The following is a 57,671-nucleotide window of genomic DNA, read 5'->3' on the forward strand; positions in this document are numbered from 1 at the left end:
CCGATACTACGAGGGTATCGAGCTCACCGAGGGAGGTGTCGCAGACCGATGATCGAGTTAGCGAGTCCACGAATATATCAGCACGATAGATTGAAAGCAGCACAGTCAACGGCTCCTCTCCCGGTCGAGCTAAACTGGGGTGTGAGGCCATGTAAACCGAAGAGACCGAGTATTCGAGGGTCCGTTACAGCAAATCCGAGAAATGGCGTAACACGACAGTGTCGCTCGCAGAATGCTGTACGGCATTTTCACGCCCGTAGAGTCGAACGATCCGGAGGTAGAGGAACGATGTTACGGCAAAAGCCAACTAGAATAGGATGGAGGGTACCCGTTGGGAATGGATGGAGGAGCACGAAACCGCTGGGGTGGAGTTGTTCGAATTCTGAGGGTGGTGTGAGTGTGGGAGATGGTCGGCGATGAGTGACGAGTTCGGGATCGATCTGGACGACCTGCCGGCGGAGCTCTGTGAGCGCGAGCAGTGGGTGGGGTGGCGGGTGGAGGAGCGTGGTGGGAAGGCGACGAAGGTACCGGTGAATGCGGAGACGGGTGGGTTCGGGTCGGCGACGGATGCGGTCACGTGGACGGACGTGTCGACCGCGGTCAACGCTGCCGAATCGGGCGAAGCGGACGGGGTCGGGTTCGTCTTCACGGATGACGATCCGCTTGTCGGCGTCGACCTAGACGACTGTCGTGACCCGGAGACGGGCGCGGTTGGGGAGGACGCTCGGGATATCGTTGAGCGACTGGACTCGTACACGGAGGTGTCGCCGTCGGGAACCGGCTTCCACGTCCTCGTGGAGGGCGAACTACCGGAGGGGCGGAATCGGCGTGGGAGCGTGGAGTGCTACGAGACGGCACGCTTCTTCACGGTGACCGGCGACCACGTCTCGGAGACACCGACGCGAATCGCGCGCCGACAGGACGCCCTGCGGGGGATTCATCGTGAGTACGTCCAGCCGGACGACGAAGAGGGATTGACGGACGGCGCCGCGACGGCCACAGAGGCACCGGGGGACGCGACGCCGACGAGTGACGTCGGTTTGGAGGACGAGGAGTTGCTGGAGAAGGCGATGGCGGCGTCGAACGGCGGGAAGTTCGAACGGTTGTGGAACGGTCGTCTCAGTGGGTACGACAGCCAGTCGGAGGCGGATATGGCGTTCTGCTGTCTGCTCGCGTTCTGGACGGGCGGTGACAAGGCACAGATGGATCGGCTCTTCCGCGAGTCGGGGTTGCTGCGTGAGAAGTGGGACGAGGTTCACTACGCGGACGGCTCAACGTATGGAGAGAAGACGATTGAGCGCGCTGTCCAGCGAACCTCGGAGTTCTACGACCCCGAGACGTCGCAGGCAGCGGATGACGTGGATGGGGACGGTCGGAGCGCGGGGTCGCGTGATGAACGTAGTGAGGCATACCTCAGAGAGAAGAATCGCGTGTTAGCCGATCGTGTCGAAACGCTCGAAGCGACGCTCGAGGAGAAAGACGACCGGATCGCGGAGTTGGAAGCGATGGTCAAGCGTCTCGAAAGGGGAGTCGATACGGCAGAGGTGGAGCCAGAGACGGATACAGGGGCGGAGCGTGGTGACGAGTCGGAGTCGTCAGTGTGGGAGCGAACGAAGGGGTGGTTCGAGTCGGACTGACGACGATCTACTCGGAGCTCTCATCAGGGACAGCCGCAGTGCTACTCTGATCCCCACGGTTCCGCCAGGATGTCTCGGAGTCGTAGGCTGTGGGGTCACCGCCGAGGTCGGCCGCAAGAACTTGGCAAATCTCTTCGTGCTGCTTCTGGATCCCCCTCGCGGACCGCCTCAAGTTCGTCGTCGGTCACTGGCGCCTAGTCCTGTGGCATTCTCAGTACTCAGAGCGGACGTCGGTTTCTTCGGCGGCATCCGTCTCACCATACCGGTCGGGTCCGGGCGCTGGACGTCACCACGTGGACGCCACCAGCAAGCGATCCCGCTCGTCTTCCGACGATGAACTATCCCCGCCTCGTGGAGTGGGTCCAAGTGCTGGCGGGTGGACTCCCGCGAGCACTCGTGGCCGTCTGCTGTGACTTATCCCAATCCAAAAAATCACAATCATCAATAAAGTCAGCGCTCTATCCCGATTAGTGTTCAGATAATACAGACTAAGTTCGGTGGTTGAGCACAACAGACACGCAGGGCGGAGAAGCCACTACGCTCTTGAGGGCTTGCGATACATATCTGATAATGCGTTCTCGTCCCCTGCTCGTCGTCGTCATCGCGTTCGCGGTTGTGTTCGCCGGTTGTAGCGGCGCCCCGACGATGAATTCGGGTGGAGACACCCTGACAACCACGACCACGACAGCTGATGCACCAAGTACGACAACCACGGGAACGACCACCGTGGACACCCCGAACGGCACACTCTCCGTTCATGTCATCAACGTTGGCCAGTCCGCGAGCATCCTCGTTGTTGGCCCCGACGGCGAGACGATGCTCATCGACACCGGTCACTACTACGACGACGGCGAGTACGTCCTCTCATATCTCCAAGAGCGCGGTATCACCCGCCTCGATCATCTCGTCACGACCCACAACGACGCCGACCATATCGGAGGGAATGCCGCCGTCATTGAGTATTTCGAGACGGAAGGTGACGGAGTGGGCGCGGTGTACGACCCGGGAATCGCGGCGAGTACACAAACCTACCAGGCGTACTTGGACGCCGTCGAACAGTACGACGTGACACTCTACGAGGTGCGAGCGGGCGATACACTTCCCTTCGAGGGGGCGAACGTGTCGGTGTTGGGACCGCCCGAACCCTACATCGACGGTGAGGCGCGCAACGAGAACAGCGTCATCCTCAAACTCGCGTTCGGAGAGTCGAGTTTCCTGCTTACGGGGGACGCCGAAGAAACACAGGAGGAGTGGCTCGTCGAAGAGTACGGAGAGCAGCTCAACGTGACTGTCCTGAAGGCGGGGCATCACGGGAGTTCCTCCAGTACGAGCCCGGCGCTCCTCGATGTGGCGACCCCGAAGGTCGTCCCCATCTCGAGTGCCTATGACAGCCAGTACGGCCACCCCCACGAGGAGGTGCTCCAACGCTTGGCCGAGCGGGACATTCCCGCGTACTGGACCGCGACACACGGCGATCTCGTCTTCACGACCAACGGTTCTGCGGTGACGGTCGCGACCCAGCAGTCGGCGCCGACGGCGCCACTCTCGCTTCGGGACGGAACGTCGATTGAGCCGAGCGCGAGTGGCGGGGTGGAACGCCGTGCCATCTTCAGCGCGACGGGCGGCGGGACGGCTCCGATCGATTCCTCGCCCCCAGAAACAACGACGACAGTCGCTGACGGTGGAACGGACCCGAGCGCACTCATAGCCGCTCAGATTCACGCCGACGCCGAAGGCGACGAGAGTTCCAACCTGAACGACGAGTACGTCGTCTTCGAGAACACAGGCGAGACGGCCCTCGATATGGGTGGGTGGACGGTTCAGGACGAATCCGGGAAGACCTACACCGTCCCCGATGAGTTCGTCTTAGATGCCGGCGCGCAGGTGACGTTACACACCGGGAGCGGAAGCGATACGGACCGTGACCTCTACTGGGGCTACGGGAGTGCGGTGTGGAATAACGGCGGCGATACGGTAATCGTCACAACGGATACGGGCGAGGTCGTCATAGAGGAGACATATTGATGGACGGAACCTCTATTGGAGTTCTGGACCGCTTTGAAGGAGACTATGCAGTCCTGGTCGTTCAAGAAGGCGGCCAAGACGTCGGCGATTATCTCGTTGAGGCTGCGGATATTCCTCCCGAGGAGCGTCACGAGGACGCGGTCTTTGAGGTCCGTATCGAGAACAACGAGATTAGCGACTTGGATTACCTAGCCGAGGAGACCGCCGAACGAGAGACAGATTCACAGGCGCGGTTTGACCGGCTCTCGAATCGACTTGGTGACGATTCAGCGGAGTAATCAAACACGAGGACCAAAGCGGAGCAGATAGAGTGTCACGAACCCATTATGCGATTTGGCGGCTGCATCCACAGATTCGACCCGCTGCTGTGAGAATGCGGGGACTCTCTTCCGCAGGCTGAGTTCCACAAGTCCGTCCGGGCGTTCGTCATCCGCTCTTAGGATGAACTCGACGCCCCCGTGGACCCTCTCCTGTTCGGCAGCGTAGCCCGCGGCGAGGCCACCGGGCGAGCAACATCAACCGCTTGGTCGTCGTGGGAAGAGAGAAGGCGCGAGCGCGGTGGGCCGTGCAGTTGATCATGAGTGATCTTGAGGAGACGAAGCTCGACTGGAACTGGTACACGTTCGAGACACTGGTCGAATCGACCGACAGTACGCGGCGTATCGGCGACCGACTCCGCCAGCAGTTCGACGACAGGATCACATTCGTGGGCTTCGACGAGCTGACGACTCCCGGCAGAAGTGTACGCTGATGGAGAATAGTGCTGTCGTGCCTGTGCTGGAGGCAGCTGAGGCAGATGGGGAAGCAGCGTCGGGGCGTCGTCGGTGTGGGGACGGACGAAGAACTGGTTCGAGTCAGACTGATTTACTACCCCCGACATAGAGATGATTATTTTCCTCGGAGAAAATATTATCTTTTCGGGTCGTGTAGTGGGTGGTATGACTGACTCGAGCGAAGAGGGGGACGAACCAGCGTACGTGTCGCGGTGGAAGGCAGCGACGACGGGGTTCGACCGGGTGCAGTCGGTCGCGTCGTCGCTCGAAGAACCGCGAACGGCGGGCTGGATCGCCGACGAGGCGTACGTCTCGGAGCCGACGACGCGTGACCATCTCGAGCGACTCGTCGATCTCGGTGTGCTCGTCGTCGACGACACGGGGCGCGGGAAGACGTACTATCCGGATCCGGTCTACACGCGACTGACGGCGATCCAAGAACTCGTCGCGGAGAACTCGGAGACGGAACTCACCGAGCAGGCGATAGATATCCAGGCGGATATCACGGCGTGGACGGAGGACTACGACGTCGAGACGCCACGTGAACTCCGCGCGTCGGTGACAGACGACGTCAGCCTCGAGGAGGCTGACGAACGTCTCCGGGTCGCGGCGGACTGGGAGTCCGCACGGTACCAGCTGTCGCTCCTCCGGGACGCGATCGACCACTACGACACCTATACTGGACGGCCCTCGGCATCTGTATGACCGCTGACGAGGAGGACGATCACGTCGCACACCCCGATCTGGACGGGTTGTTCGACCGTCACTCGCGACGGCCGGATGGAGGTCGTGACACATCGCGAGTGGACGTCGAGAAACGCCATCGGATCCTGCGATCACTCCGCGAGCAACTCGAACGACACCCTAGCGTTGTCGGCGCTCGCGGAAGTCCGGACGGCCGATACGCCGAGATTACGGCCGACGTGACTCCGGCAGACTTCGGCCGCGACGCAGCGTCGGCATCGTTACGTGTGTCCTGGCAGCCGAATCCACGCTTCCCACCAGGAACGAGCCTCGAGAACCGCCGCCGGACGTCACTAACGTCGAACTTCACCATCCACTATCAGGAGTCGTCGGAATTCGATTGTGGCGTCCATCTCGAGCCGAATCCACACGCCGAGGGCCACCTCCACTATCAAGAGCGTGCATCGCCCGACGACGAGTACGACTACGATGCGATGTCACTCGAGGCAACGTCGCCTGTCGGCGTGCTCTGGGAAGTTCTCGAACTGATCGCGGATCGTCTCCGCGACGAATAGTACACCTCACTGCTGGCTAGTCGCACCGTCAATCGGGTTTGTCGCCCCCAGGAGGGCTGGAGGGGTAGTAGAATGCCTCTTCACAGTCATCCATGTACACAGACGACGAGCGACGTGGCCGACGACGTCCCGACACAGAGCTGGAAACCGAACGACGCCCGCGAACACCACTGCAACTCCACGTTCCCAACGACGTCGGGGGATTCGCGATCCGACGGTTCGTCGAAGGGATCATCTCGACGCTGAAACGCTCGCCAGTCGGCGTCGAGTACACGTCGACGACGCTTCTCGGCGTGAAGCAAACACAGTACATCGCGCAGGGGGATGGAGCGGTGTTCCAGAAGCGGCTGTACGACCCACGACTCGGGTGGCGGGAGACGTCCGTCCGCCAACTCACAGTCCAAGACGACCTCGTCGCGCGACTCACGCTTGATCGGCCTACTGAGGACGGCCAGTGGGCGCGACGCCGCGACGTGTGTCGGGTTCGCCCCGTGGACGTCCTCCGGAATCGCTAGACGGATTTTAACCAACAAGCTACGGACTATCGCCGGCGTGTTGGTTAAAGGCGAAAGCTGCGCGGAAGATGTCGTTGTTGGTGGGAAGGTTCACAAGCGACGCAGTCGTCCAGTCGTCTACGCCCATCACGTCCCAATGACGCGATTCTCTGACCCATCCGATCCACGACCACCACTCCCGGAGTGGGTGCAGGAGGCCTACCAGATTCTCCGCGACGCTGCCGATGGCTCACAGAGCGACTTCACCTACGAGGAGGCTTACGCGCTCCTTGAGGAGGACGACACGTTTTCCGCCGAACACAGCGATAGTGAGTACGCCGTCGAGCGACTGCTGAATCGTGGCTATCTCTACGAAGCGAATGGTACGCTCCGCGTCACCGAAGTCACACTCGACTGAGGAGACACACCATCGTTGGTTAAGACGTGGTGGCGGTGTGCGATGACCGCCGTCGGGTTTGTCGGCACCAGAGAGCGCTGCGGCGCACACACCACGCGTCGCGAGTTTTCACCGATGACTCGACCCGATCGATACGACGACACGAGTGACGATGCGGAACGCTTCGAACGCGAGCAACTCGTCCGCGACCACGATTGTGAACTTCGAACAGACGACCTTACGGAGTCAGACGCTCGCGAACTGATCGCCGACCTCCTTGAGGACGACGTTGTAGTGGCGGTGCCGACTGAGCACGTGCTCGTCCACGCGCCGACGAACGCCGTTTTCGACAACATCGTCCAACTCGCGGTCTACCACCGTGGCTGGGAGGCGGGTCGCGACGACGAGGGTGGTGCGTGATGCAGCAGACACTTGAGGGCTGTGCGTTCTGCGATGCGGGCCCGGAGGTCCGTCTCGGCCCAAGCAGGTTCGTGGGGGAAAGACGAGCTCATCACCCATCCGATCTGTGTGGAGTGCGCGCTCCGCGAACAGCCTGACCCGGACGATGCACATCGATTCGCGTGTGACGGCTGTGGGTGTCTTGTCGACGCTGTCGCCGCCCTCACTCGGTATCGCGTCCAACTCGGCCATCTCGAAGGCACGCTCCATCTCTGCGCTCGCTGTAGTCCGGATGGGCCCGCGACCGACTGGACGCACGACCTCGAAGCACATCTCGTCCGCGACGCCTAAGTGGGCGACAGTCAGATCTGTCTGGTGAGGGGGCGCAAGGCGACGCCGGCCCTCGAGAGAAACAACTATTGATTACTGGATGAACTTTCTCGTGTGAGCGGCGACATCGTCTATCCGTCCGTGGGGTTGGTCATCGACCTCCACGAGCAGGTCGTCGCAGAAGGAGACGTTACGGAACCAGGCGTTCGATCGAAGAACGCTGTCGAATCGGCACTGCAGTACATCTCGGAAGGATTCTTCGGGGAGGTCCCTGAGACGATACACGAGAAGGCCGTCCACCTGATGCGGTTGCTTGTCGCCGAGCATCCGTTCGTCGACGGGAACAAACGGACTGCGCTCCGAACGGTTGTTGTCTTCTACATGCTGAACGACTATACGTTCGAGTACGGTGACGAGGTCCGTGCGCTCCTCCATCGATTCGCGACCACGCAAGCAGACATCGACATCGAAACCGCGGTCATCTACTTCCGCGCATGTACTCGGCGCAACCGATAAATCCCCACACCATATATGAGTGACTAGAGATGGCGTCCAGTAGTGATTCCTCGGCGTCGGTCGACGACGAAGTCCAGCAGCTCTACGAGCGCTACCAGGCGGCGGAGAGTGAGGAGGAACGCCACGAGATCGCGCTCGAGATGGGCAAGCTCGATGGACGCCGTCATGCCGAGATTTACGACGCCTTAGAAGACGAATGATACAATGCGACTCATCTGAGTGTACTATCCACACAGAGCCGTACCCAACCGACTGAAGGCGATCAGGCGGGAAAATGCGATTCGAGGCGGAGCTTCGCCTCACGTAGTTCACGCAGGCGCCGCGTGACAGCGCGCCACCCACTCAGCCGATCAGAGGCCTCGTTGAGGTCGTCGTAGTCGACGTCCGCGAGTACGACCGCACCTGGTGAAGACGCCTCGAAGGACGCAGCGAGCTTGCGTTCCCGTTCTCGGTACTCCTCAATCGTGTCCGCGATTGCCCCGGAGGTCTCGAACTCCCGTGTGAGTTCGGTGACGTGCCGGAACTCGAAGGACGCCTCGTTGCGCACGAAGAGCGCAGGGTTGTCCGCGACCTTCTCGAGGACGAGTCTCGGTGACTTCACCACCGAGTGAGCGAACCCCGAGTACCCAATGGTCCACAGTCCGAGCCCCATCGCTTCGATCTGCTCTTGGTAGCGATTGCGGATGGTGACCCAAAGATTTTACTGATTCGCTGTAAACTGTAATCAAGAACGAATCGTGTCACGCACCTCAAATCGCGCCGACGGCGACATCGTCGAGGACTTCCTCTCTGTCGCGGACCTCCTCGAGGAGCCACAGCTCGCCCAGTTGTACGCGTACCTCGCTAGAGAGGGCGAGGCGACAGTCCAGGACGCGATGGACGACCTCGAACTCGCACAGGGAACCGCCTACAGCTACGTCAACCGGCTCGTCGACGCCGGCGTCGTCGACGTTACCGACGACGAGCAGCCCCGGCGGTACGCCGCCCGTCAGATCGACCTGACCGTGACGACGGCTGCGGGCGACCGCGAGTACACGATCACGCCGGCGCTCATCGACGCCGTCGGCCGCCGCGAGACGAACGCCGACATCGACACCTACATCGATCGCCACGGCGTCGCCGGCCTCGCGACGGCGCTGACCTACGCCGTCGCCCGCGAACGCGGCGAGGTGACCCACCGCCTGATGGCGGAGGATCTCGACATCTCGCCGCTGGCCGCGGAGATGATCCTCCAGGCGCTCCACCCCGTCGTCCACGAGCACTACGACATCGAGCAAGCAGGGGCAGGACTCGACGAGCTGGACATCAACGACGACGCCGCTGACGACGCGTGAGCCAGCTCCACATCGCCGACACCGGCCTGTTCGTCGCGATGGGGCAGCCCTCGAACAGTCGGTACCAGGCCGTTCGGCGGTTCGCTCGCCGGAACGACATCACCTTCGTCCTCCCCGAACGAGTGGACGAGGAGCTGACCGTCGACGACCCGGACGTCGAGGACGTGCCAGTTGACACCGCAATCGACGAGGGCTGGGCGACGGTTGCGGCGCCGCTCGAGTTCTCCGAGCCTGTCGTCTCCCGGGTGATGGACGGCGTCCAGCGGTACATCGCGAACGCCGACGACCGGCCCGCCGACGAGGTTGAGCGTGCCGACGCCACCCTCGCCGCCCTGGCTGCCCAGCACCTCAGCGCAGGGACGGCGACCGAGGTCTACATCTACACGACCGATATCGCGGCCGGCGAGGGGGCCGAGACCGTGCTCGCGAGTGAGGGGTACGGTGACTCGGTGACGTTCGTGAACGGCTTCCGGTTCATCGAGGACCTGGTCGCCGGCAACAGCTGATTGATTGGCGGTCCCGTTCGGTAGGGAGACCCCTAAAAAAGCCCTCGGCTGTTGGACAGGTAGTGTTCAGATTAGCTGATTCCATACGAAGGCGAAGGCTTGCAACCAATTTTCGACGGTCTCCGCTTCGGCGTTGCTGAAACAGTTTGAGAACTGGTTTGTTCGACGCTTTACTTCTCTAAAGACACGTTCGACGGCGTTCTGATTCCCGTGCGTTTTGTGTTGGAATCGGAGGTCATGTCGATGGCAGGCCGCCTGCAGCCACGGCGCGCAATCGACGAGAAAAAGCTCGTCATCGACGAGATGTTTCTCGCGGAGTTCCGAGAGGAACATCTCGGTAAGAGTCTGTGTTCTCGTCGGATAGAGACGAACATGGAGCAAGCGATTGGTCGCTGGATCAACCGCTTCGTACAGCCAATAGCGTTCGGAGTTGAGTTGGATCACCGTTTCACCAACCGCAACGTGATCCGGGTCAGCTCCCTCAACTGGCTGTAGATCGGCTTTCTGCACCCAGTTATGAACGGTGGAGCGACAGCGATCGACACCGGCACTGTCTAGTTGAGCCAGTTTGAGGAACGAGCAGGCCGTTGAGCTTCTTGTTCAAGGATGCTCGCAGACCTGCTCAACGATGGCTTAGACGCGGATTTAGAAGAAGCTTGGGAGAACGAGCGGACGGCGACGCCCGTCAGGGCGTTCGCCGTCCGTCTCCACGAGACTGGTTGTTCGCTCCGCGAGACAACAACGATCTTAGCGGAATTAGGCGTTAAACGCTCGCATGGAGCGGTTTGGAATTGGGTGCATCGGCTTGCTGACAGCGGATACGACCCGCCTGAGGCGCAGCCGAAGCGGGTCGCGGTTGACGAGACCGCTGTCAAGATTGACGGCGAATGGTCTTGGTTGTACGCTGCAATAGACACCGAGACGAAGCTCATTCTCGATGTCGCGTTGTTTGGGCGGCATGGCACCGATCCGGCAGCTGCATTCCTGCATCGACTCGACGAGAAATACGACCTCTCAGACACCGTATTTCTCGTGGATCAATACGGCTACCGGACTGCCCTCGCTCGATTAGGATTGAGCGGTCGGGTTAACTATACTGAGCGAAACCTGATTGAGAAGTGGTTTCACACCCTCAAAATGCGCATCGACCGCTTTCATAACTCGTGGGTCGGCAGTCGGTCGAGCGCACGCGAATGGCTTGAGCAATTCATGCACTACTACAACCGCCAGCGACCGCACCAAGCTCTCGACGGAAGGACGCCGATCGAGGAGATCCAGAACTAGACAGTGCCTCGACACCAAACCTCTCCAAGATAGAAACTGTATCCGAAAGTGATAATCTGGCCAGGTGGAGTCGGATACCGAGCTTCATCGCAGGCTCTGGTGTCGCTTCTCGCTCCAGAAAATCTAACTCGAAGCAGCCGCTACCCCCATTGAGGCGGTCGGTTTCGAGCATAGGCACTCAAAAATCGTACCGCCTCACTTTTCAGCCTTATCTGAACACCGCCGTTGGACATCCTACTACCGACTATATCAGGCCAGATTGGGCGCCCCCAGCAGAGCTTTTTCGAATTTACTCAATTGGTTACTCACTTCTCAAGTTGACGTAACTGGATAGTGGCCACCGATGGCGATATGCTTATGTGTTGATTGTTAGTATGAAACAGGTTGTATGGAGGTCCCGACCGTCTCAGACGTGGAAGATATCGAACTCTACGACCGACTTGAGCATCGGTCACCTGAGGTCCTCTGCCGGGTTTTTAATCACTTCTACTTTGAGAACGGCGAGGAATATTGCGATCCAGATGAATATGATTCAAAAGGCTGGCGACGCCTTCTAGCAGGTGCACTCCCTCAAGAGACGCGAGCTTGGCTGCAGACTCACGCCCAGATCGCAAACGAGAGCGTTGACCGAGTCCATGCGGTCGCACATCTTAACGAGACGTACGACGTCCCTGAGGAGAAGCGGGGTCCGGACACACTTTATGAACTGGCGATTTTAATCCACGAACTCGGGCTCGAAGAGCGGCTACCACAGCTCATCGTTTCGGCACGGATTAAACAGAACGAGATGAAACGAACATGGGTCCTCCAGGAGGAGATTCCATTATCAAATCTCTCTGAGAAAATCGATTCGTTTCAGCAGTCGTGGAACAAGCGCGAGGACCGAACGAAGGCGGTCCTCGTCCAGCAGGAACTTTCAGATAAGTCTGTAGCTTCACTCCAGATATTCGCGGAGAAAGGGGCCGGCGTGACTGAAGAACTCACGTTCGGATTCCGTGAAGGCGAGCAAGACGGTGACACCGATATTCCAGAACGGCCTGAACTCTCGACGGTACGCTATCGGGAACTCAAACAGATTCGGGTATTGCTAAAAGTTGAGTCGGGTAGAACACTCGTCGTTTTCACGGACGAGCATAGACGTGGGTGGACAAGTGTCCTGAATGGATTTTTCGAGCACGCCTTCGATATCGAATCAATCACGAACACGATAGAAAAGCAGACTGTCACTGAAGCAGCCGAACTACGTGAGGAGGCGCATGAATCGGTCGATTTTGACGACAACCCCATTGAGAAAATGGCAGGTTTGATCAACGACCGTTCGGAAGCTGCCCTTGACGCTGTAGACAATTCACCACACGGAGCCGAGCGGAAACAGCGACTCAAGACCAAAATCCAAAATATCGAGCTCTCTGGCTCCGAAATCGAAGATGATCCCAATCTTGGCACCGAAGAGTTCCGCTTAATTGGTAGAACGAATCTTGATGAAGTGTTCAAACAGGTAGATATTGAAGACGGGTTTTTCCAGTTTCTCGACCGGGCAAGCAACGAAAGTCTGGCACTCGTTCTGAATGTCGATGGACGGCACGTCGCTGCCCGTAAAACAGGTCCTCAATCGGTTGATGGCTCTCGGCTTGGCTCGGAGACACAAGTCGCGCTCACGTATTTCTTCGACCAGGAGGGGGTACTGTGAACGAAGATACAGTCGAAGCGCTTGAGTCAGTCATCAATGGGAGAGGGAGCGAGGGGAGGTACACAGACGAAGATCTCCCAGAACCCCTTGCAGGAACGGAATTTGTTACTGCAAGCGAGGAACTCCCCAACAGATGCCAGCGAGATGGATGTCGAATAAGCTGCCAGGTAGTCGAACGGAACGGTGGAGAGGTACGGATGGAATGTCGACGCGAAGAATATCCACACACATTCACAATCAATAGTTCTAAATACACTTTCTATGATATCGAATTCGAGTCTGTTCTCCGGATTGTCGCCGAACACATCGGAGAGACAATCAGCTCAGTAGCGTTCGATCTGCCACGCCGAGTTACTGCAATAACCGATTCTGGTTTGCGGCTCACGATGCCAGTCGCCCCAGCTCGGTTTGAGCGGGAAGTAATGGAAATTTACGCGGAAGCGCTCCGAGACGACCAACCAACATTGCTACTAACAACAGAAGGAAAGCTAGAGGATCTCCTCGAACTCGCCTCACTGTTTTCAACGGGGAGTCTCGTCTACGCAACACCACTTTCTGCCATAGCAGAGACGTCGGGGCATCTGTCTACGATGACCGAGACAGCCCAAGCGATTCAGACAATGGAACAGGAGTTCGTTGATGAGCGACATAACGAGGCTGGCGACCTCATCCACCGGGTAAATATGAACCCGAGATACATTCTCACCGAACTCAATCATATGCGCTTGCTCCGGAAGACGGGACACCTCTCGGGCGGCGATCGTTTAGAGACAGTGGCTGAACTCGTTTTTTCGCACTTGTTCTCGACATATCCCGGGGAAGGCGGAGAGGACGATAGTGGTCAGAGCGTCCCTGATAACCTATTCCATGTTCCAACCCTGGATTCGAGCAAGTACTCAGAATCGATTCTTGGCGTCGTCGACGCTAAATCTGCAGATCGTGCGAAATTCGGTCGAGAGGAAGCTCGTGGTAAACATGACGAGTACCTTGAGCGGGCAGAACGAGAATCAATCAATACCGACCAAGTCGCACATGCGTTCATCATTTTGGAGTTCAAAGGCCAACAGGAAATCGAATTTTTCGATAAGATGGAAGAGTTCTACGATGAAGGTACTCACCTCGTGATCTTTACCGCCGATGCGCTGGCGATGCTCATGGCAGCGTATCTCGCAGCAACAGTCGCAAACGAATTGGAACTTATTCGAGGCGACTTTCGTGCAGCCATCTACCCGCTGTTCGAGCCAACAGCATTCAGAGACGCCGGCCTGGCCCGTGTTGAACGGGAAGTCGGTCAATTACAAGAGGACTATCGTGACAGATATCTCCAGCGGTCGGACCTGGTGATCGTCCAGCGTAGTGTGGTAAAAAAGCAGTTACAACGCTGTCTAACGTCTGAAAAAGAAATCGAACCAATCTTCGAGCGGTATTTCACTGAAATGCCGCTTATTTGACCCAAAATCCGGACTGCCTTTTGGGTATGACAAATGTCATTAGGTAGAGGGATTAAAAAGTGGCTGACACGGCGGTGTGTAGGGAGTAAAAAGCCCTCGGCCGCTCGACGTACCGCGACCACCGCTGCGCGCCTCGTACCTGCGGTGCTTGCGGGGTCGGGGGACGACCGAGGCGGCCTCGCCCTTTCTGAGTCCGCCAGGCCTGTCAATGACTCATCGAGCGACGTGACCGGGTGGACAGGTGTGTCCGTATCGGCCCGCCCCGCTCGCCGCTGCCGCCCTCCGCGTCGCTCGCGACCGACCATTCCGGGCATGCGGGCGCTCTTCGCACCACCCGCGCCCGTTCCGGGCTAAAGTGGATGTGCCCTCGGCGCCAGCGCTTCTCCCGCTCGGGTCCTGCGGACCTCGGCTTCGCCGACCGCGACGGACGTAGTTGCGTCGCGGCGAACGGGGAATGCGCTGGGCGCTCGCTCCGGGCGGGTCGGCGCGCGCGGCTGGATGTTTTACTTCCTAAGGCGCGCTCTCGCTCGCGCCCCAAGGGGCGCTCGCGAAGGCGCGAGCGAGAGCGCGCAGAGTCCTGTCGGTCGTCGTCGATGAGAAAGCCGCGATGGTGGTGCATCGCGGCGTCGGCGCGTGAGCGCCTTCAGGAACTAAGTGAGTTCCAATGTCCAGTAACAACGCTAGCGGAAAGGTCGTTTCGGTGGATGAACAGGCATTCGAGGACATCGAGCGTGAGACGGTCGACGAAGACGGCTTCACGGTCGTGGCGGCGACGCCGGCGTTCCAGGCCACGGTCCAGGAGGAGACGCAAGCGAAGGTGGATGCGAACCACCCGGAGGGAATCGCGGACGCGGATCAGGAGCGGATTCCCGGTGTGACGCTCGCACAAGAGGAACGCATTCAGGCGCGTGAAGCGGAGCTGGAGCGGATCAGCGCACAGGCGGAATTGGGCGAGCAGGAGGGCCGTGCCGAGCGAGCGCGCGACGTCGCGGCCGAACGAAGCGCCGCGTGGAACAGGGAGTTCGATCGGCGGGCGGCGAGCGTGGACCGGTCGTTGAGCCCCGACCACGACCCACGCGAGATGCTCTCGCGGGATGAGCTCGGGATGGTGAACGAGCAAGCGATCAGAGTGGCGGGCAACCTCGATGGGTGGTCGCGGGCGGCGATCAGTCGGCGCCTCGCTCAGGCGGTGCTCGACGGCGCGGACGTCCCCACGGCCGTCCTCGACGTGAAACAGGCACTTGAGGCCGCACCTGGACAGGTCATCCCCATCGATCGGGTTGAGGACGTCGATCGTGGCGAGGTGAGCGTTGAGGGCATAGTCACACAATTGTGGGAACCCGCCAGTGCGAAAATCGCTCAAGTCGGATTGCTTGAGGACGAGACCGGCCGAATCAAGTTCACCAGCTGGGTGCGGTCGAACGCAAAGCACGTCGAAGAAGGCGAGCGCGTGCAGATTCGCGGTGCGAGCACGAGCTGGTACCAAGGCCGTGTCTCGATCGCGGTCACCGGCTGGAGCACCATGCACTTCCCCGAGCGCGAGGATTGGTGGGAGTAAGGCGACCAGCAGTCTCTCTCTTTTTGTCTGCCGGGCCGGACCCAAGCCCCGCCGCCCCACCCTCCGCTCCGTGCTCGCGTTGCTGCGCGCGCAGCCACAACCGGACTTGGAACAATTATCGAAGACGCACAGAAGATCCACCAACAACGATAGACACTCGAAGAGACACTCGCTACCGCTATGCAACCGAGGTGGGTGTCCTAACTAAAGACGAACCCTGGCTTAGTCTAAGTAAAGGTTATAATGTTCCGCTTGATTGATGTGAACATCTCGATGACGAAGAAGACTATCGGACAAAACACAGGCCATTCAGGTCGCGTGAATCTATCCGGCCCTGAACTCGAGAAGTTCGAGGCCGACGTCGGCGACGAGATCAAGGTCGATATCGCTGAGTCAAAAGATATCGCCCGCGCGATCATCCAGAATAGTGATCACGACGAGTTCGTCATCGTCTCCAAACCAACCACGGAGGACCAATCCGAATGAGCGACACCACGTACCCGAATCTCTTCGACGCCTGCACCCCTCGTGACGACGTCCTCGACGGAACACTTCAAGAGGACGAGTTCGCAGCGAGCCTCGCAACCGTCGCCCACGCGCGAGACGAAGCTCCGCCCGTCTACCGTGACACCGAGCTCTTCTTCGATATGACGTACCCCACGGACGGGCTCAAGACACTCCTCAGTAACCTCACAGGGCGCTTCCTCGCCAGCGGTGGCTACGACAGCAACGAGTACACGAGTAGCATCCTCTGTCTCGACACCCGCTTCGGTGGCGGAAAGACCCACGACCTCATCGCTTCCTACCACCTCGCGACCAACCCAACAGCGGCCAACGACTTGGGCCGCCATCTCCTCCCGGGTGACGAGGAGTTCGCGACGGCCTATCAGGACGCCGTCGCGGACGGCCTCGACGTCGATACCGCCGTCTTCGTCGGTGGACACGTCGACGCGCAGAACGCCCGGAGCGACCGGACTGACCCGAACGCACCGAACACCCGGACGATGTGGGGGGAGATCGCCTATCAGCTCTACGGCGTCGAGGGCTACGAACTCCTCAAGGAGTACGACCAGGAGCGCAACGCACCCGGGCAGAACACCCTCAAGGACCTCTTCGACCTCGGTGATGGTCCCGCTCTGGTGCTTGTGGACGAGATCGCGGCGTATCTCGAGAGTGCCTCCGCGGTCGAAGTCGGCAGCGCGACGCTCGCGAGTCAGACGCTGAGCTTCGTGCTCTCCCTTCTCGAGACGGCGTCCGAGTCGGACGACGTCACGATCGTCTACTCGATCGCGGACACGGCCTTCGAGGAGGAAGCGGAGGACATCCGCGGCCTCATCGACGAACTGAACCAGATCGGTCGTCGGCAGCACAAGACGGTCACACCGACTGACGAGAGCGAGGTGGGACAAGTACTCCAGCATCGCCTCTTCGAGGAGATTAACGGGGACGCCGCGGCGTCGGTCGCGCAGTCGTACTTCCAGTTCTACACGAACAGCGAGCGCCAGTTCCCGCAAGAGGCGACCGACGCGAGCTACGTCGACCGCCTCGAACGCGAGTATCCCTTCCATCCGACCGTCATCGATACGCTCACTGAGAAGATCGACACGATCCCGAAGTTCCAGCGTACGCGTGGTGCACTAAAACTCCTCGCGCGCGCCGTCTACTATCGGTGGAACAATCAGCCCGAGCACTTCGAACGCCACTGGCTCCGCCTCTACGATCTCACCCCCGCAGACGACGCCCCGAGTGGCAGCATCAACTCGACGCTCCACGAGTCGCTCTTCGAATTCGTCGACCTCAGTTCGGCCGTCTCCGCAGACATCTACACCGAAGACGGAACCGCTCACGCCCAACTCGAAGACCGGAAATGGACGGAGAAAGGCATCCCACCGCTCGGCTCTCACATGACGACGGCCGTCCTCTGGCACAGTCTCGCCTACGGTGAGCAGGCCACCGGTTTCACGCGTGCGGAGATGAACGAGACGCTCGGCCATCCTGGGATTCGGTTCGACAACTATGACTCCGCGCTGGACGCGCTCGGGGGGTCAGACATGAGCGTCGCGTGCTACTATCTCTACGACGAGGAGCGCGTGCGCTTCAAATCCGACCCGAACCTCATCCGGATCATCGACCAGCGCGTCGACAACACTCCCGACGCGCAGGCACGCTCCCGGTTCGAGGCCCGTCTCGAGAGCGAGACCGGGACGGGCGCGTTCGAGCCAGTCCTCTACCCCGAGTCCCCCGCAGACCTCCCGGACAAGGCTTCGACACCGCAGATCGCCGTGATGCACATGGACACGGCGCCGGTCACCGAGGACCTCCTCACCGACGAGGGCAACGAGGAGTCGATCCCGGAGAAGGTGCAGTCGCTCTACCAGAAATCCGCCTCGAAGCAGGGCGGTGACGTCCAGAGTCGCGTCTATAAGAACTACGTCCTCTTCCTCGCACCCGACGACGAGCGCGTGCGGAGCGCCGTCGACGAGGCCCGCCACCTGGAAGCGATCGAGGCGCTCCTCGACAACTCGCAGCGGACGGCCGACCTCTCCGACGAGCAGTTGGAGGATCTCAAGGAACGCCAGCAGGAGAAGTACGGCCTCCTCGGCGAACTCGTCCGTGGCGTGTATCGCCACCTCTACTACGTCGACCGCGACGGCCTCACGCACATCACGATCAACGCGACCGAAGCCAACGGCGGAACGAGTCTCGTCCACGCTGTCGAGGAGACGCTCGAGGATCGACTGATCAAGGCGGACGCTGATGCAAAGGGTGTGGCGTTCTTCAAGCAGAAGCTCTGGCAGCGCACCCAGGACTCGATGACGACCCAGCAACTCGTCGAGCAGTTCGCGAAGAAGCCCGGACTCCCCTACCTCCTGAGCACGAAGCCGCTACGGAAGACCGTCGCGAAGATGGTCGACGAAGCCGGATACACGTACTGGGACAGCGAGGCCGAACTCGCCTACTGGGACGGTGAGTCCGCGGACGAGCCGGAGAACTGGTCGAAGCGCTCGCCGTTCGCTGAGTCGCCGGACGTCCGCACCACGATCTCCGATACGGACGTGAAAATCGGTTCGGAGTACGTCGTCTACACGAGCATCGAGGCGCTCCTCGACGTCCACCATGACCCGATCCGACCACCGGAAGCGACGAAGGTCGAGTGTGCCGAGGATGGCTGCACGACGATGGTCGAGCCGTCCGGTGACGGCCCCGCCTACTGTGCGGAGCACGAGGAGACCACGACGGCGACCTGCGAGAGTTGTGGCCGGGAGTTCGAGGAGAGCGAGTTGAACGCGGCGGGCCTCTGCCGGGAGTGCGCCCAGCCCTCGGGGTGGGAGTCCTCGACGAGTCAGATGGCGGCATCGCGGGCGTTCAACGAGATTCGAACGCACGCGCTCTCGAAGTCGCCGGCGGACGGCACTCCGGGAATCTCCCAGGTGACAGTCGAAGTGATGGGGGAGGACCGCCTCTCGAAGGGGTCGTTCATCGCCCAGCGGGGCGCGTTCACCGACCGCGAGGAGCAGGTGTCCGTCCGGATGAACTACGACGTGAAGACTTCGACGGGCTCGACGTACAACGCGAGCTATCAGGGGAGTCTCACGGACTTCTCGCGCGTGACGAACCAGCCAGACCCCTTCGGGGAATCAGTCAACGTCACGCTGAAGTTCCGGGTCGACTTCGAGGAACCCGAAGCGATAACTGACGCCGAGGACGACGTCCTCGCGGAACTCCAAGCGGGCCTCGGCGAGACCAATATCGACGTGAAAGTTCAAGCCAGAGGACCGACCGAAATACCCGCAGAGGTCACTCAATGACACCACAACTCGACCCGGCGAGCGCGGGCACGGCGACCGAGGACGCACCAGCCTCCTCGTTCGGGAGTAGCGTCTACGGCGGTCGTCCGACGTTCGCGCTCGCCCGGCGCGAGAGCCAGAAGGGCGGTGCGGTCACGCTCTACGAACTCCTCCCGAGTGAGCAGGCGGCCGCGCGTCGCGACCGACTCGAACGCCGCGGGCGCTCACTTCGCGTTGAGGCCTTCGCGGACGTCTTCGAGGACTCGACGGACGACGTCCTGACGCGGTGGTCGTGGGGGGAGTGGGCGGCCGTGAAGGTCGCCCGCCTCGACGGTGGGCGCTTCCGCGCGCTCGTCCCCCTCCTCCAGGAGACCCTCGACGGCGCCGGCCTCGACCACACCACCGTCACCGGAAGTGGTACTGGCGACGTCTTCCTCCCCGAGACCGTCGGCGTTCGACTCGCGCTCGCGTTTCGGGGCATCAAGCCCATCCAGCGCGTCGACCGCATGCGTGCCTTCTGCCGCGGCCTCGCCCGCATGAGCGACGAAGAATGCTACTACTGGCACGCCAAGTGTCGCGCCCCGTCCAGCCCGAACGGCGAAAAAGCACTCCGGACCCTACTCACTGATCATCTATGACTGACCACGACGACGACCTGAAACCGCTCGCGATTGAGGGCGAACTACCCCTGAAAGCCGTCGGGATCGAGAACCTAAAAGAGGGGAACCCGAAACATATGCCCCCCCACCGGTATCTACATCCGTGGTTCGCTCGACGGCCCACTCCTGCAAGCCGATTAGCGATATTAGCGTCAGTATTACCGAAGGGTTTTGACCATGATGAATTATTACAGCTGATGCAAATCGGCCCCCGGGAAGGCGTATCCAATATTGCAGAGTACGTGGAGTCAAAAAAGGCTACAGAAGACCAGAGAAGTGGGAATCTGGAGAGCCACTATGGTTATCCGAGACCATTTACGCGGTCGCCGACTGAGACTCAGAGAGAAGCTTTTCATTCTGAGGTTGAAGAATTGTGGGGGGACTTACCGACAGTTCTGGATCCAACCGCAGGTGGCGGTGTAATACCCTATGAGTCCCTTCGATATGGTCTACCCACCAAGGCAAATGAACTGAATCCAATTCCAACTCTTATCTTGAAGGTTCTACTTGAGTACGCACCATCTGTAGGTGGCCTCAGGCAAGAGCTGGAATATTGGAGCAAAAAAATCGATCAAAGTGCTACCCAATCAATTTCAGAATTTTTCCCGTCGAAAAAAGAAGGCAGAGAAATAGACTGTTATATTACTACAAATGTTATCTCATGCCCCACCTGTGGTAGCGATATTCCTTTGGTCGCAAAGTGGGAAGTGAGAACAAGAAAGGGTGCTGAAACGATCGTCGTGAAGCCAGAGGTACTTGATAACGGATCGGTTAAATATGAGTGCCTAACTGACCCCTCTGAAGAAGAATTAAATGGATATGACCCCAGTAACGGTCCTGTTTCGAGAGGGGGGGATGCCGAATGCCTTGATTGTGGAGTCGTCACCGAGAGTGAGGAGGTCAGAAACCGATTCGAGAGTGGAGACTATACGTATGACACATACTGTGTTCGTTATATCGATTCGGATGGGAATTACAAATTCAGGTCGCCTGAGAAGATTGATGAAGAGGCTTACGAAGCTACGGTTGAACATGTCGAGTCGGACTACGAGATGTCCACTTTCCTGAATACAGAGATACCAGCGGGTGAGAAAACCACTGAGCCACGAGAGCATGGTGTTACTCAGTGGAGAGAAATATTCAGCCCTCGGCAATTAGCCTCTCACTATGAATATCTGAGAGCTTATCAAGAGTGCATAGATGATATTCGGGAAAAATATGACGAGGAGAAGGCCGAGGCAATTCTGGTGATCCTATCACTCGCCTCCGGAAAGATGATCGATTATAATTCCAGGCTTTCTCCTTGGAATACGAGCAGAGGCATCCCATCAAATGCCCTCGGCGGGAAACATTTCTCATTACAAAAATCATTTGCTGACGTTAATATGGCAACAGTAGGTATCGGTAGTTACCAGTCTTCAGTCAGACGGTTGGTAGACTCATATCAGGACATAGTAAACTATCTCCCTAGCGGTTCACAGACAGGTGAGGTCACCTCACGGGATGCTGCGAATCTTCCTTATTCAGATGGGGAAATTCAGTCTGTCGTAATCGACCCACCATATTATAGCAGCATTATGTATGCCGAACTATCCGATATATTTTATGTTTGGCTTAATGAATACGTTGGTGAGCTATTCCCAGAATATTTCGATTCTGACTTAAGCGACAAGGATAATGAGGCAGTTGCCAACCCGAGCCGTTTTGAGGCTGTTGCAGGTTCTCAATCTTCAAAGAAAGAACTCGCTAGCCAATTCTATGAAGATAAAATGAGTGATATTTTCTCAGAAGCTTATCGGACACTAGAGTCTGGGGGGGTTATGACGGTGATGTTCACGCATAAAGAGACTGATGCATGGGACACACTAACGATGTCCCTTATCCGGTCCGGATTCATTATCACGTCAACTCATCCGATTACCAGTGAAATGCCAACCAGAATTGATACCCGTGGGGGTGGCTCAGCCGATTCTACTCTCCTCCTCACGGGTCGCAAACCCCACGAGGAACGCGATCCGGAGAACGCGGTTCCGACCCTCTGGAGCGACGTCGAGGCGGATACCCGGGAGGCCGCGAAGGAGGCCGCCCGCGACCTCCTCGAATCCGGTGTCTCACTCACGAAGACGGACGTGATCATCTCGGCGTTCGGGCCGACACTCAGAGTCTTCGCGGACGCCTACCCGGTCGTCGACGACGAGGACGAGGAGGTGCCGCCGCGGAAGGCCCTCGAAACGGCGCGGGAGGCCGTCACCCAGATTCTCGTCGACGAGTACCTGGAGGGGATGGACGTCGACAATCTCGACGACGTCACGGAGTGGTACATCCTCTGCTGGCTCGTCCACGAGTCCGAGACGTTCGCCTACGACGACGGCCGCCAGCTCGGTCTCGGGATCGGCGTCGACATCGACGACATCAAGCGCTCGACGAAGACGTGGCGCAAGAGCCGCGGCGACATCAGCCTCCGCGGGCACGACGGCCGGGTGCAGAACATCAACGAGAAACCCGAGGATCGCTCCAGCCGGCTGCCGGTCGACCCGGACGACCTCTCGTTCCCGCGCGCGCTCGACGCCGTCCACGCCGCGATGCACGTCTACGAGAAGAAGGGCGAAGCCGCGACCGTCGAGTGGCTCCGCGAGCGAAACTTCGACACCGACGCCCAGTTCAAGGAGACGCTGAAGGCGCTCCTCCAGGTGCTGCCGCACAACCACGAGGACTGGGAACTCGCCCGTGACCTCGCGGTCGGTCGGACGAGCGACGTGCTCAACCTCGACTTCAGCCCGAACGTCTTCGCCGAGAGCGGAGACGAGACGAAACAGACCGAACTGGGCGAACACGAGAACTGACGACGACCACAGATCCCCCATATCACATGCTCTCCGAGATATTCGACGATTGGAGTCTCAGCGACGCACACCTCCTGCGTACGGACATACGCGGGACCGAATACGAACCGATCGATGTCGAGGCCGCGGCGTCGAGAGCGAGAGAGGAACTCGACATTCGCGTCCCGGAGAAGAACGGGTACGCCGTTCCGCTGTTCGAGAAACACGAGCCGGTACCGACGGACGAGTACGTCATCTACCGACCCGAGAAGGGACACATCGGCTGGTACGACTCGGGGTTCGGTATTGGCGGCGCCGAACGGTTCGCCGACTGCGAGCGGCTACGTGAGAATGAGATCGGACACCGACTGCGGTTCTGGCTCGACGAACACCGCACCAACGTCGAACTGGACGTCGACGAGGCAGACCTTCCCGACGAACGAGTCCATCCGACCGATCGGCTCAGCGAGGACGCCCGGCGCGGGTTCTTCGACGATTTGAGGGGCTTCGTCGACTCCGAACGGGAGGCCGAACGCCAAGGGAACTGGGAGCGATACGAGGAGATCGGTCTTGAGGACTCCATCCAGCGAAATCAGGTTTCGGGTCCGTTCATAAGCCTCGGATCGACGTCCAGGGAAGGCGAGACCCTGTACAGGTACCAGTTCGCGGACGACGAGGACCAAGATGACGAAATCGTCGTCGACCTTCGCGACGACGAGGGAATATTCCCCGGGAACCGATGCATCCTCGACATCGAATCCGACGACCAGCATTTCCCGATCGAAGCCGAGGTCCGTTCGGTCACCGACCCCCAGATCACGATTCGGCCCGTCTGGGATAGAATTCCCGACCGGAGCGTAGTCGAGAAGATCCTCACCAGCAACGACGCGGAGGTGTGGCTGCACGAGCTACTGAATCCGGTTCCGTACGATAGGCGTATCGACGCGATCAATCAAGTCGAGCAGAACGACCGAAAGCGGGACCTGTTGACCGGCGACCGTCCCATCGAATACTCCGTCAACAAGTACGCCCCACCGAACCCCGGACTCGAACTGAACGAGTATCAGCAACTCGCCCTCGTCTGGGCCGATAGTGCGGAAGACGTCGTGTGCATCCACGGCCCACCGGGGACGGGAAAGACTCGAACCCTCACCGCGTACGTCAGGCACGCCGTTTCGCGTGGTGAATCCGTCCTCGTGACCGCCCACTCGAATCAAGCCGTCGACAACCTCCTCGTCGGCGACAGTTCACTCGGAACGCCGGAGGATGGGACGCTCCACGCGATGGCACAGGACGACGACGTCGACCTGTCCATTGCACGCGTCGGGAATAACTCCCGGAGCCGGGTCGTTCAGAACCACTACACTGGTCGCTCGACGAGCGAAGCCGACGTCATCGCCGCGACGACGAGCGGCACCGCGACCTTCGACCAAGACGAGTTCGATGTCGCGGTCGTCGACGAGGCGACACAGGCGAGCCGGCCGGCGACCGCGATCGTGTTGAACAGCGCCGAAAAGCTCGTCTTAGCCGGCGACCACAAGCAGCTGACACCGTACTGCGCCGACGAGACGAAGAAGGAAGAGGACATGCACATCTCGTTGTTCGAGTATCTCCTCGAACGGTACGATGGCGCGCTCTCGGTGCTGTTGGAGAAACAATACCGGATGAACGAGGAGATCGCCGCGTTCCCCAACGAGGCGTTCTACGACGGGAAACTCAAGACCGCCGACCGGAATCGCGACTGGTCGATATCCGACCTCAAACCGTTCATGGGAGTCGACATCGACGGACGGGAAAAGACACCGAGCTACGGGAATTCGTACTATAATCCGGACGAGGCTGAGGCGGTCGCAAAGCAGGTACAACTCTTAGCACAGAGCGGAGTTGCATCGGAGGACATCGGCGTCATTTCCGCGTATAGCGGGCAGGTATCCGAGATACACGATCGGGTGAACCGACTCGACATCGAGGACCCGCGAGCGGTCAGTGTCGACACCGTCGACTCGTTTCAGGGTGGGGAGCGAGAGGCGATCATCGTCTCGTTCGTCCGGAGCAATGATGACGGCTATAGCGGCTTCTTGGAGTTCCCCGACGAGGGCCCGCGACGACTGAACGTCGCGCTAACGAGAGCACGGAAGCGTCTCGTATTGGTCGGCAACTGGGAGACGTTAGGCACGTGTGCGCCCCACCGGTCGAGTGGGGAGAGCTGTGCTGACCTCTATGAGAATCTGGCGGACCACATTCGATCGCGTGAGAGAATGCTCTCGATGAAAGAGTGAGCGTTACTCCTTCACACTGACTCGTCGACCAACGAGATATCCTTGTTCGGCCTGGAGGCGGACACGGATCGTTTCGCCAACCGTACCGCCCTCGATGTGCACTTGGTGGTTCTTGTAGCGCCCCATCGTATCTCGGGTACCACCGTCAGACTTGATCGTCACTTCAACTACCTCCCCTTCGATCTCGGATTGTGAGACTCCCGTACCCGAGGAGCGGGATGAGCGCGACGTCGTGTTCGACTGGTCATTGCTGACTTCTGCGTTCGATCGCCGATACGATTCTTCGGATTGGACTTCGCCGTCGACGATGACGTTACTGTTCTTTCGAGCGCGGTCGTGGAACGTGCCTTTGCTATCACCGACGTCACCTGGCATCGACTCCCCAGTATCGTACGCCGGGTCGTTGCGGTGACCGTACCCGTAGCGATCCTTGTTATCTCTACTCATACCAGTAATGTGTACCTTCTTTCATATATGTCTGCGGGATATATTCGCTTTAGATCAGTACTGTATTCAACCGACGACGACAGAACGGTAGAATCAATCCCGATGACATGATTTGGGGCCGTTGACGCCTTCAGGATGCATTTCTCTTTACTCCGTGGTCTGTTTCACACAACGAGGATCGGGAGTCCGGTCGCTACTTAGCCTTGGCTAGACGAGCGATGTTCTCAACTCTACATTCATTCCGAGCGTCTTTGCCGACAAGGTCGACGTAACGCGATAGAGCGGTCTCGAAGACTACTGACCGTCTAACTCCCCATCTTCCAGAGGTCTGGCATTATCAGATTCTCCGCCCGTATCGAGGAATTCTGTCTGTGAATCGGTGGTTGCGATATCGTCCATGAACTCCGGCATTTCGAGTTCCTCATCTCCAAGCTCGTCCGCCTCGATTAGTGGGGAGTCGAGTACCTGCTCGTATTCGGCGCGTGCATCGCGATAGGTCTCGAAGCGATCCTGGAGCGGCGATAGCACCGCAGCGTCCTCCGTAAACAACCCCAGTAGCTGTCCCGAAATCGAATACCACATCGCCGCGAAGACCGGATTCTCAGCACGTCCGAGCTCCTCACCAGCAGCTTCGATGAACTGGATGACCCACTCCGAATCATCCGCCATGCGACTCGCGAACTCACCGATTCCACCGAGAACCTCCATGAAGAGGTCGTCCTGCATCTGAACGAGCGAGGTGCGAACCATTCCATCCTCACCGGCGTCATCAATCATCGATCCCACCCGTGACTCAAGAGCAGTCTCGACGTCGACGTTCGACTCAAGCGTGTCGAGGAACGTGCGGCACTCAGCGAAGAATCCGAGGGCGACTTCGCGGTCGAGACCATAGGTTTCGAGAACATCGAGAATCTCCTTCTGCTGCTCTCGCTTCTCCTCCTCGGTCGTAGCCTCACGATATATCATGACTCGACAGAGCATTTCGAGCCCATCCTGTACCGCCGCACCATCTGGTTCGTCGAGATAATCTGTGAACTTGTCTTCCTGAATCTCTTCAAGGACAGACTCATAAATATCGTAAGCAGTTTTCTCAAACTCGACTGGGCCTCGTGAACGGACCTGACCACGGAGAAGATTGATGAGAAGGAGACCAACGCGATAGTCAGCTTCCTCGCCCTCCTCGACCTCCTGTTCAGCGAACGTCTCGTAGAAACGGTCGATCTCCGGAACCAATAGTCGACTATGGTGGTCGAGAGGGGAATAGGGAGCAAAGCCCATTACGAAGTTCAGACGCTCTCCCGGACCAAATCCGAGCTGTTCAATCTCCGACGCGAGCTCTGTGGGAGACGGGTTCTCACCGAGAAGGTTTTCCAGATGAATACCGGCGAACGTACTGTACGCGAATCCTTGAAGAGGCGCCAGCTGGGACGTGTCCTGTTCGGCGAACGCCTCGTGCGCGTAATACTGGAACGCCGCTCGATGAGTCGTGTCGGTCTCATCTGTTCGCTCGTAGAGGAACTCTCGGAACAGTGGGTGTACGTCATAGACTAACAGTCCAGATTCATCCGACCGCCCGAGTTCCCGGATGATGATTTTCTCGCGGAGGCTCTCGAGTGTCTGTCGAACCTCGCTCCTCGAGAAGTCATCAAGGATGTTCGTACAGAGTTCTGCATCCAGTTCAATGAGTGGAGACGTATAGCGGAGGAACGTCTCTTCACGCTCACTGAGCGACTTGAGGTACTGTTTCTCGATGTAATCATAGACGTCGTCGCGGATCTGGAGTTCAGGCTCTGTATCTGAGGTCTCGATGAGAAGGTCGAGATAATAGGGATGGCCATCGACAGCAGAATGAATCTCCTCGATACGGGACTCAGAGATACCCTCGAACGCATCCCGGAGGATTATACCGGATTCCTCTAGGTCGTACATTTCGAGTTCTATCGAACATGCGGCCCCATCGTATGGGATACGGCCCGTCGTCACGAGGCGAGCTGCGGGACCAAGCGCCTCAGAGAGTTCTCTAAGGAAATCACGAGTCTGCTCCGGCGAGTCAGGAGCGATCTTGTGCACGTCCTTCAGATAGAGGACGAGTGGATCGCCGATTGAGAGATTCTCCGTGAGCAATTGGAGTTTCTTGAGATGCCGAGAGCGATCATCCAACTGGACACCCACGGAGAAGTTCCATATTCCGAGGTCTACACCGGTAACCTGATTTTTGAACGATTGGATGACGCCCGCAGCGTCCCGCGCCCCAGCCAATAGGTCCTGGGCGATAACGTCCGGCGTGTGCCCCCGGCGAACAGTTACACCACGGACTCGCGATCGATCCTCGAGATCTTCCAGCACGTCATCAAGGAACTGATTAACGCCGACTCCAGGTTCGCCGTAGAGGTGGACGGTCTGTTCGCCAGCGTGGATCGCCTCATGAACGGTGTCCAGTTCATCAGAGCGAACGTTGGATCTCAAGATACATCTGGGAACGAGATACACTTACAAAAACCTAGCCGTGTTGAAACCTTCTCCCGGTCACAGAGCCACTGTGCAAGCTACAGAGGAGGTTATTGGAAATCCGTAGTTTAAGGAATCTGTTCTCGGACTTGAAGCAGCGCGTACCCGACTCCCAACCACAAGGCTAGCGCGGCTAAGAAGCCAAGTATGGCACTTACGAGCATACTCACTAGAGCTGGTACTTCAATAATAAATCCTTCTCGCCAAGAGTCTAATTGAGTCCAAGTGTCGGGGACCCAGAAGGTGGAACCGACGCAGAGGTGGTGGTTAAGTATCAGCCCCGAAAACGATGAGCCATATCACCGATGGCTGAGCTCCCGGAGTATGACTGGCAGTCGATTTATGAGAGCCAACCCGCGACTACCGGCTCCAATCTCGTCAACGAGTTCTATATCCCCGCACTCAAGCGCAGCGTTCAGTACGACCGTGTCGCCGGTTACTTCTCGAGTAGTGCGCTCGCCGTTGCGGCGCGTGGGATTCACGCGCTCGTCGAGAACGATGGCGAGATGCGGCTCATCGTCGGTGCAGAGCTCTACGAAACGGACCGCCCGGTTCTCGAAGCCCTGACTGACGAACTCGGCGAGGACTTGGACGAACTCGACGACGAGCAGTTGAACGCCCGCCTCCAACTACTCGCGCATCTCCTTCGCGACGGCCGCCTCACCATCAAAGTCGCCGTTCCCCGCCGAGGCAACTGGGGGATCTTCCATCCGAAAGTCGGGATCTTCCATGATAACGCGGAGAACGCGATATCCTTTGAGGGGAGTGTCAACGAGACCGCGGGTGGGTGGGAGCGGAACTACGAACGCTTCAAGGTACATCGAGAGTGGCGGGATGGCCAGCGCGAGTACGTCGAGGGGGACATCGATACGTTCGAGCGACTCTGGACGGACGATCATCCCTACGTCGAGGTCTACGACCTCCCCAAGGCCATCGAAGAAGAGATCATCGACTGGAAAGCACCAGACTCGGATACAGAAGTCGAGACCGCCCTCCAGGTCGCTCGTGGCGAAGCGCCACCCACGGAGAAGGACAAGGCGAACATCGTCGCGGACGCCCCACTCAGTCCCGGTGGACTCGCCCTCGCGGAGGAAGGCAGCACCATCACCCCGTGGCCGCACCAGCGCGTCGTCTCCGACACGCTCGTTAACACGTACCCGAACAGCTTCCTCCTCTGTGACGAAGTCGGCCTCGGGAAAACGATCGAAGCCGGCCTCACGCTCTCCCGACTCGGCCTCACCGACGAGCTCGAAACGGGACTCCTCCTCGTCCCCGCGAGCCTCACGATCCAGTGGCAAGAAGAACTCTGGGAGAAATTCAATCTCAACGCCTATCGCTTCGATCGCGGCAGCGGGAACCAGTACGTCTTCCACGATGCCTTCGGCCGTGAACACACGCCACCGTCCGCTACCGACCTCGATCTCACTGCCGACAAGCGCGAGGAAGCCTGGTCTGAGAGTCCGATATGGCGATTCCTCCACCAGCAACAATCCACAGCCACAAGCACTGGCCCGACAATCGTGATCATGTCGTGGCATACAGCCCGCCTCGACGACCGCTGGGACCAGGTCGCCCCCCGCGACAACGGAGTCGTCCGCACTCGGGACGACGTTCCAGCAAGTGTCCGCGGTCGGAACGCTAACGATCGAGACGGCGTCTGGGACGCGGTCATCATCGACGAGGCCCACAACGCACGGTCGGGCAGTAAGTTCTACACGCTCCTCGAGCGCCTCCGCGAGCACACACAGGCGTACTACCTCCTGACCGCGACGCCGATGCAGTTGCATGCCGGGGAGCTCTACGACCTGATGACGCTCCTCGACCTCCCTGGTCGATGGGACACCAAGGAACGATTCGTCGAGTTCTTCGAGACACGGCAGGCTCTCACACAAGCACTCAGACAGCAGCTCGACGGCGAGACCACGACCGAGGACTCCTGGTCGGCGCAAGCCACACTCGACAAGCACCGCTATCAGGACCGACTGCCGACGGAGCGAGCGCTCTCAGACCAGATATTCGACGCCGTCGGAGCCGAACTCGAGATCGGCGACGAGGATCAAGCGCGTGCACGCTCGAAGCAGCGCGTTCTGGAAGCCTGCAACCTCGCCAAAGACTACGGTGCACAGTACGACGGCTACCTCGATCGCTTCGACGCCGCGGTCCGCGAATACGACGTCGACCCGTTCGACGCGAACGAGGACGAGAAACTCAAGTACCTGCTCTATCCCGACTGGAAGGCCGAGGAGGAGTGGCTGACGTACTCGCGGAACGACCGCCTCGGTGCACTCGATGACCTCTCCGAGGCGGGATGGCGCGTCGTCAAAGACGTACTCGCAGAATCGACGCCCGTCGATGCCCTCATCCATCGGAATACACGGGATACCCTCCGGAAATACGAGCAGGTCGGGCTGCTCGACACCACCGTCCCCGACAGAAACCCCGAACAACGCCAGATCAAACTCACCGAAGAGACACGCGAGGTCTACGACCGTATCGACGACTACACGCGAAAATTCTACAAGCTCGCCCAGCAGTCCGACGAGGCCGAAACGCGCGCCATCGGCTTCGTGATGACCACCTACCGCCAGCGACTCACCAGTAGCGTCTACGCAATTTCACAGAGCCTGCAGAACCGTCTCGCAACCCTCCGCACACAACGAACCGTCCTCAAGGGGAAACAACGCGCCGCCGAGCGAGAACACGCGGACACCCAGCAAGTCATCCTCGAGACGCTCACCGAGTACGACCTGGATGATTTCGATGCCCTCGACGAACTCGAGGGGAACCTCGAGGAAGCGGATCTCGCAGACGTCATCCCGAATGTAACCGATCAGGGGATCAACCTCCTCGAACAGGAAATCGAGGAACTCGAATCCTTCGTCAACGACTTGAAGCGGATCGACAACGACCCGAAGATCGGCCAACTCATCGATGACCTCGATGAGCTCGACCGCGACGGCCACAATCGCGTCATCATCTTCACGCAGTACACAGACACGATGGACTTCATCCGCGACCGGCTCACGTCCATCCACGGGGCGACAGTCGCAACGTATTCCGGACGCGGCGGCGAGCTATATGACGCCGAGGACGAGACGTGGACGACGGTTGGTAAAGAACGAGTGAAGCGAGAGTTCTCGACGGATGACGGGCGGGTCGACATTCTCGTCTGTACGGACTCCGCGAGCGAGGGATTGAACCTCCAGGAGTGTGGCGCGCTCATCAACTACGACCTGCCGTGGAACCCGATGCGTGTCGAACAGCGAATCGGTCGTATCGACCGTATCGGCCAGCGCTTCGACGAGGTGACCATCCTCAACTATAGCTACAAGGATACCGTCGAGACAGACATCTACGACCGACTCGACGACCGGATCGGGCTCTTCGAGGACGTCGTCGGCGACATGCAGCCCATCCTCTCCGGTGTGAGCCAACAGATTCGTGACGCGACACTTAACGCCGAGCGCGGGGAGAGCCAGCGTGCTGTCGAGCAGGCAGACCAGCAGTTCAGCGAGCAAATCGAAGACCAAGAACAGGGTGACAGGGTCGACGTCAGCGAATCACTGGACTCGGTCGATAGTCTCGTCCCCCAGGACGTGATTGATGAAGCGAAACTCGACGCATGGCAGTCCTACTCACACCCAGATATCGTCGACGTCGGCGATACCGACTACGAATACGCAGCGCCGTACCGAACGCCAAGCCTGCAGGCCGTCCTCGTTGGGAACGAAACGCTCGCCGAGAGCGGGGTCACGTTCACGTCGGTAACTGACGTCGAAATCGACCTCGATGACGGAGAATCTGCTGAGGAGTTCGCCTTCGCCGAGGATACCTATCGGGTTGCACTCGGAGAATCCTCTATCGAGGCCCCGGAGACAGAGGGGGAGCAGACACTCGCGCAGGCGATCGCACCAAGTGAACGGCAGGTGGCAGTGACGTTCTCCGCAGAGTGTGCTGACGAGTTCCCGTCCGTCCAGTACCTCGCACCCGGGAATCCCCTCCTCGATGATCTCGTCACCACACTCAGACGGATGAGCGAGGAGCCGACTCGTCTCTCCCAGCAGATCCAGTCTCGGCCAGAGCAGACCGACTCTCCAGTTATCTGTGGATGGGGGCGCGACGGCAATCTTGGCCGCCTCGAGAACGATGGAACGGTAGCCGAAGATCAGGCGATGCGTATCCTCCAGTCGTGGTGTGAGACGTTCCTCGAAAACCGCGAACAAGCGGCCCACTCCACATAGCGACTCCCCCTCTCGAAGCGGGTGTTACTTTGTGGCGAGAGTGAGCCGAGATAGGTATGACCGAGCCCGATATCGAAGTTCTGGATGACAGTCAGGGGTATCCCTACTCCTCACACATCAGCGTTGAGGGAACAGAAGTCCAACATGGTGATCTCCTGCTGGTGTTTGAATCTGGGGAGAGTCGAACTGTCGACTTCTTTGAGCGCGTGTACGTGTTCACTTGGAAGGGGATCATCACTCACCTAATTGACGGTCCATTACCTGCCGAATTTCGCGAGTTCGAGGAATTCGCTGAAGACAAAGAGAGCGGACGGATCGCCGTCGTTCCCGAACGAGAGCAGGCCAGCTTCTTCAAAGACGACGAAACCATCCGGACAGTCTCCCTGTACCAGTACATCTACCAGGAGGGTATGCAGCCTATCCTTGTGGATGAGCAACGTGACCCAATCGATCGAGATCCGTATGAGCAGAGAGTTACGCTGTGTGGAGATTCGGATGAGGTCATTGAAGAGCTATTCTCGAATACCCCACCAGCATCAGTAGATGAGAGTCGGCATCTTCGGAAATTCCTCCTTGCAGCGGGCTACAATGAGAGCAGCCTCCCAGAATCTGATGAAGCCCAACTGAATCAGTTTACTGAGTGAGTCTCTGACGAACCAGCTGTTACAGTGTTGGTTACAACTCAGTCATCCGGTCTGATTGGGTTAGCTGATTATTCAAGCTAGTCGATGATCCCTCGAAGGTCAGCCTCTAACGAGTCTCAGTCACTCCTACGCCATTCGAACGTCTCCGCCTTTCGTGGGCATTCTCCTCAATCGGGGCATCGTCGCAACATCGTCACGAGTGAGAGGGGAAGCACTCGCATATCTCGAACGAGTGTTCCCCGATAGAATCCCGATGCTGACATCTGCGCTGTGTTCGAACAGTAGGTAACCCCCAAGATTGCACGAGTTAGCGATCCCCCACTCCTCCCCCCACTTTGCACGAGTTAGCGAACCCCGGGCTGCATTCTCAGAATTCGGGAGCCGTTGGATACGGAAGCACTTGAAACGACCCTTGTGAATTACAGAGGCGTGTTCTTGGAGGTTGAGGAGCGTGTGTATCGCTATGTTCGATAGAGGGGAGACAGAGGTCGTTTCGAGTGTTAGGTCGGGGGTGATTTGATTGATTCGCGAACCTCGATTACAGTCTCCGGGTCAAGATTGACTGACCAGACATAGGTGCGGCCACGGCTGAGACCTTCGTTGAGCGGTTCTTTTGTGAGGAAGCCAATCATCTGCAGATCGCTCAAATGATTGAGGACGCTTTTGCGTGTAGTGAGCGGCGAGTGGCCGTGTTTCTCCGCGCTCGCTTCGTAGGCAGCACGGACGCGATCCGTCCGAATTGAGCCGTCATCCGCGAATTGTGCAGGAGCGACGCTCTCAAGCACCAGTTGGGCGTGAGTCGCCTGATCGCGAATACGATGGAACTGACCGCGGTTAACCTGCTCGCGAATCGCCTCGACGTGCGCTTCAGTAATAGTGTCATCACGGTCGCGTTTTGCTTTGCGACCTGCTTCTCGAAGCAGGTCGATTGCTTGGCGAGCACTTCCGTCGTCTTTCGCGGCGACGGCGGCGCAGTACAGGATGGCTGCCGGCTCGCAAACATCGTCCGGAAAGGCAGCTATCCCGCCTCTGTGTGGGGCGAAAAAGCACTTGAAATGACCCCACCGTTGATTAACCAACATCCGGTGAACAGCATAATATGTTGGTTAAGACGCTGTAGAGGCCACTGTGTGGCTGTTTGTCAACCCCAGAAGGGTAAGGGTTCAGCGTGACGGCGCGTTCGGTGGAGTCCTCGTAGTCAGGATGACTTCGAGAGACATCTACGCGAACGACTTCAACGAGGACGTCCAGCACGATCAGACGAACGGACGCCCTGCCCACGGCGACACGTCACGATCGCGAGCTCTCAACGACGATCGGATATCGAGCACTCCGGGCGGTCATCTGTCGCGACCGCATCCCGTTGATGACGCCTACATCGTGAGGAGTTCAACGTGGTAGTCATCGTCGGTTCCCACCTCAATCGCGGCGTCTTCGTGAACCACGACGCAACGCTCAGATACTCGAACGAGTATTCCGCGAATGGAGTGTCGATGCCGACGACTGCATCTCACACACCTGCCGGACCCCCCCAGATTGCATGAGTTAGCGATCCCCCACCCCCCACTTTGCACGAGTAAATGGACTTGAGAAGGGGAGAGGGACGAGATAAGTCCTAATCGGTGGAGAACGACTAAGAGGCTACAGGGAGAATAGCGTCCGCAGACCACGAGTGAGCGGGGTGGTTAGGTGGTGTGTTCTGCTGGTGTTCCCACGGTCGTAGCTGATAATCCGGGCAGAGGCAGTCTTGTGCAGGATTACTCGTGCAATCTGGGGGGTGGGTATGCGTTCTCAGGAACGCTGTGAATCTCGTGAAGCTCGTGAAGAGGAGGTTTATGTGGGTCGAGGAACCAGACCAAGACCGATGGGGCTCAATTCGTTCACCCGGGACAACTCAATATTCGAGAACGAGACCGTTCTCAGAGACGAGTACACCCCAGACGACCTCCTCGAACGTGACGACGAGCTCGCCGCCTACCAGAACGCACTCCGGCCCGTGATCAACGGCGCGCCGCCGAAGAACATCTTCCTCTACGGGCAGACCGGTGTTGGGAAGACCATCTCGACCGACCTCGTCCTCAGCCAACTCCAGAGTGACGCGGAACAGTATGACGACCTCGGCGTCGAAACCATCTATCTCAACTGTAAGGATCTCTCGACCTCCTACCAGGTCGCCGCGAATCTCGTCAACGTCTTCCGTGCGGACGACCCCGACCAGTCGACCATCTCGACGACCGGCTATCCGCAGTCGATGGTCTACGATATGCTCTGGGAGCACCTCGAAGACCTCGATGGCACACACGCCCTGATCGTTCTCGACGAAGTCGACTCGATCGGCACTGACGACGGCATCCTGTATCAGTTGCCGCGTGCCTCGACAGCCGGTCACGTCACCGACACCTACGTTGGCGTGATCGGGATCTGTAACAACTTCACCTTCCGCGACAATCTCAGCGCCCGCGTGAAAGATACGCTCTGTGAGGAGGAACTCCACTTCAAGCCGTATGACGCGAACCAGCTGGGCACGATCCTCCGCCATCGCGCGGAGAAAGCCTTCTTCGACGATGTCCTCGAGAGCGACGTCATCCCCGCCGCCGCAGCCTACGGTGCGCAAGAGTCTGGAAGTGCCCGTCAAGCACTCAAACTCCTCTACAAGGCTGGCGATCTCGCCCGCGAAGGTGAGCGGAGTACTGTCACTGGTGAGGATGTCGAGAACGCGCGCGAACTCATCGCGAAAGACCGCATCGGCGACGAAGTCAACTCCCTCCCCACACAGGGCAAGCTCGCACTTACAGCCGTGTACACACTCGAACGCCGCGGTGAAACACCATCGAAGCGAATCCAGATCCACGAGGAATACGAACGGCACGCGAGCGCCATCGACGCAGACGTCCTCTCCATCCGGTCGATTCACGACCGACTCAGCGACCTGCGCTTAAAGGGTATTCTCGACGGTGAGGAGCGAAACGACGGCCGTGGTGGTGGCTCGTACTACCAGTACCAGCTCGGCGATCGCGAGGACATCATCGGAGAGATCCTCCAAGAGGACGAGCGGCTCTCCGCTCTCTTTTAGTGCGAATCGAGAGCTAGTCCTGATGTCTAAACGAAAGCAGCGCGAATTCTCTACCCCACTGTGGGCGGGGGTGAAGCGCGTGCACTCGGCAGCGTTCCTATTGCAGAGAGAGCACTCACCCCTTGGAACACCTCCGGGAAGGCACGGTCTCTGTGTAGTAATGCGGGCAGACACTATCCAATATTATCGCGCAGAATGGCGAACACCAAGTTGGACAACAGACGCCGGCACGGGATACTTATGGATCGGCAGATAAAGTAGAACCATAATGGCCAGTTCGTCGTCGAACGAGAGTACGCACACGGGGGAGATTCGGCTCTGGCGGGAGGACGACTGGTGGATCGCAACGGACGTCGAAACCGGCGTCACGACGCAGGGGGAGTCACGAGCGGACGCGCTCGATAATCTCGATGAAGCAGTCGCCCTCCACAAGGGCGAGATCGGTCACGAACCCACTGAGGAGGAACTCCGCGAGCTGGGCATCGATCCCGCGGCGAACGCAACTGGCGAGGACGAACCTCCGGACGTCCTGAAGTAGATGGGGCGGCGGACATTCTCCGGAATGGAGGTCGTGAAGGTCCTTGTGAACGCCGGGGGATTCGAGTGGCGACGTACAACGGGCGATCACGCGCAGTTGTACTACGAGCATCCGACAAACGAAGACGATCGCCGACAGGTGACGGTTCCACTTCACGACGAACTACGGACCGGGACACTTCGAAGCATCGCGGACGACGCTGGGGCACGAGACTTCGAGGCGTTCTGCGAATGGATCGACGCGAACTCGTAGCACGTCCACCAACGATTTTCCTCGTCACTCTCGCGTGCTGTACGCCCTCCGCCAAGATTAACCAACATTCCACCGAGGAACCATTCTGTGTTGGTTAACTCGGTGTAGCTGGCTCCGTGTAGTCTGCGGCGTTTTGTCATCTAGGAACGAGAAGCTATTCCTCGGGAACCGAGGGCAGGCGTCAGTATCGCCGTGATCCGCCGCTCGGGACTCGGACGTTACTCAACTCGCTTTGCGATCCGCGTAAGGTCGGTGCGGAGGCTCTCCCGCTCATCAGCAGTCCACCGGAACGTCTCCGTCTCTCGTGCATCCGTAAACCGAAGATTTACTCGGACTTCTCGACTGGCGTCCTGTCCGAGAAGCGCGAGCGCGTAACTCATCATCTGTGGGCGGTAGTGGTCAGCGAGCTCTGCGGTCGTCCGCGATCCGAGCCGGTTCGTCTTGTAGTCGGTGATGACGAAGGCGTCCGGGGTCACGCGGAGGTGGTCGATATCGCCGACGATACGGAACTCGTCGAGGTCGACGCTCACGGAGAGTTCTTCGTGTGTCTCTGCCGACCCGTATCGGTCGACCTCGGTGTCGAGGAACGCCTTCGCATCCTCAGCATGCTCGACGGCCTCCGTAATGTCCGCATCAGTCGCGTCGAAGCCGTTCACGGCGGCGATGCGGCGAGCGAGGTCCGACCACCCCGAGCGGGGCCGGTCGAACTCGAGGATGCGGTGAACGATCGTCCCGAACTCGTTGCGCGGAAGCGCGTCATCGGACTCGCCACCCCCGCTCGTGTGCCGCTCCGTCTCGGCGGCGGCCGCGTCGACGAGCTGCGTGGCGGTGACGCGTCGGCGCTTCGAGCCAGCCGGCGGCGGTGCCAGTTCGATCTCGGGGTACGCGTCGCGTTCGTCCTCCCCCTCTGGCCGCCAGTCGACACCCTCGCTCGGCAGCCGGACCGTGTACCTGGCGTCCCCAATCCGTGTGTCTGCTCGCCCGTGGTCCGCGAGCGCCGCCGTGACGTCGTCCCGCTCAAGGAGCGGGCCCTGGAGCCAGTCCCGCCACGCGCTCGCGTCAGCGGGATCGTTAGCGGCGTCGAAGGCGAGTTCGTCCTCGACGTCGTCGAACGTGTGCGTGCCACAGAGGAGGAGGTGGTCGCGGGTCCGCGTGCAGGCGACGTAGAGGAGGCGTTTCGCCTCGGCACGCTCCCGCGGTCGCTCAACCCTGTCGGCGTAGGTGTGCGCGGTAGTCTTCTCGACGTCGAAGGCATCAGTCGGTGACGGGCCGCCTGCGGCGAGGAATGGCGCATCGTCGTGATCGGTGACGAGTCGGACGTAGCCGTAGTCGTCGACACTCCGCCCGAAGTTCAGGCGACTCCCGAGGTCGGGGACGGTGACGATCGGGAATTCGAGGCCTTTCGCGGCGTGAATCGTCATGATGCGTATGCCCTCGGTCCCGTCCGGCACTTCGGCTTCGCCCTCTCGGGGGTCGAGTTCGGCCTGGCGGTCGATCCGACGGAGGAGGCTCGCTGCCGTTCGCGTGCCACCCTCCGACCAGTCCCGAATCTCGTCACGGAACTTCTCGATGTTCGCGACCGCCTGTGAACCGCCTTCGTCCGCGCCGACGCTCACGAGATAGCCCGTGTCGTCGATGACCTGCGTGAGTACCTGATTCCACGGCCGCACGGTGAGGTGGTCGCTATGCACGCAGCCGGCGAGTTCACGCCATTCCGTGAGGAGGCGGGCCGCATCCGCGAACTGTTCGTCGTCAGCGCTCTGGAGAGCATCCCAGACCGTCTCCGCCGAGGCGGTCAGCGTCGCGAGACGGTCGTCAGTGAACCCGAAGAGCGGGGAGCGCAGGACAGCATAGAGAGAAATGTCGTCACTCGGGTCCGCGAGCACGCGAAGGAGGTTGGTGAGTGCTTGTACTTCGGGCGTGTCGTAGAAGCCGACGCCCGAAATCACGGAGTACGGGATGTCTTGGTCGTCGAGCGCGCGCTGGTAGCGGTCGAGGTGGGTGCGTCGCCGCAGGAGGATCGCGATATCCTCCGGACGGGCGGGACGTTGCTCCTCGTCGTCCTCGTCGTAGACCCGCGGCGGGTCGGCGAGGAGTCCCGAGAGCCGGTTGGCGAGCGCCGTCGCTTCGGCCGCAGTCGTATGCTCGGCGGCGGCCGCCGTGATGGAATGATCCTCGCCAAGTAGCGCTGCCGCGTCGCCCTCGTCTTCCGGGACGACCAGGTACTCGACGGATCCCTCGAGGTCGGCGACGTCCTCGATGCGGTCGCGTTCGAAGGAGAGCGCCTGGGGGTGGGCTTCGTAGTCCGCGTACGTCTCGCCTTCAGGTTGGAAGACGCTCTCGAAGAGTTCGTTGAGGAACGTGAGCGGCTCCTCGAGCGTCCGGAAGTTCCCGGACAGTTCGAGGTCCGTGGGGGACGCCTGCTCGCTCTTCGGGATGGTGTCGCGCCCGAGGGCCTGATTCTGCGTTCGGAGGACGTCGCGTGCGGTCTCGAACGTCGTCACGTCGGCGCCGCGGAACCCGTAGATGCTCTGCTTCTTGTCCCCGACGAGGAACACGTTGTCCGTCTCGACGCCGTCGTCGGCGAGGCCGGCAAGGAGCGCGACGAGCTCCCATTGATCGTCGTCGGTGTCCTGGAACTCGTCGACCATGATCGCCTCGAACGAGTCGCGGAGAGACGAACACACCTCGTCGTTTTCGCGGAGGAAGGACGTCGTGGTCTCGATCAGGTCGGGATAGTCGAGCGCGTCCTGTGTGTCCTTCTCCGCCTCGTACACCTCGAGGACGTCCGCGAAGACGCGGGCGAGCGCCAGCACGTAGTACGCACTATTCCGTTCGAGGTCACCCGGCGTCGTCTCGAGTTCGTCCTCGATCTCCCGAAGCGCGTCGAGCAGTGTGTTGAGCGCGTCCTTGCACGCGCTGTAGGCGTCCGTTTCGTCGTTCCACGTCGCTTTGGTCCCGACCAGGTGGTGACTCGCGCTCGAATAGAGCCCCCCTGAGCTCGTCTCGAGCACGTCATAGAGTTCACGGCACGCACGCTGTTCGGCGTGTGCGTCCGTGGACGCCTCGTTCTCATCAACGGCCTCCGCAATCCGACGAAGCACGGCCACGCCGTCCGCGCCGTCGTCGACATCGAACGTGTCGTCAGAGAAGCGACGCGCGGTCGCGAGCGCCGCCTCCACGTCGGGATCGTCGAAGAAGCCGGCTGCCGTCTCTGCATCGAGATCGCAGACGTGCTCCCAGAGGTAATCCACGTACGCCTCGACATCGCGACCCTGCCATGCTGCGAGCCACGCTTCGCTCTGCGGACGAGCATCGAGGAGGCCCGTCAGGATGTCCACGAGGCGGCCATGAGAGCCGAAGAGTCGAGAGAGCAGGTCGACGTCGTCGTCGGCCCCATGCGAATCGAGGTAACCGACAACGACCTCTCTCTGTAGGTCAGCCGCGTCATCCTCGTCGAGAACGTCGAACTCCATCGGCACCGGGGCTTGGACGGCGTTCTCCCGGAGGAGCCGAGAGCAGAACGCGTGGATCGTATGCGTATACCCATCGTCGAGCTCGTCGAGGACCGTCCGCCAGCGCTCGTACTCTGCGTCCGTAGATGCATCCGCTAGTTCGTCGTAGAGCTCGGCACGCACGCGCGTTTGCAGTTCCGCTGCGGCCTTCCGCGTGAACGTGATCGTCACCACGTTCGTCGGCGTCGCGTCCGGGTTCTCACGGAGGAACTCGAGATACCGTCGCGTGAGCGTCGTCGTCTTCCCCGTCCCAGCGCCGGCGGTAATCGAGACGTTCCGATCGAGGACCAGTGCGTCCTCTTGTTCGTCCGTGAGCTGGATCCCGCCGTCGGCATCTCTGTCTGCGTCGACCGAGCTGTGCTCCTCAGTCATCGCTCTCACCCCAGGAGTCGACCGCAAAGTCACGCGCTGTCGCCCGGACTGGCACGTAACTCTGCGAGTCGTCATTGAGGACGTTCACACGCTCGCGGCGCTGATTCGGCCGCACGTCGCACGCTCGCCGGTACGAACAGTACTCACAGCCAGCCTCCCGCTGTGAGAGAAGCGTGGTGTAGAACCGCCCGTGCTCGATCGCACTCGACACCGTCTGGAGGCGCTGTGGAACCACCTCGTCGAGGAATCGGCGTAGCTCCGCCGTAGAGTCGAATTTCGACTCGATGCCACGGGGTTCCTTGAACCGGTTCGGCGGCTTCGTCTGGTAGTAGGTCGCCGAGAGCTCGTCGAAGTCATCGATGTCGCCAGCGAGGACTTCCTCTGCGGCGAGAAGGTAGAGGGGGAGCTGGAACGTCGTCCCGCCAGTGGTCGTCGTCATCGCCGGCGTCGAACCCGTCTTGTAGTCGAACAACTGGACGTGCGCGTCGTCGGCGTCGACAGTGACGTCGATGCGGTCGATGTAGCCGTGGAACGCGACGCTGCCCCCGTTCGGGAGATCGATCTCGAAGGCCTCGAGTCCGCTCTCACCACGGAGGCCCTCACCGAACGGGGCTTCGAACCACGTCGGGAGCGCGTCGCCATTACGGCTGTGCTCGCGCTCGACGAATCGGACGAAGAGTCCGCGGTCGACGCCCTGATGCGGGCGAGGATTCCCGTAGTGGGGGTTCTCGTCGGGGTCGCCAAGGCCGGCGAAGAACTGCTCCAGCCAACGTCGATAGAACACGCCCGAATACTCGAAGTCCGCACTCGCGAGTTCGTCCAATGCGACGTCGAGCATGTGGGCTTCGAGTCGATCGCGGTCGTACGCAGCCAGATCGACGCCGTCACCAGCCCCGTCTTGGAGGTCGGCGTAGAAGCGCTCGAACGTATCGTGGACGAACGTCCCCGTCTCGAGCGGGTCGGGCGTCCGTTCGACGCCGTCGTCGTCCTCCACGTCGAGGACGTGCTCCATGTAGAACTGGAAGCCACAGTTCACGTAGCGCTCGATACGACTCGCGCTGTACGGCTCGCGTTCGTCTTTCGGGTAGACCTCAGCGACCGTCTCGGCTTCGAGTAGGCCGTCGTGGGGTGACAGATCAGGATCCGCGCGCTCGCTCGCACACTGACTCCCACGGTTGGCGCGAATCGTCTGCGTGGCCGTGAAGTCCCCACGTTCGCCAGCAGCATCAATCGCTTCCCGTCGATCGTCCCTCGGCGCGATGTGCCGCTGGAGGTCTTCACGAGACCCAACCCGGTCGTCGACGCCCGTCTCGGGTTCGATATCGGTCACTCGCTGCAGTTCGTCCAGGATGGGCGAGCGGACGACGGCCGTCGCGTCCGGATCGGTCTCCGGCGTCGTGAGCGTCACCTCACCAGCGTTCGCGAGAAGCGTCGCGAAGATGTACCGATCGCGGAGCCGATCATCGAGGACCTCGAGAATCGGATGAGCGTCGACCATCCGCTCGAAGAACGCCGCATGGCGCCTGACTGCAGGGAAGTGCTCGCTCGTCAACCCGACCAAGTAGAGCTGGTCGAACGCGAACCCGGTTGCATCGAGATGGTTGAGAATGGTGACCTGGCCAGTCGTGTCTCGATAGCCGTTCAGCGACGCCCCATGGAGGGCACGGCGAACTGCAGCACCTGGTGACAGAGCCATCGAAGCGTCGTCCACCTCTTCGAACGATGCGAGGATGCGGCGAACTTCGTCCAGTGCCGCCCGCTCGCGTCCCACATCAACTGGCGTCGTATCCTCGTCGAGGGCTGATTCGATTCCGAACTCTGCGAGGCAGGTCCGGATCGCCTCGATACCCTGGGTCAACGATCCGGTATGAAGACTTTCGAGCGTGTCGAGCAAGTCATCGATCGCGGACGCGATCTCGCGGTCAGTGTGGTCGCGTACCGCTTGGAGGCGAGCTGAGTCGACGCGGCGTTCGGTCGCGACGACATCGGTTTCCGCATCTGTGTCGAGAACGTCGACAAGCGGGTTCGTCACCAGCTCCGTGAACGTCGCCGCACGCGGCTCTGGCTCTGAGAGCGAGACGAGATTCTCGACGACCGTGCCGACGAACGTGTCTGTAGGAGCACTCGACGTCTCGACAGAGTACTCCAGATCGAACGTCTCGAATGCATCCGCAAAGTACCCCTCGTAGGCCTCGAACCCAGGAATCACGACCCCAATATCGGTCGTCTCATCGGTTGCGAGCTGAGATTTGATATCGCGGGCGACGAAGCGCGCCTCTCGTTCGGGAGTTGGGAGTTCTCGCCACGTGAGGTCGTCCACGACGGATCGCTGCGCTGGTGGATCGTTCTGGTAGAGTGAGCGAGCGAGTCCTGAAAGCGCCGATGAACCATGCGTCTCCTCAACCTGCTCGACGTCGAAGTCGGCAGATCGATAGAGGTCCCGAATGGTCTCTGTGGCGGGATCAACGCCCTCGGCCCCGTCCGGCGTGAACGTTGGGAGCACGGCCGCCGTTGGGAACGCAGTAAACAGCGCCTCGAGAACCTGTTGTTCGAGCGCCCCTGGATCGAAAAATCCGGACACGACGATGACGTCGACGTGTGGATAGAGGTCCTCGAAGTCAGCATCTGCGATGGTTTCGAAGGCGTGACTGTAGGTGACGGTCCAGGGTTCCGAAACGGATTGCCGTCGCTCGTAGTACGTCTCGTAGGCTGCAACTGTGGTGTCCCGTATCCGAGCGGGGAGTTCGGAGTTCTCGAACTCTTCGCGAACGAGAGCTGGTGTGGTGAGCCCGACGTTCTGGAAGCGGGCGAACCGTCGGTCGAACGCATCAACTAGACTTGCCGGTGCGTGGGATTGCGATGAGAGCCAGTCGCGGTCGGCGATTATCGAATCGAGACTGAGTTCTAACGCTCGGCGGTCAGTCGCCTCGGGGAGTTGTGTGTGGGGCCCAGTGGCTTTCTCGTAGGCCTCGTATACGAGACTGGGTAACGTGTCGGTGGTGAGTGAAAGTGGGGGCCGCGACGCTGCCCACGAAGCCTGAACTCGTTCGTGTCGGTCTGATGCACTTGAGAGATAGAGTACTCGACCAATGCCATCTTCAGATCGCGAGTGCGCCCAGTCGAACGCCTCTTCCTCCAACTTTTGCTGATTCGGACCAATAAATAACGTCCGCTCTGTCATTACTACGTGTCAGTCGCAACGCTCCTTCATCGTTTGGCTGTTCCGCGTTGTGTTAACCAACATTGTAGAGTCGATACAGCAGGATGTTGGTTAATTCTGGTTCCACTCCCCCCACGGCGGGTTTGTCGCCCCACAAGGGGTGCGGGGCGTCCCGAAAGGCGTCGCGCGAACTCACTATGGGACATCGAGCTCTCATCGCCTACGAGCGACCAGACGGCCAGTACAACCTCCACTATACGCACCGCGGCGCTCGAAACCTCCAGTTGAAGCATTCGATTACGCGCGCGACGCCGTTCGGTGAGTACACGCGAGAGAACGAATGGACGCATCGTGCCTACGAATTCCTGCAGACCGCTTCAGACGACTCGATTCCCGCTCCGGAAACTCACGAGTCGCGGACACCGACGCGTGTCCGTGTCGAACCACGCGCCGTCGACGTCACGCTCGAGACGATCCGACGGGAGTACGTCGACTATCTCACCCACGAAGCATTCTACGTCGTCAACCACGAGGACGGTCAGCTCGTGGTGACGGCGTATCGGGTATTCTGGTTCGGCTTAGAGGACGTCGCGACGACGGCGACACGGGCACCGATGATCGGATATGGAGCGCTCCGAACCGTCACTTGGCGCGACGGCGAGCGCGTTAACGACGAGTACGTTCGCGGAGAATTCGACGCGCTGAAAGCCATCATCGGGGATTTCCTCGACCGCGGCGTCTTCGCTAGTGAGGGCGAGGCACTCGCGTATCTCGAACGAGTGTTCCGCGAATGGAGTAGTGACGCAGATCTCGACGTCGTGCTCAATCAGTAGGGACCCCCCAGATTGCACGAGTTAGTGAGCTTCACTGTGTCCAAGAAGAGAGTGTAGGAGCAGAGCACGAAACATTTGAAACGACCTCTCTCAATACGGGGTGTGACTACTGGTTCGAAGGGGCCCCCTCCACCGTTTCCGAAGCTTTTCGCGGGACTCTAGGTTCGTCGAATGAGTGAACCGCAGCATTAGTAGCTGGAGAAATCAGATTGGAGGCGGTTCTGATCGGCGGCTGTCGATCGAATATGGTCCGCGACATCTTCGAAGCGAGAGGTCGCGAGAAGAACGTCGAGGACGGCCTGTAGTGGGACGTCAAGCTCATATTCGTGATAGCGGCCAGCCGAGAGCCCTTCATTGCGCTCGTAAACCGTAATGAGTCCGAGCATATTCAGATCGGAGAGGTGGTCTCGGACGCGCCGTTCGCTGACGCGGTCGGCGTCAAGCCGATCGCAGATCGACGTATAGCGCTGGTAGAGATCGCGGGATCGGACCGGGATTTCGCCGAGCGCTTGATGGTATGCGAGGGCGCAGAGGACGGCGTGCCCTTGGGGCGTGAGTTCTTGCATGCCCTCGTAGAGCTGGTTCTTCTCGAGTTCGTCCTGGGCGTCTCGAACGTGGTCTTCAGCTATCGTGGAGGCATCCTCTGCTTGAGCGAGTTCACCGGCCTCCCGAAGGAGACGGATCGCCTGTCTCGCGGAACCCGTATCTTGGGCTGCAAACGCCGCGCAGAGGGGGACGACATCTTCGGAGAGGACACCATCGTGGAACGCTTTATCTGCCCGTGGGGATAGGATCGAGCGGAGTTGATTCGCGTTGTATGGCGGGAAGAGGATCTCCTTCTCGGCGAGAGTATCTTTGACTTTCGGGGAGAGGCTGTCGCGAAACTGGAAGTCGTTACTGATCCCGATAATGACGGGTTGAACGTTGTCGACGTAGCCGTTTGAGCGTGCGCGAGGGAGCCCGTAGAGGAGGTCGTCGGAGTCACCGATGTTATCGATCTCGTCGAGGACGATGATGGCGGTGCCACCGAGTGCGTCAAGTTCGTCGTATAGGAGGTCGAAGACGCGCTGCTGAGAGTAGCCTGTCGTGCTAATGCGGTCTGCATCTTGGGCATCGCGGAGTTCGTTCACGAGCGCGACGGCGACCTGATAGGAGGAGGAGAGATTCTCGCAGCTCGTCCAGACTATCGAGAGGTCGACGTCGTCGTATTGAGCAGCGTCCGATTCAAGATGTGAGAGCATATATTTCGTTGCGACGGTCTTCCCAGTACCCGTTTTCCCGTACAGAAAGATATTCGACGTCGGTCGATTGTCGATGATAGGTTGGAGTGCCCGCTGATACTTCGCGAGTTCGTCGTCACGTTCGCGGATATCCTCGGGCTCATACGAATCATCAAGAGGTCCGGCGTCCGCGAACACATGCTGATCCCGCTCAAACATCCCCATAGTGACGCTCACGCAATACGATAAAATAAAACCACTGTTTCCTGTGCTTCCTAAGCTTCTGAAGCTAGCCACTATATAAATAAAATAGACACCAGTGCTTCCGGAGATGGGATTCTTTATGTAATACCCTCCCTCCACCACTTCCGAAGCTACCACAGAATCAGGACGGCTGACTGGTGAACGAGTATCTAGAAAAGGGAAACCACTAAGACAAAGCTGGAGAAACTGTATCCGTACTGCAGTACAGGAGTAGTTAGAATCAGGGATTGTGTTCTATCAAAGAGACCACAATCGTCGGTCTTCTGGACTTTGCCGGCTGTACTTGCCGGCTCCACGTGAGTCCCCTCGTCGCTGAGCGACATAGCTCCGGAAACGGTGGAGTGGGTGTCCTTATCGAAGTGGACACCCCAAAGCTTCGGAAACAGTGGTGTGTGTCCTGCCCAGTCTGACCAAGGCTTCAGCAGTGAGAGTTCGTTTCCACTCAAATTCTAGGCTGACCAGTGTGCTGAACGCCAAACAAGTACGAAGCCTCCGGAAAGAGTGGAAGGGAGCGCCGGCTGTTAACCAACACTACATACAGGGGTCACCGAGCGTTGGTTAACACTCAGGCGCTCCACACAACGGGTTTGTCACCCCGAGAAAGGTGAGGGGTCCAGTAGAACAGCGCGTTCGACGGACTCCTTGTGATCAGGATGGCTTCGAGAGAGATCTACGCGAACGGTTTCGACGAGGACGTCCAGACTGACGACCAGGCGAATGGCTGCCCGGAGTGCGGTGGGCGAGTCGAGACGAACACAGTAGAGACAGTCTGCGAGGAGTGTGGACTCGTCCTGACGGAGCACGCAATTGACCATAGCGGGGAGCCGGTGTACGAGGAGGAAACGGAGCGAACGGGTGCACCACTCACGACGGCGCGTCACGATCGGGGACTCTCGACGACGATCGGACGGAAGCGCGACGCGAAGGGGAATACGCTCCCCGCGAAGAAGCGCCGGCAGCTCGGCCGACTACGTCGCGAGCAAAAACGGGGTCGGTTCCGTTCCAAACAGGAGCGGAACCTCGGGCACGGTCTCGGGGAGGTGCAGCGAGTCGCGAGCGTCCTCGACATCGACAATACGCTTCGGGAGCAGGCGTGCCAGCTCTTCCGGAGCGCCCAGTCCGAGGACCTCCTCGTGGGGCGGTCGATCGAGGCGATGGCCGCCGCGAGCGCCTACGCCGCCTGCCGGTGCAACGGACGGTCACTCCCACTCGCGGACGTCGTCGAGGCCGCGCGCGTCGGCGAGAATCGCGTGACCAACACCTACGCGACGCTGAACGAGGAACTCGGACTGCCGGCACAGCCGATGCAGCCCCACGCGTACCTCCCACGTCTCGCTTCCGACCTCGACGTCCCCGATCGGGTCCGACGACGAGCACGAGCGCTCGCGGAACACGCTGAGGACGAGTGCATCGCACAGGGGGCGTCCCCGCCGGGCTTCGCGGCGGCCTGCCTCTATCACGCGGCCCGAGAGCCCGAGTATCGGCTCACGCAGACCGAAGTGGCAGACGTCGCAGGCGTCACCACGACCACGGTCCGAAATCATCGCGAGACGCTACTCGAGGAGCTCCCGTAGTCCGAGCGGGAGCGGGTCGGAAGTTCGAGAGGACGCCGCGGGAGTGAAGTAGCCAGGGCGTCAACGTCGTTGACAGGGATGTCGCATCAGATCCGGCTTGACGACGACGTCTACGAACGCGTTCGTGCAGCGAAGCAGGAGGACGAGACATTTAGTGATGCGGTCGAACGGCTCATCGGTGGTCGGTCGCTGAGCGAACTCGCGGACGTCTTCGACGATGAGCAAACCCAGGAGATGCGCGATGCGATCGAGGCTGCCGACGAGCGTGATCACGACGAAGCCCGTCGGGTCGCGGAGCGGTTCGAGTGATCGTCGACACCAGCTACGTTCTCGATATCATCGACGAGAACGAGGCGGCACTCGCCAAAGAGCACGAACTCGAGACGGCGAACGTCCCGCTCGTCATCCCAGCGATGACGATCCTGGAGCTGTACATCGGCGTCGGGAAAGTCGCAAATACAGCCGAAGAACGCCAGCAGGTCGAAAGTATCCTCGAATCGTATCCCCAGGTGGCGATGACACCGAGTATCTCGCGACGCGCCGGTCGGATTCTCGGCGAAGCGCTCGCCGCTTCCGAGCCTGGCGAGGGCCCCGGCATCGGAAAGGGAGACGCCGCGATCGCCGCCACAGCCATCGAGCGCGACGAACCCGTTCTCGCCGGTGATAGCCACTTCGGAGCCATCGACGGAGTGGCCCTCGAAACGTACCGCTGAGACGCCCGACGCAGATTCATCTTGGAAGACGAGAGAATACGGAACGTGACGCGAAACCCGGACCGCCGTCGCGACGACGAAGCGTTGCAGCCCCGAGGCGAAGCGACCCAAGAGCCGGACCACGGCCTCGAGCAAGATGACGAGCTACGCGATCAGTTAGGAGCGATTGAGTATCCCGAGACGGCAGGCGAATCGACTGCGTACTCTAGCGACGGATCCGTCTCTTCAGCGCAAGAGAGGTGTCGGTCGTCTCGACGCGAACGTGCCGGGATACGCGACGTAAATCAAGACGCCGGCGAGTCAGAGATGGATCTCCTCCATCTCGTCTTCGCGGTCGTCGCGGCACGCACCGACATCGCCGCGCTCGCGAAAGGGAGCGCTGCGCATTCGTGCCTCGTGAAGAAGGGCGACACCGCGGTCCACGAGTGCGAACTCGTCGCGGAGAGTGATGGCGCGCCGTCGCGAACCCTCACCAACGACTGGGGCAACCTTCCCGACGTCGCCCACGTCGAGAGCGACGCCGGCCAGCCGCTCCTGCAGCAGGCGTGTGACCGAACGCGATGGCGGGATGACGAGGACTCGACGGAACACGCGACGTACCTCTACGACGATGCCGGGCACGCGATCGACTCACGGCAGCGACTCGCCGTAGTCCGTGCGCAGGCCGAGGACGCGCTCTGGCTCGTCCCCGCACTCGCACTCCAACAGTCGTCGTGTCCCAACGAGCAGGGGCAGCAGTCGTTCTCGACGCCGTCGCAGCAGGCGCTCACGTGCCAACGCTGCGAGCGTACGACACCACATCGCTTCCGCGGCGTCGAGACCAGTCCAGCCGAACAGTGGGCTGGGCAGCCGATCTGGGAATGCCGTGTCTGTGAAGCACCACGTCACGCCTCTACTTCCCAGAACTAAGAGGGAGGACAGACCAAATAATTCACAGATATCGGGATGAAACAACCGTTAGGTAGGCGTGCACAACGACCTTTTGCTGCGCTCCCTTCGGTCGCTTGCAAAAGCTCGACCAAAAGCCGTCGTCACCCCCTTCGGGGGTTCCTCGGCCTCGCCTTCGGCGAGTCAATCGGCGACCTACCGGGCTCTCCGAGCCGCTCGGTCGCCGAACGCTTGCACCATGGATTGTGCAGCACAGCCACTTCATTCACGATACAAGCTACTACCACGACATCCCCTCGGCAACAGTAAATTGGTTGTCGCAGTTTCCACAATTCTTCTCGATCTCATCGGCTGAAGGTGCATCATCAGGAGCAGGTATCGCACTGTAACACGGAACGCTTTCCCCGCAGTCAGGACAATGAAGCTTGGGAATACTTGGCATTAAGATGGGGTAGACTAGTCACAGTCTTGTCTTTTTTGTAGATATTGTAACACTAAATTCGTCGATAGGTGTGTGAACTTGAATTATATCTGGGAGGTTTGTCGTGCGGAGAGGGGCGACGCGCGCCCCGAAGGCGTGCGTCAGACTCAAAGATGCACATGCTCATCTACGCCCTCGTAGAGGCATCGACGCGCGACGAAGCACTTGCAGCAGGCAAATCTGCGTTCGACCGACTGGTCGGCGTCGCCCCAGACGCCAACGCCGTCTTCGACTACTACGTAACGTTCGACGAGGCGGACGTCACTGGAGCGGGCCAAGCACGGTGGGGTGAGCGGCCGGCCGCGGCGCCGGTCGAGTCTGACGCCGGCGAAGACCTCTTCGAGGCTGGCTGGGAGGCGACCGTCGAGGCGTTCGAGCAGAACCTCAGGGCGGTTCGCGAGGGCTTGGACGAACTCGACGACGAGGCGATCATGCGTGACGAGGACCTCGTCCGGCACGCCTGCCACAATCTTGGCGCCTATCGCGGGCCGTCAGTCGTCCTCTACGACGAACACGGACAGGGGGTTCGGGACCGAGACCGCCTCAAGCGGATTCTCGACGGCGCCGAGTCGTGTTGGATCGTCCCCGCCGACGTCCACTACTGACGATGGCGGGCCACACGACTCGTCGACGGCCGCCGTGGCAGAAGCCAATCCCGAAAACCGCCTTCGGCTACTGTACGAACTGTCGGGAGGTCCCGGCGGCCCCGGTCTACGCCGCACAGGGTGATCAGCGGTGTGCCGACTGCTACTTCGAGGACGAACTCGCGAGGACGAGCGACGTGTAGACACCCCGTGTGCAAAGTGTAAATACCTACTTTGCAACCGTTTTAGGCTCTCAGAGGCAGTATTAGGAATTCGGACGATGGCGTGTTAACCAACAATTGGCAGTGGGGTCGGGACGGTGTTGGTTAAACTGGGCGGGCCGCAATCGCCGTCGTGTTTGTCGACCCCGAGAGGGGTGCGGGAGTGCCCATGTGGTGCTCTCGAACTAGACGATGAGTGGAACACTCGACGACGGCACGACGGCAGTACCGACATACGAGGGTGGCGAGATCCGGTACGTCGGCTCTCGTGAGCGCGGCGACGTGCTCGTGACGACGCATCCGGGCGGCGAGCGACTTACACCCGAGCGCAGCCTCCGAATCGTCCAGCACAGCCCGAGCGGGTTCGCAGTCGGCTATCGAGGGAGTGGCCCGGCACAGCTCGCGCTCGCGATCCTTCTCGATTACACGGATAACGCGGCTCTCGCCCGCGAACACTACCAGACGTTCACAGACGAGGTCGTCAGCCAACTCGAGTACGGCGCCGACGGGACGTGGACGATCACCAACGCCCCGATCGAGTACGTCCTCCCCGATGACGTCGCACCGACCGCCTAATCCTCCACTTCAGAATTAATGTCCGACTCCACCGAAGCGACGAGCAACGTGACTGACGAACAGGCAACCGAAACCAAGCACGTCGAACGCACTGACGTCGGCGTCTCGATCACCGTCCAACTCAAACGCGGGTCCGGAACGCGCGACGAAGACCAGATCACGGGGAAGGTGAAAGCCGAAACGCTCGAGGACGCCCAAGAGGACATGGACGTGCTTCGCGAGTACCTGCATCGACTCGCCGAAGACACACGCCAGATCCAACCCGAGGTCGAGGACGAGTAAGGGGGTGTCAGATCTTCCGGTGGCGTTTGTCGACGCCGCGAGCGGGCGAGGCGTCCATTCATGTCCAGCCAAGAGAGCGAGAATGCGGGTACACTCACGCCCGAGCAGCGACTCACGCCAACGAATCTCGACCTCCGCCGCGCGTGCATCGTCACGATCGCCGACATCGAGACCGTCCAAGCGTGTGTCGCCTACGAAAACGCACACCAGAATCGCGAACCGATCCTCCGTCGACTCGCACAGCAGGCAGCGGAACTTCGGGCAGAGTGAATGTCCGTCGTTGGCGGATGCATCCGTCGGAAGAAGGAGATTCACCTCCGGCTTTATACGGATGGCTCACCAAGAAGTGTACGGAGTGTTCAGACTATGATCGACGTCGAAGACAACATCGAACTCCTCCAGCAGTCGGGACGATTCTCCTCTGAGGAAGAGTTCCTCGAGGAAGCGTTCCGTGCCCTTCTGGAGAAGCGCCCCGAGCTACGCGTCGATCTTGCTGTCGAGCAGTACAAAACCGGAAGCGTCTCGCTCAACCGTGCTGCCGAGCTCGCCGGCTACAGCCCAGAAGAATTCAAAGAAATTCTCCGCGACCGCGGCGTTAGCCGCGATGTCTCCGTTCTCAATAATGAGGAGCGGTCCGAGCACCTCGAAAATCTATAGTGGAGAGTGCTCGTCGACAACAATATATTAAGCTCGCTTGCGAAAATCGAGCGGCTTGAGCTATTGCCCGCACTTTTCGAGCAGGTCGGGACAGTTCCCTCCGTGCTTGACGAACTCCATCGCGACGAAGTCGCCGGCTATCGGTTCGTCAAGCGGATAGATGCGGTCAAATCCTATCGCGGCGGCTGGTTGCAGGTATACTCGCCAACAGAGTCTGAGGTTCATCTCGCCGACGACATCGTCAATGCATCGCTTTCGTTCACTGATGCGGAGTGCATTGCCGTCGCAGCAGCTCGCGATGAGCGACTGCTGACCGACGACGGCCATGCCGCTGGGATGGCGTCCCAACGCGACGTTGAAATATGGGATCTGAAGTTGCTACTTGAGGCAGCCCTCGTCAAAGACCATATCGAGACCGAGAGCGAACTCGAAACTGTCATCAACGAACTCCGAGAACGGGACGGGTATCGATTCTCGAGCCAAGATCGGGCTGACCTGTTCGATCGACTCTGACCCGCTATCGAATATGGACGACTCAAACGTGCGTAAGGCCCTCGACGAGAAGCACGAGCGGAACCGAGAGCAACGCATCGAGGCCGTCAAGCGCTGGGTGGCGTACATCAAATCCGAACCACCCGAGGTCTGGGGCCCCAGCAGAACGCGGTCGTCGACGACCAACTTGAGGCGGCGCAGAGTGTTGGCACATCGGCGCAGCACCAACAGCACGTCAAGGACGTCGCGGCGGACATCGCAGCCGTGAAAGACGACGACGCGGCCGGGCGCGAGTAGCTGGTCGGTCATCGCCCGACGATTTTCCGCAGACGTGGGTTCGTCGAACCCCCGGAGAGAGCGGAGGCTCTCACCGATGGGCGACACACCAAACATAGATGTCCACCATCAAGCAGCGTTCAGTGACGACGTCGAACTCGAAATAGCGGAGTCGAGTGTCGAGACGTTCCTCGAGGACTTCGGCGCCGACGTCGACCACCGCGACCGTGAAACGCGACGTGATCAACCCGCAGCGAGTGAGTTCGGCGTCGACAACCGCCCCGAAGTGCAGGACGCGGTCGAAGACGACGAGCAGTCCGCAGTCTTCCCCGATACCGACGAGGACCAGCAAACACTCACGAGCGCGCGGCGACACGCTGTCTCTTCGAGGACTAACTGGCCAGTACCAGCATCTGTCCGATAGACAGAGCGGGCGAAGTGATGCACGGGAAACAGGGTGGTCTATTAAATTAATTGGATATGATGATTAGGTGAAGATGGGGAGATATTTGAGGATTAGGTAGGCCAAAGCAAACTTCAAGAAACAGTTTCCTCCGACCGCTTCCCAAGCGAGTAGTCTATCTCCTAATCGTCGTCATACGTCGTATCCAAATAGTCCTTCAGTGGGTGATCCACCCTCGATCATGCGCGAAACAAGTTCTCGAAGGATCTCGTAGCTAAGAACTTCACTCTGGTTTTCTGCTTGACAACCCGAGAATTGGAGATTGTTCCGGCATTCATCAATATCAGGCGGGCAGAGTGAGGCCTCAATTTCATTCTGAAGTTCTGGCGGGTAGACGGAGGCATGCTCTTGCATTGCGCTATCGATGGACTCACCCTGGAAGCGGCTTTCCACGAGATTAACTTTCACATCAATCAGTTCATCGCGACTAATATTGTAGTTATCATCCATTCTGCAGATCTTCCGCACAATTGATCTAAGTTCTTCTTGAAGACGCTCTGGGGCAACAACGTTTCTGCCGGCTAGAAAATCATCAACTGCGGTTGTAAGATCAGAGTCGGAGATGGGTGTATCTTGATCAGGAGTTATCTTTTCAAGATTAGCTCTGTTTCGGCAGAACCGTTCCGCTTCTAGTTGCTCATTGAATGCAACGCGCTCTAGAGACGAGATAATTCTGTGGATACCATCTTCATTGAGTTCGTCCGTGAGTAGGTCAACGATTCCTTGTCCACCTTCAGCCTGTTCAAATACGTACACATTATCGATCCAGTCCGAAGACAGATCTTCATTTTCGTTTTGTGTTCGATAGCCATAATGAAGGTCTCGAGGATTAATACCACTGATATCAGCGATTAGCACGAGGAAAAAGTGAGACGCAGTATGAAGTACAACCTCCTCAATGCCCACAACTCGATCCCCAATAATCTTGTCCTCCCACATTTCGGTAGATTCCCGGATTTCTGAGAGGGTTTCACTCAAGTCTAGTTCAATACCTTCTGTTGGTAAGGTAACCCCCAGTTTTGGATCTCTTGACTCAATGGGAATCTCGTATTGTTGACCGTACTGAGGGATGAACCGATCGCCTAAATAAAATGCTGGCGTTATTTCCAAGTCGATTTTTTCAAGCATAATTCTCCCCTCTCCACTTCGGCGAATGAGGTTGCCATATCGTGATTCCTCAGACTCTATGTTTGGCAAGTCCCCAAATTCTGTAGATATATATGGGTCGGAATGGATTTTTCCAAATTGACGCTCGCTATGCTTGCTGCAGGTGTCATTGTCAGTAAGAAGATCGTAGCAAACGGGGCAGAATTTCACGATGCCTTGACTGTGACGTCCAGATGCATCGTTAATAACTGTCGCCTTTATCGACTCAGGTTCGAAAATGTTGTTATCTGTCTCACCCTCAGCAATGCTGGTAAAATCCAGACGCGGCCTATCCTCATGTGGGTCAAAGTCAGGCTCAATGACCACCATTCTCTGGCCAGAATCAGCATACATCGCCCGATATGGAGCATACTGAGAGAACAGCGAGGTCTTATCTTCTTCTACGTAGTCCCCCCCTCTCGAGATAGTCACGCTGGCAGAATTATTTCCGAAGTAATCCTCCGGTACAAAGTATACCTCATCATCAAGTGATTCTCCAGTCGTGTTTAGTGCCCGATTGAAGTAGTAGGCGGACCGAAAAAGAGACTTTGCAGCGTAAATACTATAGAAGGCATAGAATGTGAAGCAGTAATCTTCGAACGCCTCGAGTGACTTTTTCAAATAATATATTTGTCTACTTTGTTTATGAAGGGTATCGAATTGGTCGCTATCCAATTTGGCCTTCAAGCTGTTGATGTCGTTTAGCGCCTCAAAGACTTCTTCATCAAGCCCCTGAACACGCTTTCGGGTTGTTGGGCCAAGATCCGCCATCATCGTTAGCTCCGTTGAAATATTACGGAGGTGTCCAGCTGCTTTTCGAAAGAGATCTACCTTTTTGTCCCCTTCAACGAGCGGTAGATTGTCGGCGTTAGTATATTCTGTTTGTGCATTACTAAGAGCTTCATCGGCATTTTCGATGCGTTCTCCACTCCCGGACATTTCATTTAATACTCCAATATATTCAGAAATGATATAGTCGAGGGTATCGCTTATTTTCTCAAATGAGTCTGACTGCTGGACGAAACCCCTATCATCGTCTATATTGAGTTCTTCCCTAATCGAAGATTGTTCATCCTCAAGTTTGTTCAGTACCTCATGATACCCCTTTCCCTTAGTAATTGGTCGGTCTAGACGTCCAATCGAATGCCCTACGATTCTGCTGATTTCATCTCCGGGTGAAAAGATGAAGTCAAAGAACTGGTCGTATTCTAAAACATCAACAAGAAATCTTCGGAGGAATCTCTTGTCATCTCCAGGTGTTAAAGATTTTTGACCAGGTTTTTCAAACTCCCATCCCGTTTCATAGAATTTCCACAAATTATCATGTATTGATTCGATAACACGGTTGTTCTCGTTTAGGGGCGTTCGGATATCGCTCTCAAGAAAACGACTAGCTCGATAGTAGAGGTTCAAGTCATTCGGGGAACTTGCCAAGAACATCATCACAAACGAATTTTCGTCTGGTTCCCGACCTGCCCGGCCTATCCGCTGAATGAATGAGGAAGCATTCCACGGTGGCCGGTATTGGGCAACAGCCCGAATGTCTGAAATATCGATTCCAACCTCAAGTAATGGCGAGGCCAGAATCATATCACTCGCAGCCAATTCATCAGGTCGCACTCGAGAACGCGAATGCGCCTTGTCAATATTCAGACTCTCCATAACGGCATTCGGAGAGTCCCATGCGTAATCAGGTTCAAGTCCATCCCAAGCCCGATCGTTCCCTTGGAAGTGGTGTTCCCACATCCGTTGATCTACATCGGCATCCCGTAATTGGCCATACCTCTGGTTAATCTGACTAAGGCTATCAATGAAAGATAGCATCTTCGCAGATTTGTCTTGTTCCGGGAGGATATGATGGCCATATAACATAGATTGCTGAATGAAGTGGGATCCAACTCCCGTATCGTCTGTCGTTCGAAGAAATTGGTAGTGTTCGACCCCACTTGCCTCTTCCATATCGGGTTCTTCCGACTGTTCCGTTTCTTCAGGAGACAATGAGCGAATGACCTCAATAGAACTAGAGTCTGTAATGTTGAATAACCTTTTTCCGAATTGAGTTGGATTGGCGAGAGTCGCACTTGAGCCGATCCAGAGGGGAGAGTTGGTCTGATGGAGCTCACTTATTCGTTGAATATTTTTAATTATGTTCATCGCATGGGCCCCATACAGCCCTCTGTAGAGATGAACTTCGTCAAAAACGAGTGCATCAATATTTTGGATTATACCATAATTCGGCTTCAGAGAGAACATCTCGAGCGATTCTAGCGTCGTAATTATAATGTCGGGTTCAACACCATTAGAGCGAATTCCCTCCCGATACAATACGACCTCCTCATCTGAGAATGAATGGTCATGATCCGGATTTTCACACGTAATCCGATATCCACCACCATCTTTCTCAACAAGAAGCGAGGAAGAGTCTACACCGTCTTCTTCCCAACAGCTGGCTAGCTGGAACTGGTCATTCCGTTGGTTTACAAGTTTATTTTCATCGATAACATCACCCTTATTTCTTGCAGTACTGCCGAAGTAGACACCGATAGACAAGTCGTTCCCATTACTATTCAATTCAGAGAGAGTCTCTAGTAAACGCTCAAACTGGTCTTCCAACAATGCAGTTCTCGGATAGACCATCGCCACTTGATCAGTATCAGTTCCCCCACATAGCTTCTGTAATAAAGGAGCAGTAAACGCATCAGTCTTTCCTTGGCCCGTAGGAGCGGTTAGGAGAACACCTTCAGTAGACGAGTCATCGATCGCATCGTTTATTGCTTCCCAAGCTCGCTGCTGGAATCGGTACGGGGTATCGAATTCAAAAACGTTTTGTAAAACTCTACTAGAGAAGGGGGGAAGATCTCCATCTACTGGTAGTGCTCTGTGTTTCGGTTGAGCTTCGTATTTCACCGATTGAGTAACGTATGGTGGATCGTCCTGTGACGGTGAAAAAATCCGGCGGTTATACAGAATGCGTCTTAGCTTTGGCTCAAATTCGTTGGAAACACGCGAGAGGTCAGAATGCCGGTCAAAGAATTTCATCTGGTCAAGGG

The 57,671-nt window shown here is 58.7% G+C and carries 46 protein-coding genes and 5 pseudogenes; 41 read left to right on the forward strand and 10 right to left on the reverse strand.

Going from position 1 to position 57,671, the window contains the following annotated elements; all coding sequences use genetic code 11:
* The first annotated feature begins 416 nt into the window (after positions 1-416).
* The 12 genes and pseudogenes from IEY12_RS13295 (at position 417) to IEY12_RS13350 (ending at position 8,030) form a co-directional block, all read left to right on the forward strand.
* The gene (locus IEY12_RS13295) at positions 417-1,637 is read left to right on the forward strand and encodes a phage NrS-1 polymerase family protein (RefSeq protein ID WP_188884157.1); all 1,221 of its coding nucleotides are present in this window, start codon (positions 417-419) and stop codon (positions 1,635-1,637) included.
* A gap of 570 nt (positions 1,638-2,207) precedes the next feature.
* Positions 2,208-3,662, forward strand: a complete 1,455-nt coding sequence (locus tag IEY12_RS13300; RefSeq protein ID WP_229871397.1) for a lamin tail domain-containing protein — start codon at positions 2,208-2,210, stop codon at positions 3,660-3,662.
* Positions 3,662-3,940, forward strand: coding sequence for a DUF3006 domain-containing protein (locus IEY12_RS13305; RefSeq protein ID WP_123079006.1), 279 nt, complete (start codon positions 3,662-3,664; stop codon positions 3,938-3,940). The genes IEY12_RS13300 and IEY12_RS13305 overlap by 1 nt, the downstream gene beginning before the upstream one ends.
* A gap of 299 nt (positions 3,941-4,239) precedes the next feature.
* Entirely contained in the window at positions 4,240-4,413 is a 174-nt protein-coding gene (locus IEY12_RS13310; protein ID WP_188884158.1) for a hypothetical protein, read from the forward strand.
* A 187-nt stretch (positions 4,414-4,600) separates the two neighbouring features.
* The gene (locus IEY12_RS13315) at positions 4,601-5,140 is read left to right on the forward strand and encodes a DUF7342 family protein (protein WP_188884159.1); all 540 of its coding nucleotides are present in this window, start codon (positions 4,601-4,603) and stop codon (positions 5,138-5,140) included.
* The gene (locus IEY12_RS13320) at positions 5,137-5,694 is read left to right on the forward strand and encodes a hypothetical protein (protein ID WP_229871346.1); all 558 of its coding nucleotides are present in this window, start codon (positions 5,137-5,139) and stop codon (positions 5,692-5,694) included. Before IEY12_RS13315 ends, IEY12_RS13320 begins: the two co-directional genes overlap by 4 nt.
* Before the next feature lie 92 nt (positions 5,695-5,786).
* Complete coding sequence (locus tag IEY12_RS13325) at positions 5,787-6,209, forward strand: DUF8030 family protein (RefSeq protein WP_188884160.1); 423 nt, start codon at positions 5,787-5,789, stop codon at positions 6,207-6,209.
* A 136-nt stretch (positions 6,210-6,345) separates the two neighbouring features.
* A complete protein-coding gene (locus tag IEY12_RS13330; protein WP_188884161.1) occupies positions 6,346-6,606 on the forward strand; it encodes a hypothetical protein in 261 nt (86 codons plus the stop codon).
* A 114-nt stretch (positions 6,607-6,720) separates the two neighbouring features.
* Positions 6,721-7,005 (forward strand): DUF8069 family protein, encoded by a 285-nt coding sequence (locus tag IEY12_RS13335; protein WP_188884162.1) that lies wholly within the window; start codon positions 6,721-6,723, stop codon positions 7,003-7,005.
* A pseudogene (locus IEY12_RS13340) lies at positions 7,005-7,335 on the forward strand (DUF7558 family protein). Before IEY12_RS13335 ends, IEY12_RS13340 begins: the two are co-directional and overlap by 1 nt.
* Positions 7,336-7,428: 93 nt before the next feature.
* Positions 7,429-7,830: a type II toxin-antitoxin system death-on-curing family toxin gene (locus IEY12_RS13345; RefSeq protein ID WP_188884163.1), complete on the forward strand. Its 402-nt coding sequence runs from the start codon at positions 7,429-7,431 to the stop codon at positions 7,828-7,830.
* A 29-nt stretch (positions 7,831-7,859) separates the two neighbouring features.
* Positions 7,860-8,030: a hypothetical protein gene (locus tag IEY12_RS13350; RefSeq protein WP_176969914.1), complete on the forward strand. Its 171-nt coding sequence runs from the start codon at positions 7,860-7,862 to the stop codon at positions 8,028-8,030.
* A gap of 62 nt (positions 8,031-8,092) precedes the next feature.
* On the opposite strand, the gene IEY12_RS13355 is transcribed toward IEY12_RS13350, so the two are convergent.
* Positions 8,093-8,431 (reverse strand): hypothetical protein, encoded by a 339-nt coding sequence (locus tag IEY12_RS13355; RefSeq protein ID WP_229871350.1) that lies wholly within the window; start codon positions 8,429-8,431, stop codon positions 8,093-8,095.
* 136 nt (positions 8,432-8,567) lie between these two features.
* Between IEY12_RS13355 and IEY12_RS13360 the strand changes: the two genes are divergently transcribed.
* Both IEY12_RS13360 and IEY12_RS13365 read left to right on the forward strand, forming a co-directional pair.
* Positions 8,568-9,164: a DUF7437 domain-containing protein gene (locus IEY12_RS13360; RefSeq protein WP_188884165.1), complete on the forward strand. Its 597-nt coding sequence runs from the start codon at positions 8,568-8,570 to the stop codon at positions 9,162-9,164.
* Positions 9,161-9,670, forward strand: coding sequence for a PIN domain-containing protein (locus IEY12_RS13365; RefSeq protein ID WP_188884166.1), 510 nt, complete (start codon positions 9,161-9,163; stop codon positions 9,668-9,670). The genes IEY12_RS13360 and IEY12_RS13365 overlap by 4 nt, the downstream gene beginning before the upstream one ends.
* 66 nt (positions 9,671-9,736) lie before the next feature.
* On the opposite strand, the pseudogene IEY12_RS13370 reads toward IEY12_RS13365, so the two are convergent.
* Positions 9,737-10,228, reverse strand: a pseudogene (locus tag IEY12_RS13370) (IS6 family transposase); the annotation flags it as partial.
* A gap of 48 nt (positions 10,229-10,276) precedes the next feature.
* Between IEY12_RS13370 and IEY12_RS13375 the strand changes: the two are divergent.
* Positions 10,277-10,954 (forward strand): IS6 family transposase, encoded by a 678-nt coding sequence (locus tag IEY12_RS13375; protein WP_188884167.1) that lies wholly within the window; start codon positions 10,277-10,279, stop codon positions 10,952-10,954.
* Positions 10,955-10,961: 7 nt separating this feature from the next.
* Here IEY12_RS13375 and IEY12_RS13380 read toward each other — a convergent pair.
* A pseudogene (locus IEY12_RS13380) lies at positions 10,962-11,126 on the reverse strand (IS6 family transposase); the annotation flags it as partial.
* 216 nt (positions 11,127-11,342) lie between these two features.
* Between IEY12_RS13380 and IEY12_RS13385 the strand changes: the two are divergent.
* The 8 genes from IEY12_RS13385 to IEY12_RS13420 all read left to right on the forward strand — a co-directional run bounded on the left by IEY12_RS13385 (position 11,343) and on the right by IEY12_RS13420 (position 25,201).
* Positions 11,343-12,644, forward strand: coding sequence for a hypothetical protein (locus IEY12_RS13385; RefSeq protein ID WP_188884168.1), 1,302 nt, complete (start codon positions 11,343-11,345; stop codon positions 12,642-12,644).
* Positions 12,641-14,095 (forward strand): hypothetical protein, encoded by a 1,455-nt coding sequence (locus IEY12_RS13390; RefSeq protein WP_188884169.1) that lies wholly within the window; start codon positions 12,641-12,643, stop codon positions 14,093-14,095. The genes IEY12_RS13385 and IEY12_RS13390 overlap by 4 nt, the downstream gene beginning before the upstream one ends.
* Before the next feature lie 664 nt (positions 14,096-14,759).
* Positions 14,760-15,653 (forward strand): DNA-binding protein, encoded by an 894-nt coding sequence (locus tag IEY12_RS13395; RefSeq protein WP_188884170.1) that lies wholly within the window; start codon positions 14,760-14,762, stop codon positions 15,651-15,653.
* A 273-nt stretch (positions 15,654-15,926) separates the two neighbouring features.
* Complete coding sequence (locus tag IEY12_RS13400; RefSeq protein WP_188884171.1) at positions 15,927-16,139, forward strand: hypothetical protein; 213 nt, start codon at positions 15,927-15,929, stop codon at positions 16,137-16,139.
* The gene (locus IEY12_RS13405; protein WP_229871353.1) at positions 16,136-19,462 is read left to right on the forward strand and encodes an ATP-binding protein; all 3,327 of its coding nucleotides are present in this window, start codon (positions 16,136-16,138) and stop codon (positions 19,460-19,462) included. The genes IEY12_RS13400 and IEY12_RS13405 overlap by 4 nt, the downstream gene beginning before the upstream one ends.
* Entirely contained in the window at positions 19,459-20,079 is a 621-nt protein-coding gene (locus IEY12_RS13410) for a DUF7680 family protein (protein WP_188884172.1), read from the forward strand. Before IEY12_RS13405 ends, IEY12_RS13410 begins: the two co-directional genes overlap by 4 nt.
* Positions 20,076-22,943, forward strand: a complete 2,868-nt coding sequence (locus tag IEY12_RS13415) for a DUF1156 domain-containing protein (RefSeq protein ID WP_188884173.1) — start codon at positions 20,076-20,078, stop codon at positions 22,941-22,943. The genes IEY12_RS13410 and IEY12_RS13415 overlap by 4 nt, the downstream gene beginning before the upstream one ends.
* A gap of 26 nt (positions 22,944-22,969) precedes the next feature.
* On the forward strand, positions 22,970-25,201 hold the full coding sequence (locus IEY12_RS13420; RefSeq protein WP_188884174.1) for a DEAD/DEAH box helicase: 2,232 nt from the start codon (positions 22,970-22,972) through the stop codon (positions 25,199-25,201).
* 3 nt (positions 25,202-25,204) lie between these two features.
* On the opposite strand, the gene IEY12_RS13425 is transcribed toward IEY12_RS13420, so the two are convergent.
* Together IEY12_RS13425 and IEY12_RS13430 are read right to left on the reverse strand one after the other, a co-directional pair.
* Positions 25,205-25,648 carry a hypothetical protein gene (locus tag IEY12_RS13425; RefSeq protein ID WP_188884175.1) on the reverse strand — a complete coding sequence of 148 codons (444 nt, stop codon included), beginning with the start codon at positions 25,646-25,648 and terminating at the stop codon, positions 25,205-25,207.
* Between the two features lie 294 nt (positions 25,649-25,942).
* Entirely contained in the window at positions 25,943-28,114 is a 2,172-nt protein-coding gene (locus IEY12_RS13430) for a winged helix-turn-helix domain-containing protein (RefSeq protein ID WP_188884176.1), read from the reverse strand.
* A 347-nt stretch (positions 28,115-28,461) separates the two neighbouring features.
* Between IEY12_RS13430 and IEY12_RS13435 the strand changes: the two genes are divergently transcribed.
* Positions 28,462-32,397 carry a helicase-related protein gene (locus tag IEY12_RS13435; RefSeq protein ID WP_188884177.1) on the forward strand — a complete coding sequence of 1,312 codons (3,936 nt, stop codon included), beginning with the start codon at positions 28,462-28,464 and terminating at the stop codon, positions 32,395-32,397.
* A gap of 56 nt (positions 32,398-32,453) precedes the next feature.
* Positions 32,454-33,041, forward strand: a complete 588-nt coding sequence (locus tag IEY12_RS13440) for a hypothetical protein (RefSeq protein WP_188884178.1) — start codon at positions 32,454-32,456, stop codon at positions 33,039-33,041.
* A gap of 500 nt (positions 33,042-33,541) precedes the next feature.
* Here IEY12_RS13440 and IEY12_RS13445 read toward each other — a convergent pair whose 3' ends face one another.
* Entirely contained in the window at positions 33,542-34,123 is a 582-nt protein-coding gene (locus IEY12_RS13445) for a Cdc6/Cdc18 family protein (protein ID WP_188884179.1), read from the reverse strand.
* Positions 34,124-34,905: 782 nt separating this feature from the next.
* Between IEY12_RS13445 and IEY12_RS13450 the strand changes: the two genes are divergently transcribed.
* The 3 genes from IEY12_RS13450 to IEY12_RS13460 all read left to right on the forward strand — a co-directional run bounded on the left by IEY12_RS13450 (position 34,906) and on the right by IEY12_RS13460 (position 36,904).
* Positions 34,906-36,114, forward strand: a complete 1,209-nt coding sequence (locus IEY12_RS13450; protein ID WP_188884180.1) for a Cdc6/Cdc18 family protein — start codon at positions 34,906-34,908, stop codon at positions 36,112-36,114.
* Between the two features lie 268 nt (positions 36,115-36,382).
* A complete protein-coding gene (locus IEY12_RS13455; protein WP_188884181.1) occupies positions 36,383-36,652 on the forward strand; it encodes a type II toxin-antitoxin system HicB family antitoxin in 270 nt (89 codons plus the stop codon).
* A complete protein-coding gene (locus IEY12_RS13460) occupies positions 36,653-36,904 on the forward strand; it encodes a type II toxin-antitoxin system HicA family toxin (RefSeq protein ID WP_188884182.1) in 252 nt (83 codons plus the stop codon).
* Positions 36,905-37,122: 218 nt separating this feature from the next.
* Here IEY12_RS13460 and IEY12_RS13465 read toward each other — a convergent pair whose 3' ends face one another.
* Both IEY12_RS13465 and IEY12_RS13470 read right to left on the reverse strand, forming a co-directional pair.
* Positions 37,123-40,791 carry a UvrD-helicase domain-containing protein gene (locus tag IEY12_RS13465; protein WP_188884183.1) on the reverse strand — a complete coding sequence of 1,223 codons (3,669 nt, stop codon included), beginning with the start codon at positions 40,789-40,791 and terminating at the stop codon, positions 37,123-37,125.
* Positions 40,784-43,972: a PD-(D/E)XK nuclease family protein gene (locus tag IEY12_RS13470; RefSeq protein WP_188884184.1), complete on the reverse strand. Its 3,189-nt coding sequence runs from the start codon at positions 43,970-43,972 to the stop codon at positions 40,784-40,786. The genes IEY12_RS13465 and IEY12_RS13470 overlap by 8 nt, the downstream gene beginning before the upstream one ends.
* A 176-nt stretch (positions 43,973-44,148) precedes the next feature.
* Between IEY12_RS13470 and IEY12_RS13475 the strand changes: the two genes are divergently transcribed.
* Complete coding sequence (locus tag IEY12_RS13475; protein ID WP_188884185.1) at positions 44,149-44,784, forward strand: DUF6735 family protein; 636 nt, start codon at positions 44,149-44,151, stop codon at positions 44,782-44,784.
* A 188-nt stretch (positions 44,785-44,972) separates the two neighbouring features.
* On the opposite strand, the gene IEY12_RS13480 is transcribed toward IEY12_RS13475, so the two are convergent.
* Positions 44,973-46,229: an orc1/cdc6 family replication initiation protein gene (locus tag IEY12_RS13480; protein ID WP_188884186.1), complete on the reverse strand. Its 1,257-nt coding sequence runs from the start codon at positions 46,227-46,229 to the stop codon at positions 44,973-44,975.
* Between the two features lie 692 nt (positions 46,230-46,921).
* Between IEY12_RS13480 and IEY12_RS13485 the strand changes: the two genes are divergently transcribed.
* From IEY12_RS13485 to IEY12_RS13535, 12 genes and pseudogenes are all read left to right on the forward strand, one after another.
* On the forward strand, positions 46,922-47,842 hold the full coding sequence (locus tag IEY12_RS13485; protein ID WP_188884187.1) for a transcription initiation factor IIB: 921 nt from the start codon (positions 46,922-46,924) through the stop codon (positions 47,840-47,842).
* Between the two features lie 78 nt (positions 47,843-47,920).
* Complete coding sequence (locus IEY12_RS13490) at positions 47,921-48,151, forward strand: antitoxin VapB family protein (RefSeq protein WP_123079106.1); 231 nt, start codon at positions 47,921-47,923, stop codon at positions 48,149-48,151.
* Complete coding sequence (locus IEY12_RS13495; protein WP_188884188.1) at positions 48,148-48,555, forward strand: PIN domain-containing protein; 408 nt, start codon at positions 48,148-48,150, stop codon at positions 48,553-48,555. The genes IEY12_RS13490 and IEY12_RS13495 overlap by 4 nt, the downstream gene beginning before the upstream one ends.
* Before the next feature lie 306 nt (positions 48,556-48,861).
* Entirely contained in the window at positions 48,862-49,464 is a 603-nt protein-coding gene (locus tag IEY12_RS13500) for a DUF7995 family protein (protein WP_188884189.1), read from the forward strand.
* A gap of 573 nt (positions 49,465-50,037) precedes the next feature.
* Entirely contained in the window at positions 50,038-50,529 is a 492-nt protein-coding gene (locus IEY12_RS13505; protein ID WP_188884190.1) for a DUF7995 family protein, read from the forward strand.
* Positions 50,530-50,921: 392 nt separating this feature from the next.
* The gene (locus IEY12_RS13510) at positions 50,922-51,305 is read left to right on the forward strand and encodes a DUF6166 domain-containing protein (RefSeq protein ID WP_188884192.1); all 384 of its coding nucleotides are present in this window, start codon (positions 50,922-50,924) and stop codon (positions 51,303-51,305) included.
* 18 nt (positions 51,306-51,323) lie between these two features.
* On the forward strand, positions 51,324-51,587 hold the full coding sequence (locus IEY12_RS13515; RefSeq protein ID WP_188884193.1) for a DUF7389 domain-containing protein: 264 nt from the start codon (positions 51,324-51,326) through the stop codon (positions 51,585-51,587).
* A 60-nt stretch (positions 51,588-51,647) separates the two neighbouring features.
* Positions 51,648-51,857, forward strand: a complete 210-nt coding sequence (locus IEY12_RS13520; protein WP_188884194.1) for a DUF8129 domain-containing protein — start codon at positions 51,648-51,650, stop codon at positions 51,855-51,857.
* Between the two features lie 96 nt (positions 51,858-51,953).
* Positions 51,954-52,244, forward strand: a complete 291-nt coding sequence (locus IEY12_RS13525) for a UPF0175 family protein (protein WP_188884195.1) — start codon at positions 51,954-51,956, stop codon at positions 52,242-52,244.
* A gap of 6 nt (positions 52,245-52,250) precedes the next feature.
* On the forward strand, positions 52,251-52,757 hold the full coding sequence (locus IEY12_RS13530) for a PIN domain-containing protein (protein WP_483867015.1): 507 nt from the start codon (positions 52,251-52,253) through the stop codon (positions 52,755-52,757).
* A gap of 13 nt (positions 52,758-52,770) precedes the next feature.
* Positions 52,771-53,033: pseudogene (locus IEY12_RS16020) on the forward strand (DUF8150 family protein).
* A 76-nt stretch (positions 53,034-53,109) separates the two neighbouring features.
* A pseudogene (locus IEY12_RS13535) lies at positions 53,110-53,408 on the forward strand (hypothetical protein).
* Positions 53,409-53,607: 199 nt separating this feature from the next.
* On the opposite strand, the gene IEY12_RS13540 reads toward IEY12_RS13535, so the two are convergent.
* A complete protein-coding gene (locus IEY12_RS13540) occupies positions 53,608-57,660 on the reverse strand; it encodes a DEAD/DEAH box helicase (RefSeq protein WP_188884197.1) in 4,053 nt (1,350 codons plus the stop codon).
* Between the last annotated feature and the right edge of the window lie 11 nt (positions 57,661-57,671).

This window comes from Halarchaeum grantii (assembly GCF_014647455.2).
In the GTDB taxonomy this organism is placed as follows: Archaea; Halobacteriota; Halobacteria; order Halobacteriales; family Halobacteriaceae; genus Halarchaeum; species Halarchaeum grantii.

What these genes read in the sequence shown, in the direction of transcription:
- IEY12_RS13295 (WP_188884157.1), top strand. Translation starts at nt 417, where the DNA reads ATGAGTGACGAGTTCGGGATCGATCTGGACGACCTGCCGGCGGAGCTC.
- IEY12_RS13300 (WP_229871397.1), top strand. Translation starts at nt 2,208, where the DNA reads ATGCGTTCTCGTCCCCTGCTCGTCGTCGTCATCGCGTTCGCGGTTGTG.
- IEY12_RS13305 (WP_123079006.1), top strand. Translation starts at nt 3,662, where the DNA reads ATGGACGGAACCTCTATTGGAGTTCTGGACCGCTTTGAAGGAGACTAT.
- IEY12_RS13310 (WP_188884158.1), top strand. Translation starts at nt 4,240, where the DNA reads ATGAGTGATCTTGAGGAGACGAAGCTCGACTGGAACTGGTACACGTTC.
- IEY12_RS13315 (WP_188884159.1), top strand. Translation starts at nt 4,601, where the DNA reads ATGACTGACTCGAGCGAAGAGGGGGACGAACCAGCGTACGTGTCGCGG.
- IEY12_RS13320 (WP_229871346.1), top strand. Translation starts at nt 5,137, where the DNA reads ATGACCGCTGACGAGGAGGACGATCACGTCGCACACCCCGATCTGGAC.
- IEY12_RS13325 (WP_188884160.1), top strand. Translation starts at nt 5,787, where the DNA reads ATGTACACAGACGACGAGCGACGTGGCCGACGACGTCCCGACACAGAG.
- IEY12_RS13330 (WP_188884161.1), top strand. Translation starts at nt 6,346, where the DNA reads ATGACGCGATTCTCTGACCCATCCGATCCACGACCACCACTCCCGGAG.
- IEY12_RS13335 (WP_188884162.1), top strand. Translation starts at nt 6,721, where the DNA reads ATGACTCGACCCGATCGATACGACGACACGAGTGACGATGCGGAACGC.
- IEY12_RS13350 (WP_176969914.1), top strand. Translation starts at nt 7,860, where the DNA reads ATGGCGTCCAGTAGTGATTCCTCGGCGTCGGTCGACGACGAAGTCCAG.
- IEY12_RS13375 (WP_188884167.1), top strand. Translation starts at nt 10,277, where the DNA reads ATGCTCGCAGACCTGCTCAACGATGGCTTAGACGCGGATTTAGAAGAA.
- IEY12_RS13385 (WP_188884168.1), top strand. Translation starts at nt 11,343, where the DNA reads ATGGAGGTCCCGACCGTCTCAGACGTGGAAGATATCGAACTCTACGAC.
- IEY12_RS13395 (WP_188884170.1), top strand. Translation starts at nt 14,760, where the DNA reads ATGTCCAGTAACAACGCTAGCGGAAAGGTCGTTTCGGTGGATGAACAG.
- IEY12_RS13400 (WP_188884171.1), top strand. Translation starts at nt 15,927, where the DNA reads ATGACGAAGAAGACTATCGGACAAAACACAGGCCATTCAGGTCGCGTG.
- IEY12_RS13405 (WP_229871353.1), top strand. Translation starts at nt 16,136, where the DNA reads ATGAGCGACACCACGTACCCGAATCTCTTCGACGCCTGCACCCCTCGT.
- IEY12_RS13410 (WP_188884172.1), top strand. Translation starts at nt 19,459, where the DNA reads ATGACACCACAACTCGACCCGGCGAGCGCGGGCACGGCGACCGAGGAC.
- IEY12_RS13415 (WP_188884173.1), top strand. Translation starts at nt 20,076, where the DNA reads ATGACTGACCACGACGACGACCTGAAACCGCTCGCGATTGAGGGCGAA.
- IEY12_RS13420 (WP_188884174.1), top strand. Translation starts at nt 22,970, where the DNA reads ATGCTCTCCGAGATATTCGACGATTGGAGTCTCAGCGACGCACACCTC.
- IEY12_RS13425 (WP_188884175.1), bottom strand. Translation starts at nt 25,648, where the DNA reads ATGAGTAGAGATAACAAGGATCGCTACGGGTACGGTCACCGCAACGAC.
- IEY12_RS13435 (WP_188884177.1), top strand. Translation starts at nt 28,462, where the DNA reads ATGGCTGAGCTCCCGGAGTATGACTGGCAGTCGATTTATGAGAGCCAA.
- IEY12_RS13440 (WP_188884178.1), top strand. Translation starts at nt 32,454, where the DNA reads ATGACCGAGCCCGATATCGAAGTTCTGGATGACAGTCAGGGGTATCCC.
- IEY12_RS13445 (WP_188884179.1), bottom strand. Translation starts at nt 34,123, where the DNA reads ATGTTGGTTAATCAACGGTGGGGTCATTTCAAGTGCTTTTTCGCCCCA.
- IEY12_RS13450 (WP_188884180.1), top strand. Translation starts at nt 34,906, where the DNA reads ATGGGGCTCAATTCGTTCACCCGGGACAACTCAATATTCGAGAACGAG.
- IEY12_RS13455 (WP_188884181.1), top strand. Translation starts at nt 36,383, where the DNA reads ATGGCCAGTTCGTCGTCGAACGAGAGTACGCACACGGGGGAGATTCGG.
- IEY12_RS13460 (WP_188884182.1), top strand. Translation starts at nt 36,653, where the DNA reads ATGGGGCGGCGGACATTCTCCGGAATGGAGGTCGTGAAGGTCCTTGTG.
- IEY12_RS13465 (WP_188884183.1), bottom strand. Translation starts at nt 40,791, where the DNA reads ATGACTGAGGAGCACAGCTCGGTCGACGCAGACAGAGATGCCGACGGC.
- IEY12_RS13470 (WP_188884184.1), bottom strand. Translation starts at nt 43,972, where the DNA reads ATGACAGAGCGGACGTTATTTATTGGTCCGAATCAGCAAAAGTTGGAG.
- IEY12_RS13475 (WP_188884185.1), top strand. Translation starts at nt 44,149, where the DNA reads ATGGGACATCGAGCTCTCATCGCCTACGAGCGACCAGACGGCCAGTAC.
- IEY12_RS13480 (WP_188884186.1), bottom strand. Translation starts at nt 46,229, where the DNA reads ATGGGGATGTTTGAGCGGGATCAGCATGTGTTCGCGGACGCCGGACCT.
- IEY12_RS13485 (WP_188884187.1), top strand. Translation starts at nt 46,922, where the DNA reads ATGGCTTCGAGAGAGATCTACGCGAACGGTTTCGACGAGGACGTCCAG.
- IEY12_RS13490 (WP_123079106.1), top strand. Translation starts at nt 47,921, where the DNA reads ATGTCGCATCAGATCCGGCTTGACGACGACGTCTACGAACGCGTTCGT.
- IEY12_RS13500 (WP_188884189.1), top strand. Translation starts at nt 48,862, where the DNA reads ATGGATCTCCTCCATCTCGTCTTCGCGGTCGTCGCGGCACGCACCGAC.
- IEY12_RS13505 (WP_188884190.1), top strand. Translation starts at nt 50,038, where the DNA reads ATGCACATGCTCATCTACGCCCTCGTAGAGGCATCGACGCGCGACGAA.
- IEY12_RS13510 (WP_188884192.1), top strand. Translation starts at nt 50,922, where the DNA reads ATGAGTGGAACACTCGACGACGGCACGACGGCAGTACCGACATACGAG.
- IEY12_RS13515 (WP_188884193.1), top strand. Translation starts at nt 51,324, where the DNA reads ATGTCCGACTCCACCGAAGCGACGAGCAACGTGACTGACGAACAGGCA.
- IEY12_RS13520 (WP_188884194.1), top strand. Translation starts at nt 51,648, where the DNA reads ATGTCCAGCCAAGAGAGCGAGAATGCGGGTACACTCACGCCCGAGCAG.
- IEY12_RS13525 (WP_188884195.1), top strand. Translation starts at nt 51,954, where the DNA reads ATGATCGACGTCGAAGACAACATCGAACTCCTCCAGCAGTCGGGACGA.
- IEY12_RS13540 (WP_188884197.1), bottom strand. Translation starts at nt 57,660, where the DNA reads ATGAAATTCTTTGACCGGCATTCTGACCTCTCGCGTGTTTCCAACGAA.